Source organism: bacterium (Candidatus Blackallbacteria) CG13_big_fil_rev_8_21_14_2_50_49_14 (assembly GCA_002783405.1).
Lineage (GTDB): Bacteria > Cyanobacteriota > Sericytochromatia > UBA7694 > UBA7694.
This window is the reverse complement of the sequence record PFGG01000082.1, coordinates 1-57671: the sequence shown is the minus strand read 5'-3', so window position 1 is coordinate 57671 and position 57671 is coordinate 1. Positions and strand designations below refer to the sequence as shown.

General features: G+C 49.7%; 42 protein-coding genes (1 of these 42 running past the window's edge). 22 read left to right on the top strand and 20 right to left on the bottom strand.

Translation table 11 applies throughout. The annotated features are described in order from the left end of the window. Together ppk1 and COW20_24240 are read right to left on the bottom strand one after the other, a co-directional pair. Window positions 1-1688: the 5' portion of a polyphosphate kinase 1 gene (gene ppk1, locus COW20_24245; GenBank protein ID PIW44439.1), read on the bottom strand. The gene continues 439 nt to the left of window position 1, outside the view; 1688 of the gene's 2127 nt are visible here — the first part of the coding sequence; its start codon is at window positions 1686-1688; the stop codon falls past the left edge of the window. 20 nt (window positions 1689-1708) lie between these two features. Beyond that, window positions 1709-2467 (bottom strand): hypothetical protein, encoded by a 759-nt coding sequence (locus COW20_24240; protein PIW44438.1) that lies wholly within the window; start codon window positions 2465-2467, stop codon window positions 1709-1711. A 219-nt stretch (window positions 2468-2686) separates the two neighbouring features. On the opposite strand from COW20_24240, the gene COW20_24235 reads away from it, so the two are divergent. From COW20_24235 to COW20_24215, 5 genes are all read left to right on the top strand, one after another. Next, on the top strand, window positions 2687-2980 hold the full coding sequence (locus COW20_24235) for a hypothetical protein (GenBank protein ID PIW44437.1): 294 nt from the start codon (window positions 2687-2689) through the stop codon (window positions 2978-2980). Window positions 2981-3120: 140 nt separating this feature from the next. After that, window positions 3121-4533, top strand: a complete 1413-nt coding sequence (locus COW20_24230; GenBank protein ID PIW44436.1) for a hypothetical protein — start codon at window positions 3121-3123, stop codon at window positions 4531-4533. Between the two features lie 46 nt (window positions 4534-4579). Further along, complete coding sequence (locus COW20_24225) at window positions 4580-6505, top strand: recombinase RecQ (protein PIW44435.1); 1926 nt, start codon at window positions 4580-4582, stop codon at window positions 6503-6505. A 92-nt stretch (window positions 6506-6597) separates the two neighbouring features. Further along, the gene (locus COW20_24220; protein ID PIW44434.1) at window positions 6598-6852 is read left to right on the top strand and encodes a prevent-host-death protein; all 255 of its coding nucleotides are present in this window, start codon (window positions 6598-6600) and stop codon (window positions 6850-6852) included. 6 nt (window positions 6853-6858) lie between these two features. Next, complete coding sequence (locus COW20_24215; GenBank protein ID PIW44433.1) at window positions 6859-7140, top strand: plasmid stabilization protein; 282 nt, start codon at window positions 6859-6861, stop codon at window positions 7138-7140. Window positions 7141-7193: 53 nt separating this feature from the next. Here the strand turns inward: COW20_24215 and COW20_24210 are convergent, their stop codons facing one another. Beyond that, on the bottom strand, window positions 7194-7778 hold the full coding sequence (locus COW20_24210) for an RNAase (GenBank protein ID PIW44432.1): 585 nt from the start codon (window positions 7776-7778) through the stop codon (window positions 7194-7196). A 174-nt stretch (window positions 7779-7952) separates the two neighbouring features. On the opposite strand from COW20_24210, the gene COW20_24205 reads away from it, so the two are divergent. From COW20_24205 to COW20_24195, 3 genes are read left to right on the top strand one after another with little or no spacing between them, the layout of a single operon-like run. Then, window positions 7953-8348 carry a hypothetical protein gene (locus COW20_24205; protein ID PIW44431.1) on the top strand — a complete coding sequence of 132 codons (396 nt, stop codon included), beginning with the start codon at window positions 7953-7955 and terminating at the stop codon, window positions 8346-8348. Then, on the top strand, window positions 8345-11329 hold the full coding sequence (locus COW20_24200; protein ID PIW44430.1) for an ATP-dependent helicase: 2985 nt from the start codon (window positions 8345-8347) through the stop codon (window positions 11327-11329). The genes COW20_24205 and COW20_24200 overlap by 4 nt, the downstream gene beginning before the upstream one ends. Continuing rightward, entirely contained in the window at window positions 11326-12159 is an 834-nt protein-coding gene (locus COW20_24195; GenBank protein ID PIW44429.1) for a hypothetical protein, read from the top strand. Before COW20_24200 ends, COW20_24195 begins: the two co-directional genes overlap by 4 nt. A 156-nt stretch (window positions 12160-12315) precedes the next feature. Here the strand turns inward: COW20_24195 and COW20_24190 are convergent, their stop codons facing one another. The 5 genes from COW20_24190 to COW20_24170 all read right to left on the bottom strand — a co-directional run bounded on the left by COW20_24190 (window position 12316) and on the right by COW20_24170 (window position 23639). Then, window positions 12316-12846: a hypothetical protein gene (locus tag COW20_24190; GenBank protein PIW44428.1), complete on the bottom strand. Its 531-nt coding sequence runs from the start codon at window positions 12844-12846 to the stop codon at window positions 12316-12318. Between the two features lie 76 nt (window positions 12847-12922). After that, window positions 12923-14896 (bottom strand): hypothetical protein, encoded by a 1974-nt coding sequence (locus COW20_24185; GenBank protein ID PIW44427.1) that lies wholly within the window; start codon window positions 14894-14896, stop codon window positions 12923-12925. Between the two features lie 145 nt (window positions 14897-15041). Continuing rightward, entirely contained in the window at window positions 15042-16310 is a 1269-nt protein-coding gene (locus tag COW20_24180) for a hypothetical protein (protein ID PIW44426.1), read from the bottom strand. 116 nt (window positions 16311-16426) lie between these two features. Continuing rightward, the gene (locus COW20_24175) at window positions 16427-20113 is read right to left on the bottom strand and encodes a hypothetical protein (GenBank protein PIW44425.1); all 3687 of its coding nucleotides are present in this window, start codon (window positions 20111-20113) and stop codon (window positions 16427-16429) included. Further along, a complete protein-coding gene (locus COW20_24170) occupies window positions 20085-23639 on the bottom strand; it encodes a hypothetical protein (GenBank protein ID PIW44424.1) in 3555 nt (1184 codons plus the stop codon). The genes COW20_24175 and COW20_24170 overlap by 29 nt, the downstream gene beginning before the upstream one ends. Before the next feature lie 356 nt (window positions 23640-23995). Between COW20_24170 and COW20_24165 the strand changes: the two genes are divergently transcribed. From COW20_24165 to COW20_24150, 4 genes are all read left to right on the top strand, one after another. Then, window positions 23996-25195 (top strand): acetate kinase, encoded by a 1200-nt coding sequence (locus COW20_24165; GenBank protein PIW44423.1) that lies wholly within the window; start codon window positions 23996-23998, stop codon window positions 25193-25195. Then, the gene (locus COW20_24160) at window positions 25192-27309 is read left to right on the top strand and encodes a phosphate acetyltransferase (GenBank protein ID PIW44422.1); all 2118 of its coding nucleotides are present in this window, start codon (window positions 25192-25194) and stop codon (window positions 27307-27309) included. The genes COW20_24165 and COW20_24160 overlap by 4 nt, the downstream gene beginning before the upstream one ends. Window positions 27310-27452: 143 nt before the next feature. Further along, window positions 27453-28949, top strand: coding sequence for a hypothetical protein (locus COW20_24155; protein PIW44421.1), 1497 nt, complete (start codon window positions 27453-27455; stop codon window positions 28947-28949). 9 nt (window positions 28950-28958) lie between these two features. After that, window positions 28959-30215, top strand: a complete 1257-nt coding sequence (locus tag COW20_24150) for a hypothetical protein (GenBank protein ID PIW44420.1) — start codon at window positions 28959-28961, stop codon at window positions 30213-30215. Here COW20_24150 and COW20_24145 read toward each other — a convergent pair. Continuing rightward, on the bottom strand, window positions 30212-31102 hold the full coding sequence (locus COW20_24145; protein PIW44419.1) for a hypothetical protein: 891 nt from the start codon (window positions 31100-31102) through the stop codon (window positions 30212-30214). The genes COW20_24150 and COW20_24145 overlap by 4 nt on opposite strands. A 69-nt stretch (window positions 31103-31171) precedes the next feature. Here COW20_24145 and COW20_24140 point away from each other — a divergent pair, with 69 nt between their 5' ends. Continuing rightward, the gene (locus tag COW20_24140; GenBank protein ID PIW44418.1) at window positions 31172-31651 is read left to right on the top strand and encodes a thioredoxin-dependent thiol peroxidase; all 480 of its coding nucleotides are present in this window, start codon (window positions 31172-31174) and stop codon (window positions 31649-31651) included. Window positions 31652-31665: 14 nt separating this feature from the next. Here the strand turns inward: COW20_24140 and COW20_24135 are convergent, their stop codons facing one another. Next, on the bottom strand, window positions 31666-32502 hold the full coding sequence (locus tag COW20_24135; GenBank protein ID PIW44417.1) for a hypothetical protein: 837 nt from the start codon (window positions 32500-32502) through the stop codon (window positions 31666-31668). 137 nt (window positions 32503-32639) lie between these two features. Here COW20_24135 and COW20_24130 point away from each other — a divergent pair, with 137 nt between their 5' ends. After that, on the top strand, window positions 32640-34103 hold the full coding sequence (locus tag COW20_24130) for a hypothetical protein (protein ID PIW44416.1): 1464 nt from the start codon (window positions 32640-32642) through the stop codon (window positions 34101-34103). On the opposite strand, the gene COW20_24125 is transcribed toward COW20_24130, so the two are convergent. The 4 genes from COW20_24125 to COW20_24110 all read right to left on the bottom strand — a co-directional run bounded on the left by COW20_24125 (window position 34100) and on the right by COW20_24110 (window position 40202). Beyond that, on the bottom strand, window positions 34100-35419 hold the full coding sequence (locus tag COW20_24125) for a hypothetical protein (GenBank protein ID PIW44415.1): 1320 nt from the start codon (window positions 35417-35419) through the stop codon (window positions 34100-34102). The genes COW20_24130 and COW20_24125 overlap by 4 nt on opposite strands. Then, window positions 35420-36988: a hypothetical protein gene (locus COW20_24120; GenBank protein ID PIW44414.1), complete on the bottom strand. Its 1569-nt coding sequence runs from the start codon at window positions 36986-36988 to the stop codon at window positions 35420-35422. A gap of 51 nt (window positions 36989-37039) precedes the next feature. Next, window positions 37040-38368, bottom strand: coding sequence for a hypothetical protein (locus COW20_24115; GenBank protein PIW44413.1), 1329 nt, complete (start codon window positions 38366-38368; stop codon window positions 37040-37042). Window positions 38369-38465: 97 nt separating this feature from the next. Beyond that, on the bottom strand, window positions 38466-40202 hold the full coding sequence (locus COW20_24110) for a hypothetical protein (GenBank protein ID PIW44412.1): 1737 nt from the start codon (window positions 40200-40202) through the stop codon (window positions 38466-38468). 95 nt (window positions 40203-40297) lie between these two features. Here COW20_24110 and COW20_24105 point away from each other — a divergent pair, with 95 nt between their 5' ends. Further along, the gene (locus COW20_24105; GenBank protein PIW44411.1) at window positions 40298-43960 is read left to right on the top strand and encodes a hypothetical protein; all 3663 of its coding nucleotides are present in this window, start codon (window positions 40298-40300) and stop codon (window positions 43958-43960) included. Here the strand turns inward: COW20_24105 and COW20_24100 are convergent. Genes COW20_24100 through COW20_24090 form a run of 3 tightly spaced genes read right to left on the bottom strand, consistent with a single transcriptional unit; the run spans window position 43949 to window position 47319 of the window. Further along, entirely contained in the window at window positions 43949-44953 is a 1005-nt protein-coding gene (locus COW20_24100; GenBank protein PIW44410.1) for a hypothetical protein, read from the bottom strand. The two genes, COW20_24105 and COW20_24100, sit on opposite strands and share 12 nt — an antisense overlap. 15 nt (window positions 44954-44968) lie before the next feature. Then, window positions 44969-45811: a phosphoenolpyruvate synthase regulatory protein gene (locus tag COW20_24095; GenBank protein PIW44409.1), complete on the bottom strand. Its 843-nt coding sequence runs from the start codon at window positions 45809-45811 to the stop codon at window positions 44969-44971. Window positions 45812-45813: 2 nt separating this feature from the next. Next, window positions 45814-47319, bottom strand: coding sequence for a glycine dehydrogenase (aminomethyl-transferring) (locus COW20_24090; GenBank protein PIW44408.1), 1506 nt, complete (start codon window positions 47317-47319; stop codon window positions 45814-45816). A gap of 156 nt (window positions 47320-47475) precedes the next feature. Here COW20_24090 and COW20_24085 point away from each other — a divergent pair, with 156 nt between their 5' ends. From COW20_24085 to COW20_24075, 3 genes are read left to right on the top strand one after another with little or no spacing between them, the layout of a single operon-like run. After that, window positions 47476-47934: a MarR family transcriptional regulator gene (locus COW20_24085; GenBank protein ID PIW44407.1), complete on the top strand. Its 459-nt coding sequence runs from the start codon at window positions 47476-47478 to the stop codon at window positions 47932-47934. Between the two features lie 2 nt (window positions 47935-47936). After that, window positions 47937-48707 carry a 2-succinyl-6-hydroxy-2,4-cyclohexadiene-1-carboxylate synthase gene (locus COW20_24080; protein ID PIW44406.1) on the top strand — a complete coding sequence of 257 codons (771 nt, stop codon included), beginning with the start codon at window positions 47937-47939 and terminating at the stop codon, window positions 48705-48707. Window positions 48708-48765: 58 nt separating this feature from the next. Then, window positions 48766-50568 carry a hypothetical protein gene (locus COW20_24075; GenBank protein ID PIW44405.1) on the top strand — a complete coding sequence of 601 codons (1803 nt, stop codon included), beginning with the start codon at window positions 48766-48768 and terminating at the stop codon, window positions 50566-50568. Between the two features lie 107 nt (window positions 50569-50675). Here COW20_24075 and COW20_24070 read toward each other — a convergent pair whose 3' ends face one another. The 3 genes from COW20_24070 to COW20_24060 form a co-directional block, all read right to left on the bottom strand. After that, window positions 50676-51701 carry an alpha/beta hydrolase gene (locus tag COW20_24070; protein PIW44404.1) on the bottom strand — a complete coding sequence of 342 codons (1026 nt, stop codon included), beginning with the start codon at window positions 51699-51701 and terminating at the stop codon, window positions 50676-50678. Then, window positions 51698-53401, bottom strand: coding sequence for a hypothetical protein (locus COW20_24065; GenBank protein PIW44403.1), 1704 nt, complete (start codon window positions 53399-53401; stop codon window positions 51698-51700). The genes COW20_24070 and COW20_24065 overlap by 4 nt, the downstream gene beginning before the upstream one ends. A gap of 72 nt (window positions 53402-53473) precedes the next feature. Beyond that, complete coding sequence (locus tag COW20_24060) at window positions 53474-54523, bottom strand: hypothetical protein (protein ID PIW44402.1); 1050 nt, start codon at window positions 54521-54523, stop codon at window positions 53474-53476. 125 nt (window positions 54524-54648) lie between these two features. On the opposite strand from COW20_24060, the gene COW20_24055 reads away from it, so the two are divergent. From COW20_24055 to COW20_24040, 4 genes are read left to right on the top strand one after another with little or no spacing between them, the layout of a single operon-like run. After that, the gene (locus tag COW20_24055) at window positions 54649-55278 is read left to right on the top strand and encodes a hypothetical protein (GenBank protein ID PIW44401.1); all 630 of its coding nucleotides are present in this window, start codon (window positions 54649-54651) and stop codon (window positions 55276-55278) included. A gap of 58 nt (window positions 55279-55336) precedes the next feature. Further along, window positions 55337-55654 carry an ethanolamine utilization protein EutM gene (locus COW20_24050; protein PIW44400.1) on the top strand — a complete coding sequence of 106 codons (318 nt, stop codon included), beginning with the start codon at window positions 55337-55339 and terminating at the stop codon, window positions 55652-55654. Between the two features lie 12 nt (window positions 55655-55666). Next, entirely contained in the window at window positions 55667-55966 is a 300-nt protein-coding gene (locus tag COW20_24045; GenBank protein ID PIW44399.1) for an ethanolamine utilization protein EutN, read from the top strand. A gap of 12 nt (window positions 55967-55978) precedes the next feature. Continuing rightward, entirely contained in the window at window positions 55979-57424 is a 1446-nt protein-coding gene (locus COW20_24040; protein ID PIW44453.1) for an aldehyde dehydrogenase EutE, read from the top strand. The last annotated feature ends 247 nt before the right edge of the window (window positions 57425-57671 follow it).

The window sequence follows — 57671 nt, the reverse complement described above, 5'->3', positions numbered from 1 at the left end:
ACCCCTGCCTGGGAAGCGCGGTAGAGATTGTCGATAATCGCCTGATCGACCAGGGAATTGGTCTTGGCCACAATATAAGCCGGGCGGCCCTGACGGGCAGCATGAATTTCACGCTCTATCAGGGTTTCGAAATGTCGGCGCACAAATACAGGAGAAACCAGCAGATGCTTATAGGTGCCGATATAGACATTGTCTTCAAAGAAATTGAAAAGCTTTTGAATTTCATCGGTGATACGGGTATCAGAAGTAAAAAAGCCAATGTCTGAATAGAGACGGGCTGTATCCTCGTTAAAATTGCCTGTGCCCACATGCCCAAAGCGCACCAGCCGCTTGCCTGTTCTGCGAACAATCAGACAGAGCTTGGAATGCACCTTGTAATTGGGAACCCCATAAATCACCCGCACCCCTTCTTCAGCCAGCTTATTCGACCAATGGATATTGGCTTCTTCATCAAAACGGGCCTGTAACTCGATCACAGCCGTAACCTTTTTGCCATTTTTGGCAGCATTGATCAGGGCATGGATGATCTTGGAATGTTTGGCAGCCCGGTAAAGCGTAATCGAGATCGACTCTACCGCAGGGTCGATCGCTGCCTCACGCAGCAAATCAATGAAATAGGTAAAAGGCTGATAGGGATAGTGCAAGACCACATCTTTTTTGGAAATAACCTTAAAAAAACTGAGATTCTCAGCAAAATCTGGATGTTTTTTGAGCGCATTGAGTTGTGGATAACGAAAACTTGAAGGGCCAATCCGGGGAAACTTCATAAAATCACTGAAATTATGGTAACGCCCCCCCGGTTGCAGATTGTCATCTTGCTTGAGTTTCAGTTTGCGCATCAGCATATTCAACATATCCTGGGGCATTTCTTTGTCATAGATAAAACGAACGGGAGGAGCCTTTGAGCGCTTTTTTAAGCTTTTAGAGAGCTTTTCCATATAACTGGTCGCCACTGCAGCATCCAGAGCATCATTGATGGTCAATTCAGCATCTCGGGTGATTTTAATCGTATAGGCCTCAAAGGTATCAAAAGAAAGAATACTGAAAATATTGTTCAGGTTATAGCGAATCACATCATCCAGAAGGATGATCGTGTGTTGCAGGGTATCCGGCGCTTCACCATGAATATGCATGGGCAAAACCAGAAAACGGGGAACCACCCCACTGGGTACTTCGAGCAATGAATAGCGGGGACGGCGTTTGCCGTCCTGGCGGAACATTTTAACAGCAAGATAGATCGAGCGATCTTTGCAATCCTGAAAGGCATCAACCTGATCAATCATGATCGGCACCAGATTGGGTCGAACCGTTTCTTTAAAATAAGAAACCACATATTCGGCCTGCTCAGGAGTCAATTGGGTTTCATTGACAATAAAGATTCGCTTTTTTTCGAGGTCTTTCAGAATCTGCTGGTAAATCGTTTCAAATTTTTGCTGATGCTTTAAGGCAATACGCTGTACCTGGGCCAAGACCTTTTTGGGGTCATCGCCCGTCAGAGGCACTTCTTCAAGTTCCAAACGGCACATGCGCTGCAACATCGCGACTCTGACCCTGAAAAACTCATCTTGATTCGAAGAAAAAATACCTAAAAATTTCAGGCGTTCGAGTATCGGAACTTCAGAATTCGCAGCCTCTTGCAAGACGCGTTCATTGAAAGACAGCCAGCTGATTTCCCGGTTTTTATACATTTTAAATAGAGAACGATGCGTCATAGGGTCTTTTTAGCCCGCTGCCGGGTACGGGGTTTTTCTAAAGCCTGCATTTGAACCTCCAAGACGGAGGGCGGGCCAGGTGGATGGGGCAATTCGGGCAGAAGAGGATCCATTTTTCGTGCCAATCGGGCCGCCTGTTTAAAGACCAGCTCACGCAGATTGTCGGGTCGCTCAGGCAAGGCCATCGGTTGCATGAAGCTCCAGAGATGGGCAATCAAACGTCGCTCCAAATCTACTCTGCGTAATTTTTCTTGATGGTTGGTGGCTATCTGAAAATAGCTCAACTGCGCAAGTCCAGGCTCAAGGGCCTGCCAGGAAGAGAGGGGCAAAAGCAGACCGGCCATGGCTCCCTTGGGAAAACCCGGACTGGGACAGGCTGTCAACATTTCCATAAGCCCATTGAGCAGCGGATTATGACCCACCAGGGCAACAGCATCCAGGGAGTCATCCAAGCCGCTTAAAAATTCCACCAGTTTTTCAGCGCCGGAGGCTTCGTAAATCAGCGCTTCAATTTGAATCTGATCTGTTTCAAGATTCCAAAAGGGGGCCAATCGCCTGGCCGAATCGAGCGAACGGCAGGCATGGCTTGCGAAAAGTGCCTGGGCCTGCCAATAGACAGGCAAACGCTCAGACAGATTGTTGAGCTGTTTTAAACCCCGCGCGGTCAGGGTTCGCTCCGTATCGGGAATATCCCCATGGTCCTCTTGGGCTTCAGCATGTCGAATCAAGATCAGATATTTGTGATGTGCCAACAAGCGATGCGCTCTCCCTCAGCGAAGTTCAGAATCCGTAAAGATATTAGCACAAACGCCCAATCATTTACAGGAAAAGGATCACAGCCTCTCAAAGCAGGGCCTTGACTTCTCAAAGATTCTGTTCAGACTTCTGAATTTTCAGGCTCTAATCAATTCATTTTATTTCAGGAGCTGCCCAACGGATGTCAGAAATTTCATCGTCCCTTTCTTTGCACGGGTTTGCTCTCTTCCCCCAGCAGCTCACCCGCCCCAAAATCAGAGCAAAGGCCTGCCGTTACTGAGCCCGTTTTGAAACCCGATCAGCTTCAAATTCCCGCTGGACGCAGCAGCGTTTTTTCTTTGCTTTCGCTCTGGAATGAAGCTCCTCCTGCCACAACGACAGACAAAGTATGGACCCGCGAAACCCTTGATAGGGTGCGAAATGGAATCTTCAGTCCTTTCAGAGTTTCAAACATTATTTTCAGATATCTCCTGGCAAAAACGAGACAATGCAGACTAATTGGGCCACTTTAAAGCCAACTCCATTTTTTGCGGCTTCAAAAAAACCAACTTACCTGCGAAATAATTCTTAACAATTCAAGTTTTAGAAAATTCTGCGTTTTTTGAATTGTCTAATGAAACTAATACTGATCACTCAGAAAGGTTTCTAGACAATGAAATTGAGCAGAATCTTAGTGCCCCTGATGTTTTCCATGAGTCTCTCCCAAACGGCCTGTATGAAAACAGCGCCAACAGCCTCCCAGCAAAATACGCCTGAGGTCTTCTCTACCCAGGCCCAGGAAGAAGAAGAGGATTGCCAGGTGGCGCAATCAGGCAGCCGTCAATTTTTACCCAAAACACAGATGCCGCCTTTTGGCAGAATTTTACCTGCCCATGAAAATGACTGCGGCTTTTATAACTGGGCCTGGCAGACTTTTCTCTTCAGTACAAAAGCAGATAGTCAAAACCGGCCAGACTTTATCCATTACCCTGCCTTGGAACAGGTCTTTCAGATTGCCGCTGGGGATACGGGCCCAACGGATCTGCCTTTGCTGAATGGAGGCGTGAAACAAGCCGGTGACCATGCCGCCGTCCTGGTCGATCAAAACCGTAATCCTGTGGTCTATTCGATTCACACCAACGCGGTTTTCGCAGAATTTGTGCGCAGCCATGATCTCTATAATTGGCAGAAAATGCTGAAAACGCCTGAACAGGGAGGAATCTCTTCTGAGCTGGAGTTTCCGCCGGGTTCCGTTGAATACAAAGCCGCCTGGCGCATCCTGGAACCCGGTGAAATCGCTCCCGATTATTTCACGATGCGGGCCCGGATACCTGTCTTAAAAAACAAAGGCAAATCGGTTGATACCACAGCCCAAACCCGTGAGGTGACGGTGGCTCTGCTCTCTTTGCATGTGGTCGGCGTGGTCGAGGATCATCCTGAATTTATCTGGGCCACCTTTGAACATGCAGATTCAGATGGCAGACTGGATTTGGTGCCCACCGCCCTTGAAAATCCAGTGGCCGGACAAATTCAAAAACTCGCTTCCCCCCACCCCGCCTACCCCCTGTTCGGACATGGGGCCACGGCAGTCGAAGGCAACCAGCTGCCCCCCGTCCAGAATATTGACGAAAGCACCCAGAAATTTACGGCTCCCACCCCGATTTTCAGAGTCTATCCCGCTTCTTTTTCAGACAGTGCTGAAGCCGATGCCGGTCTGGAAAGCCTGAACGAGAATATGGGCAAGCTCTTTGCTCAAACCGATCCCCAAGCTCAGGATCTGCGTCGCCATTACCGCTTGGTGGGAGCGGTCTGGCTCGACAATCCCGAATCTAAAAATCCCCAGGGGGTTTTTAAAGCCAACCGCAATTTTGAGAACAAACCGGGTGAAACCATTCTGGCTGGAGAGGACAATTTGGCCAGTATGGCGATGGAATCCTTCGCCCAGACCCCAGCCATGAACTGTTTAAGCTGCCACAATACCACGCCCAAATATATTCAGGGGCAACAGGTTTTTCCGGCCCGAAAGATCAATGTCAGCAATGTCATGAGCTATATGGCCCAGCAGGATTTGAAGCCCGCGCATTGAGATATCATCTGGGCCTTTGCGGTGTGAGGCATGCTAAGATGCAGCCATGCAAATCTCAGAAGCCCTTCAAACGTATTTTGGCTTTCAGGCCTTTCGACCAGGCCAGGAAAAGGTGGTCGAAACCCTGGTGGCCGGGCAATCAGCCCTCGCAATTTTTCCCACTGGCGCAGGCAAATCGCTCTGCTACCAACTTCCCGCCCTGCTTTTGCCCCACCTGACCCTGGTGGTTTCCCCTCTGTTGGCTCTGATGAAAGATCAGATCGACTTTTTGCAGAATCGCGGAATTGCCGCTGCCCGTCTGGATTCAAGCCTTTCACGCGAAGACTATGATCAGATCTTGATGCAGGCCCGCCAAGGCGAACTCAAAATTCTGATGATCTCAGTAGAACGCTTTAAAAATGAACGTTTTCGCGCCCAGTTACAGCGATTGAAAATCTCACTGCTGGTGGTAGATGAAGCCCATTGTATTTCAGAATGGGGACATAATTTTCGCCCCGAATATCTCAAACTGCCCGATTACCGACAGGAATTCAAAATTCCCCAAACCCTGCTCTTAACCGCTACTGCCACCCCTCAGGTACGCGCGGATATCTGCCGCAAGTTTGAAATCCCTGCCGAGCAGATAACCCTGACTGGATTTTACCGTGCCAATCTGAATCTGAGCCTGACAGCCGCCCCTGAAAGCGAAAAAATGCAACTGCTGCTCAATCGCATCCAGGAAGCTCCCCAGGCCCCCACGATTGTCTATGTGACGCTGCAAAAAACAGCTGAAACCGTGGCCCAAAATCTCGCCGAAGCGGGCTTTCAAGCCCAAGCCTACCATGCCGGTCTGCCCCATGATGAACGGGAAGCGATTCAGAATGCTTTTTTGGCTGGGAGTTGCCCCTGTGTGGTGGCCACGATTGCCTTTGGCATGGGCATCGACAAGGCAGATATCCGGCGGGTAATCCACTATGACTTGCCCAAATCGCTCGAAAACTACAGCCAGGAAGTGGGGCGGGCAGGGCGCGATGGTGCCCCAGCACGCTGTGAAGTGCTCGCCAATCGCGAATCGGTGCCCGTGCTTGAAAACTTTATCTATGGGGATACCCCAGAACCGAAGGCAATTGAAACCCTGCTCTGGCAGCTACAAACCCATCCTGAACCTCTTTGGGAGCTGAAACTGCGCAACCTTTCCCAGGAACTGGATATCCGCGAACTGCCCTTGAAAACCCTCTTGGTCTATCTCGATCTTCACGGTATTCTGCGCCCCAAATATACGCGCTTTGAGGATTATTCGCTGAAGTTTATCCGACCCCAGAGCGAGATCGTTTCCCGGTTTCAGGGCGAACGTCAGGCATTTGTCAACAGCCTGTTTGCACACAGCGAAACAAAGCGGGTCTGGACCCGGGTTCAGGTTGAACCCTTTTTAAGCCAGTATCCAGGCGCAGATCGCCAGCGTGTGGTGACGGCACTTGAGTATTTTGCCGAAAAAGGCTGGATCGAACTCGAGGCCAAACAGGCGGTTGAAACCTACCAGATTTTAAGCCGTGATTTTGACCCTCCGGCTCTGACAGAGACAATCTCTGACTTGTTTCGCGCCAAAGAAGCCCAGGAAATTGGCAGAATTGCCCAAATGCTTGCCTTTTTTAGATCTGCTGACTGTCTCAGCCGCCAATTGGCAGCTTATTTTGGTGAAGATCTGAAGCAGGCCTGTGGCCATTGCTCGGTTTGCCTGACCGGCCCGATAGAACTGCCAGAACCCGCAGGACAGGCCCTGCCGGATACACAAATTCTCGCGGAGATGACAGCAGAAGCAGCAGAAAAACTGGGCGTTCAGGATTCAGTCAGCCAGCGCAGCAAATTCTTATGTGGAATTGCCACCCCACTCAGCAGCCGGCTGAAATTGAAACAACTGCCCCATTTTGGCGCCTTGGAAAGCCTGCCTTATGCGCAGGTGCGCGAACAGATCGCCCGTCTCTTAGAAAGTTAAGCCTCCCGATATCGCCATCGCTCAAAACAATTGAAAAAGCGCAGGCTAAACCGTATGATAAATAGTACGATTCATCCTTCAGGAGTTTACACATGCAGCATATTTCTGCAAATGATTTAAAGACCAAGGGAGTTTCAGCCATAGAGTCTGCACTGTCTCAGGCACCCGAAGCAATGGTTTCGGTCAGGGGCAAAGACAGATTTGTGGTCATGGACCTGGCTCATTACCATTATCTGAGAGAATGTGAACTGGAAGCTGCTTTGATTGAAAGTCGAGCCGATCTTGAAGCCGGACGTATCCATCGTGAAAGTGCAGAACAACACATGCAAAGGCTGCAGTTGAACTGATCTGGCCTGATGTACAGACTGGTTTTTACCTCCCAATACGAAAAACGGGAACTGCGCTATCTTAAACGCCATCCAGAAATTAAATCCCAGTACCTTAAAACCCTACAACTTTTGGAACTGAATCCCTATCATCCTTCTCTCCGCCTACATGCCCTGAAAGGCAAACTTCAGGGGCTTTACTCTGTTTCCGTCAATCTTTCGGTGCGACTGACCCTGGAATTTTTAATCCAGGAGAATGAAATCATCCCCATTAATATTGGGGATCATGACACTGTCGTATTGACGTGAACTCAGCCGCCTGCAGATTGCGATCGACAGGCGGATTTTTGAGATGAACAGGCTTATTCCTTGAGCACCATATCGATACACATTACCGCCGCCAGGATCAGGCGTTTCAGGTCTGCATTGTTTTGGGCTTTGTCTGAAATTTCAAGCACATAGTTGTCTGCGGAGGTAAACAGTTCTTTGCCAAGACCTGCCCATTTTTTGGTGACATGGGCAAATTCGGTGTTTTCATTCATAAATTTAAAATCCCAGCCCGTCCATTTGCCCTGAAGAGTACAGAGCGGATTGCCAGATTTATCCAAAACATCAAACTTGCCACCAATGGAGAAGAACTTCTGTTGAAACCCGCCAATAACCTGATCTTTTTCATTGAAAACCTGCACCTTGGATAAAAAGATCGAAATCCCACGCTTGATCGTTACCACTTTTTTGCCACCGGGTTCGCGGATTTCGATATCAAAGGGGGTCATGCGCTTATAATCGGTAAAGCGGAAAATTTTGGTCAGAAGGCCCAGATTGTCCTCACGGCATTCCAATACCTTGTCTCCTGTAGACAGTTCAAAGATATCAAAATTATTTGCGGCCTTAAAAAGGCCCACATGTTCTTTCACCAGAAACTGGCTGATTGATTCCCATCCCATAACGCTGCTCCTTCAGTGATCTAAAAATTGCCTGTAAACAGGATTGCGTTTCAACCTTGTCAAGATAGCCTGAAATAAGTGTAGAAACAAGTCAGACGAGAAATATAAAAGATTCTGATAAAATACCAGAGGTTAACTTTCTAAAGCCTCATCAGAAAAAGGGAGCCTCAAACCATGGGTTACCATTATGATTTCGGCGATGATTGGATGCATCAGCTCAAGCTGGAGAAAATCCAGGCAGAAGCCCAGCCCTTGCAAATACTCAAGGCAGTCAATGCCTGTTCCCCCGAAGATTGTGGCGGGCCCTGGGGTTATGCCGAAATTCTTGAAATTTTAGCCAAGAAAAGAAAAACAAAAGCAGACCGCGAACGCTTAGAGGGCATGGACCCAGATTTTCATCCTGAATCCATCGATCTGGCTGAACTCAAAGAAGCACTTCAAGATCTTTCTAATACCTGGCAGCCAAAGAAGCCCAGAGCCGCCAAGTCCAAAACGTCTGCTCAAGCAAAAACAACCGGCCAGAAAAAAATTCTGTCAATAGCACAATCTGAGACTAACAAACCCAAATGAGAATCCTACATGCACATTTTCAAGCAGAAAACTTTTCCATTTGGATTGAACAGCCCCAGAAAAAGGAGCGAAGCGCAAAATCTGAACAACACCCTGGCAGTTTAGGCCCCACCGATTTAAAGCGCCAATTAAAAAATCTGGGCTTGCCTTCAAATCCACAGGCCAAAGAAATTACGCTGTGGTTACCCTCTGGAAAGAAGGCTCCACTGCCCTCACAGGCTCTCTTGGGAGAACAGGATAAGCAACCAACTGAACTCAAACCCTGGCGGATGGCCTGTCTGGAATATTCAGCTCAGGCTTTTATACCCTGGCTTCACAGCTTGCCCAAACACAACCTCTTAGAGCCCGGAATACTTATCGGACCCAGTTTACGCTTTGTTCAGGAAGTTTGGCGCTGGGCTGCTCAAAGGGTTGCAGAACAAGCTTTTCTACCTGTTTTAGAAAATTCTCAGGCCCGCTGGAGAGTCTATTTTAATCCCTCTGAGAGACAAGCACTTTATCTCTGGGCCAAGGCCATGCCCGCCTCTCTCTCTGCTCAGACCACGCTTGGCCCTGCCCCAGAAACTGTTACAGAAGCCTTGCTCAATCTGTTTGTCGATGATATCGTTCGCCGCTCAGCGCCAAAACATCGTGTTCGTGAGGAATCTGTCTTTGATCGTTGGATTCAGGCCTTGCAGAATCCTGATCCCCAAATTCGCCATCAAAAAGCTGAGCTGATTCCCTTAAAGACCAGCTTAGAGGAATGGCTGCTCTCCTTAAAAACATTGAGCGCTTCACAATGGCGCTTGGGTTTTCGCTTGCTGGAACCGCAGGTCAAACAAAATTGGCAGTTAGAAAGCTATCTGCAAGCCCTTCAGGATCCCAGCCTGTATCTGCCTTTAAGCGAAGCTTGGAAAATCAAAGCTCCCAAAGCCAAAACACTGGGAACCCGACCTGAAGAACTGAAACAAATTCTGCTTCTGGCCCTCGGCCAAGCCTGTGGGATTTATCCTCCCCTTCAGGAAATGCTGGCAAAGGCATCTCCCCAAACGTTGAATTTGAAAACAGAGCAGGCCTGGAACTTTCTCTCTGAAGCCGCTCCCCAACTGGAACAGGCCGGATTTGGCTTGTTATTGCCCGCTTGGTGGGCTCAGCCTCAAACAAAAGCACTTTCTTTGCGGGCCAGTCTCAAATCTCCCAGTTTAAGAGGTCGCTCGAATCTGGATTTGGCAAGTCTGATGCAGGTGGAATGGGGAGTGGCTCTGGGCCAAGATACCCTGACCCTCAAAGAACTTGAATCCTTGGCCAAACTCAAGCAGCCCCTGGTTCAATTTCGCGGTGAATGGAAGACCTTTGATCGAGAACAGCTCTTTAAAGCTTTGAACTTTTTGAAACAAACCCCCAAAGAAATGCCTTTACAGGCTTTGGTTCCTCTCGCCTTGGGAGCCGCTGAGATTCCTTTGCCTGTTTCTGAAATTCAGGCTCAGGGCAAGGTGAAAGTACTATTTGAGCAATTGCAGGGCCAGCAAAGTTTTGCTCTGACTGAGATTCCCCCCCAATTTCAAGGAGAGTTGCGCCCCTACCAAACACGCGGGGTTTCCTGGCTGGAGTTTTTACATCAATGGGGATTGGGGGCCTGTCTGGCAGATGATATGGGCCTGGGCAAAACCCCGCAAACTCTGGCTCGGATTCTCAAAGCCCGCCAGAAAACCCCCAAAGCACCTCCTGTTTTACTGGTTTGCCCCACCACACTGGTGGGCAATTGGAAACGAGAAGCCGCCCGTTTTACCCCCCATTTAAAGGTGTTTATTCACCACGGGGCAGAACGCAATAAATTGTCAGCCTTTAAAAAAGCCATTGCCCACCAAGATTTGGTGATTACCACCTATGGCTTGCTTCATCGCGATGAAAAATTTCTTCTCCCTCTGAACTGGCAGGGAATTGTTCTGGACGAAGCCCAGGGCATTAAAAATGCAGAAACGCGGCAATCTAAAGCTGCACGAAGCTTGAAAGCTCAATGGCGAATCGCTTTAACCGGAACTCCCATCGAAAACCATGTGGGTGATCTCTGGTCTTTGATGGATTTTCTCAATCCGGGGCTTTTGGGTTCACAGGCAGCCTTTAAAAAATATTTTCAAAAACCGATTCAAGATTTACAGGATCAGGAAAGTCTCAAGCAACTGAAAGCGCGCATTGAACCCTTTATGCTGAGGCGTGTCAAAACAGATAAAACCATTATTTCTGATCTGCCTGAGAAATTGGAAATGGAATTGTTCTGTCCGCTGACCCGCGAGCAAGCCACACTTTATCAGGCCCAGATCAAAGATTTAGAACGCCAGTTAAAAAAAAGTGACGGAATACAGCGCAAAGGCTTGATACTTTCTGCCCTGATGCGTTTTAAACAGCTCTGTAATCACCCCGCACAGTTTTTGGGTGAAACAGGCCCCCTGGCGGGGCGGTCTGGTAAACTACAACGCCTTGTTGAAATGCTCACTGAAATCCGTGAGATGAATGAATCGGTCTTGATTTTCTCTCAATTCGCCGAAATGGGAGGCCTTTTACAAACCCATCTTCAGAACTGCCTGGCTGAAGAGGTGCTGCTTTTGACCGGCAAAACCCCCAAAGCCAAACGGGACCAAATGGTGGATCGTTTTCAATCGGGCCAGGGGCCTGGCGTTTTTATTCTCTCGCTCAAGGCCGGGGGTACAGGGCTCAATTTGACCCGCGCCAACCATGTCTTTCATTATGATCGCTGGTGGAATCCTGCGATCGAAAACCAAGCGACGGATCGCGCCTTTCGCATAGGCCAAACCCGACAGGTACAGGTACATAAGCTAATCTGCAGTGGAACGGTAGAAGAACGGATTGCTGAAATGTTGCAGAAAAAACAGGAATTGGCAGCTCAAACGGTAGGCCAGGGAGAAAACTGGCTGACCGAACTGAATAATCAGCAGTTGAAAGCATTGTTTGATCTGAATCTGGAGGAGGCTTTGAGCGAATGAGTTTTTATTATTACAGATCATCTGGTCCGAAAAAAAGCCAGGGCGGAATTCGCCTGCAATCCGCTCGGGGCCCCGTGGGAACAACCTGGTGGGGGAAACGTTGGGTTGCCGCCCTTGAAATGCTCTGCGACCAGGGTCGCTTATCGCGGGGAAAAAGCTATGCCCGCCAAGGACAGGTACTTTCAGTTGAGATCAAGGCGGGTGAGGTTCTGGCAAAGGTTCAGGGCTCAAGCTCAAAACCCTATACAGTGAAAATTAAACTGCCTTTGCTAAAAGCCACCCAATGGGCAAAAATACAAAATTCGCTGCAAGCCTCCCCTCTGCATCTTGCCAAATTGCTCTCAGGTGAAATGCCCACAGGCCTGGAGGAAATCTTTAACCAGGCGGGGGTCAGCCTTTTTCCCGAAAAAAGAAAGGATTTGCAAACCGACTGTTCTTGCCCGGATTGGTCAGACCCCTGTAAACATATTGCTGCAGTCTATTATCTGCTCGCTGAACAATTCGACAACGATCCCTTTCTGCTCTTTCGCCTGCGGGGCCAAGAACGCGAAAAATTACTGGCAGCCTTGGGGTCAAATCAAACGGAGGACTCTCATCCCCCAGCCTCAAATGAACAAACCTATGCACTGCCCAGCGATCCACAGGCTTTCTGGCAGGGGGGTGAAATTCCCACGCTCAAAAAAGTGCAGCTTACGACTCAGGCCCCCCTTCTGAAACGCTTAAAAAGCCCTCCACTCTGGCGGGGACAGGAACGCTTTCAGGAAGCTTTGGAGCCGATCTATGAAAATGCAGCAAAACAGGCTTTTGCATTATTGGAAGAACTGCCTTAATCTGCCCGCAGGGGCATACGGTTGATGACCAAGCCCATAAACGGCATCTGATAAACAGCTTCCAATTCAAGCTTGAAATCTTAAGCCGCCAACGCCATTTGCCCTGGTGGCGCTTAAAATAGCGCTGATTTAAGGCCAGCGAAGGTGAGGTCTCAATCAAGGTAAGAACTCACCGGGAGGAGACTCCATCGGCGTCAAAACATCCCGCGCATAGAACGAGCCATAGATAAAACTTTCTTTATCTGTATCGAGGGTCTGACCCATTTGCTGGCCTTTAAGGTAGCCGCTTTCCAGTTTAAACTGGGTATCCATTTTGCGCATCCGACTGGCCATCAGTTCAATCACCCTTTGGGCCAAAATGGGATATTTGGCAATTAAATGGTTGAATTGCTCTCTGTCCAGCACCACCAAACGGGTTCTTTCAAGCGCATCAATTGAGGCGGTACGCGAAAGATTGTCAAAGAGGGCCATTTCACCAAAAATATCTCCGGGCAGAAGCGACCAGAGAACCCGCTTGGCGTACCCACTGCCGATATACACATTGACGGATCCTGAAAGAATGAAATAAACCTTGTCTCCAGGATCCCCTTCTTTGAAAATGCTGTCTTTGGCTTCGTAAACGCGGCCATGGGCTTGAAACAATACCTCAAGGGCCTTCATATATTTTGCCTGTTCTGCCTGATCCATGAGCACCTACCTCCTGAGCTACTCTATTCTAGCAGGCAGGCAGACAAACGAATAATTTGAAACAAGGCATCCCCTATCAATATGCTGGCAAAGAACGGGCCTGCGCCAGACTTTCCTGAAGTGCATTTTGGAGCCGGGAACGGCTCTGTTCATCCAGATCTGACAGTTTCTGCTGATGATAATTCAGATTTTCACGTAATTTTTGCGCTGCGCGCTCGAAACTTTCACGGGCTTGAGCCGAAATTTTTTGATGGGCCTGGTACTGTGATTGCTCTTCATTGAAATTGGCTTTCACAGAATCCAACCAAGATTCAGCAAGTGCCTTTAATTCTGAATGTCCGGGAGGAGGCTGACGTTTCAAGACTGTTTCCAGTTTTTCAGCCTGCTTTGCAAGTGCCTGGGCCTGCTCCTGCATGTCCTGCTGTTGCTCAAGCAGATCGTTCGTCCGTTTGCGCAAGTCCTGGGAACGCGCCAAAGCCTGATCCGCCTGGTTGCGCAGTGCAGCAGAGCGTTTCAATTGGGTTTCAGCAAGCTCAATACTATTTCTGCCCGTTTCAGCAAGCTGGTCAATCTGTTGAAGGTCCTGGCTCAGTTCGCTGATTTTTGAATTGACCAAACTTTTCAAGTCATCACTCAGCTGATTCCAGGATTCTGGATCATTGCGAATCCCCAGTAACTCCTGAAGACTTCTTTGGCCCAATTCTTTGGCCCTGCCCAAAATTTCAAGCCCCTCTCGCCCCTGGGCCACAGCGGCTTCAATTTTGGTACTGAGGATTTCAGATTTTTCTTTTAAATCGCTCAGCTCGGCTTCGCTTTTATCCAACTTCTGATTTAATCCAGCGACGGTTGTGGTTTGCTTATTCAGTCCTGCTTGCAGAGCAGCGCGAAAATCTGCTTCACTGATGGCTTCACCCTTTTTGAAAAATTGAAGCTGACCTGAATCACTGCGCCGAATTTCAAGCTGAAGCGGTGACAGGGCTTGGTTAAACGCTCCCAAATCACCACGGATACTCTGGCTGGAACTGTTGAGCAGGGTTTGCACCACATCATTCAAGTTGGCGAGTACTTGTCCCTGGGCTTCCAGTTCTGTCCGAACCGCTTGATTGTGTACAATCGCCGCCCCCAAAGCCTGATCCACTTCCTCTTGCTGGGGAAGGAGCTCGGCAATGATCTGCGCAGAACCGTTCACAAAACTTTCGCCCTGGGCCAGAAGCTCTTTAAAGTCTTCAAGACGGCCCAAGTTTTTTTGCAGGCGCGCCATCACAGCACCGCCGCCGATCCCTCTGAGGCCGAAATCATCCCTCGCCGGGGCACCAAAACGGGAAGCAGGCGAAGCCTTGGCTGAAGTTTCGGGGATATCCAAGCTGCGAAGATGGGGCATGAAGGGGTCTGACTTACCCGGTTGGGATTCCACTTCTGCTTGAATGGCAGCACAGGCAGCCGTCAGTTTGTCGATATCGCTGCGGGTACAGAACATGGGTTTACGTTCTCCGCTGACGGGATCAGGGATCCGGATAGACAAATTGTAGAGATGCTTGCCATCGGTCATCAGTCCAAAATACTTGAGTGCCGCATTGTATTGACTGATTTCTTTGGCAGAAAGTGGTGCCTGATCACGGTTACCCAAACCAGATAAGCGTTGTGTCAGCTCTTTCAGGCTCAGATTTAACTGTTCAACAGAGAGAGTACTGACTTCTTTGCTCATCTTGGCCAGGGCATAATCCAGGGGCTGTGTCCTTGAGCCGCTGCTGGTACTGACCCCAGCCCCTCTGCGCAGTTGAAGATCTTCAAACAGCATCACCCCCTTCTGAACCTCTGCTGAAGGGGGTTGAACAGGGAGAGAAGAGTCTGTTTCACTTGTTTCAGGAAAAAGCACAAAGGCATTCAGACTGTCGCCTTGAATAGCCTGAACCTCAGCCAAATCTTTCGTGGGAGCCTCTGCTACTGTGGCTGGCACAGAATTTTTGGGCTTTTCAGAGCCTGGAATTGCAAAGCTTTGCAGTTCAGGCAGGGGTTCAGTATTGCGGCGTGAATTCACATTGAAGTTCATGTGAAGGCAGGGCTCCTTATGTTCATATATTCAGCTACCCCATCTATACCCCAAAACCGTTTAAAGATAACAGGAGAAGCTCAATTTGAAGTTAAATTTAAATTAAGAGCACCCAAGTGCAATTCGCTGTCCTTGCACTGAGGAATCAGGGAGGGGGGGGTAACTGACCGCCAGGCATTGGGGAACTGCCAGGAGGTGGAGGCAAAGGCGAACTGCCAGGGGGTGGCGGTAACTGTCCCCCAGGTAAGGGGCTACTGCCAGGGGGGGGCGGCAACTGACCCCCTGGCAGTGGGCTGCTACCGGGTGGAGGGGGCAACTGCCCCCCCGGCAGTGGGCTGCTACCGGGTGGAGGGGGCAACTGACCCCCAGGCATAGGCGGTGGCAACTGGCCCTTCGGACCGGGCCCCTGACCGGGCAAGGGCGCATTGACGGGCGGGGGAGGGCAGAGGCCATCGGGGCGGGCAGAAGGCGCAACAGCAGGTTGACCATCTAGACGGGGAGGAGGCGGAGGGCAAGTGCCATTGGCAAGAGGCGGCAAAGGCTGACCTGCTACCGGTGGACGGTGCAGAACCGTGGTATTTTCCCAATGCCGGATATCAAAGCCAGGGCGGAAAAAATTGGGATCGCGCAGGGGGTCGGGCCGACGCTGCAATAAATCCTGATGTTGTCGGGCAATCGCTTCAACTTTTTGAACCAAAGCCTCAGGTTCAGGCAAAACATCTTTTAACTGCGTAAATCTTTTTTGACCCAGATTTTTTTCAAGGGCCTGGGTCAGCTCAGCAAGCGCAGGCTTAAATTCTTCAGCATTCTGTAAATTGCTGGGGGGAATATCTTTCAGATTTTCTTTGAGCAAACAGACCGCCGTGGTAGAGGTTGTGATATTGCGGGTAGGAACCTCCCCCTCACTGGACTCGGGCAAATCAGCCAAGGCCTGAAGGTTTAAATTTTCAAAATTCTTGGCCTGGGCTTCAAGGCGCAATTCAAGCTTGGGGGCCAAGGCTTGAAGCACATACCCACCCAAGGAATCACTTTCAGTCTCGGCGACAATTTCGTCAGTGGTACGGTCATAGGCTGTAATTTTAAAAATCAGATTCTGGTAACCCACTGAAGGAGTTGACTGGGATTCAGCCATCACTTGAAAACCTGAAGGCAGTAAAACGCCTGAGGGCAATAAAACCCCAGAGGGCAGTAAAACCCCCGCCTGCCCTTGCACCAAACCGGATAAGACCACATGCCCTTTCAAACTCAGAGTAGAAGCCACTTCCTGTTTTTCCAGGGGCTGCACACTCGCAGAAGGCTGGCTTGCAGGTTTCTGCATACTGGCAGGAGCATTCGCACAGCCCACCAAGAGACTGGCACAGAACAGACTGAAAACTTTGGCTTTGAATTGACGTTTCACTTGCTGACGCTTCATTATTTCATTCCTTTGATCTCTAACTGACCCCACTCAGGTTGCCTATGCTCATTAAATCACAGCGCAAGCTGGGTTCTGTGATTAAAATTGAAAACCCGCTGAATTTTTGTCACGAATTATGAAGCAAAGCCCTGAATGGGCAAACTCCATTTCCAGAGCAGTTGCTGATCCGAACTGACTTCCAGCCAACGGAAACGGTTACTGAATTCTATCAAAGTGGCGCCATCAGAAAGCCGAAAAACCTGGCTGGGACGCGGCAATTTGAGCTCTCCCCCCGAGAGCAGAGCCCATGTTATGCGACCTTCAGGGCTGACTTCCAAAACACGGTTATTGCCCGTATCTGCGATCAGGGTATTGCCATTTTCAAGGCGTTTGGCATCTTCAGGCACAAAAAGCTGATTTTCAGCCCGGCCAAAACGCCGGGGGGTTCCATATTGCCAGATCAACTCCCCTGTAGGCAGCAATTCACTGACCGTATGTTGGCGGGAATCTGAGACCAAGAGATTGCCATTGGCCAGAATCTGAAGACTGGAAGGTGCTCTGCCATGAGAGAACTGTTCAAGCAGGTTGCCCGCAGGATCCAAATGTAGAATTTGCCCAGCACCACTGTTTAAAAGCCAAAGGCTCTGGTCTGCCCCCATGGCAAGGCCCTGGGGTTGAATCAACTGAATTTCTCCCCACGACCCAATAAAGGTTTCCACCTGAAGTGTTTCAGAACTGAGCAAATACAAGCGATTCAGGCCAGAATCTAAAACCCAAAGTCCTTGAGCGGCAGTGAGGGCCAATAGCGGTTGCAAAAGCCCCTGTGGGGGACCGATCAAATTCAAGACCTGGCCCGCACGGTTGACACTTGCCAATTGCCCAAATTGGCTGTGGCGAGCCCAAAGCAAGAGATCAGGACGGGCGCTGATGGAGGGGGGCTGCGCAGGGGAAGGAGGTGCCGTTTGCTGTGATTTTTGGCGTAGGTTTTGCAGCCTTGCCCGGTACTTTTCTTGGTCTGCTTCCGTTCTCAACTCGGCCTGAACTCTGCGATCTTGAGCCAATTGAAAGAGGCGATCCCGCATTTCTGGAAAATCCAAAAGAATCTGATCCAGATCTTTTTGACTGAGACTAAAAACTTCACAGTACTCTGAAGCCCGAACCGTGGCATTTCTAAGCATTCCCAGCATCAAGGCCACCTCACCAAAAACATCGCCAGCCACCATTTGGGCAACCGTATCCTGCCCATTCGGGCTGAGCACTTCCACGCGGCCCTGGCGGATCAGAAACAGTTCATCCCCTGCTTCGCCCTTGCGTACAATCACGTCTCCTTGATTAAAAATACGGGTTCTGACACGCGCACGCACGGCATTCAAAAATGACTCAGAGGCCTGTTGAAAAAGTGGTACCCGCGCCAGCATTTCCAGTAAAGAAACTTTTTGGCCCCTGCGAAGATTCAGATTGCGTTCAGCCTGGGCGACAAAGACTTCTTCTGGGGCCAGATTGTTTTGACCCGGTACGGGTTTCAGCGCTTGCAGCAAATGGGAGCCCACCATTTCCTGGCTGTGGGGATTGATCACCAGCAGACGAAAGGCGTCATGCAGAACCAATTCCTGGGCATTTCGCCAGACCAAGCCCAGGGGCTGATGTATGCGCTGATCGGGCGCAAGCTTAGAGAGTTCAAGACAGAGCGGGGGACGTTGGTCCAGAGCGATCAACCACAATTTCTGTTGGTGGGTATCCATCAGAGCCAGAAACTGTCCATCAGGTGAGGCTGCTAACCACTGGGCATCTGCAGGAGCCTGAAGCACCCGCAAAGGCCCCCCCTGCAGAGAAAAAAGGCTCAATTGACCTTTTGGGTCAAGCAGCCAGAAATAACCACTGGGCCCGTGGCAAATATCCACAACACCTTCGGGGCACCAATTCTGCTCCCGCAAAGCCCAGAGTGTTTCTCCTTCAGGATTGATTTGCAGCAAGTCCTGATTCTGGCTATCCAAGAGCATCAATTCCAGCTTTTCCCCTTGATGGAGTACGAGAATTTTTTTCCAGACGCTGTCCTCCCCCAAAAGCGCCCATTCCTGTTGAGCCATTTGATTCCAGGCGCTGATTTCATTGCTTTCACTGTCATAAACGACAAAGCCATTCCAATCCAACCAAGTCACTGAAGCCGGACGGTAGACTCCCACCAGATGGGTATCCAAACTCCAAACAATTTCTAATTTAGAATTCAGTTGAATAATCCGGTTATTCAAGGGATCAGGCAGTGCCAACCAGCCTTCAGGTAAGACTTGGACAGGCTCTTTGGCAAGGCGTTGCTTGCGTTCACGCTTTTCTGCCTCTTGCTGTTCCCAATCACGTATTGCGAGATAATCACTCAGATCAGCCCCACTCTGGGACAGAAAGTCCGACTGCAAAAAAGAAAGATGCAGATTGGCTCTGCCCAAAAGACCGTAAAGCGAGACCTCGATTTGAGTTGAGGTCTCAAGCAAACGCGCAATCCGTTCAGCATGAATTAGAATTTCCTGTTCAGCCGGTTGAAGCAGGCGGTCTGAAAATTCGAGCATTGCTTGTTTTTTCAGAAGAGAGCGAATTTGATTGAGAATAAAGCGGGTAGAGCCTGCGATCAAATTCTGTTCTTCTCCTGGCACAACCCGTGTCACAATCATGCGGCTCTGAAAACCTGAAAAATCTAAGCCGCAGCTTTGTATCAGCGCTTGTACGGGCATGGGCAACTGGGTCTGGGTCAAAAGATTGAGGGGATGAACACTCGCGAGCGCATCCAAAGCCCGGTTGGGAACAGACCATACGATTTGCAAGGGGCCGCGGTGAATCACCTCACTTGACAGCGGCTCTGACCGCGAGGCTTGAAAGCAGGTCAAGCGTGCGCCCATGGGCTGAGGTAAATCCTCACGGCTGAGCACAGCGATCACCCCCCTGGGACTCAGACTAAGCGTATCTCCTGGGGCATCGGTCGAGAGGGCAAAACTTTGACCCGCAACAGGAAAGCGCTGCTCAAGGGCAGAGGTCTGGGGATCAATTTTTAGCAGCGTTAAGGATTTACCTGCATCGAGCAACCAGAGCTTGTCTTGGGCAAAAAGCAAGGCTGTTGGTGTACGCCAATCTCCCTTCAGGGCCTGAGGCTCCAGACCAGGCTGCCATAACCAGATTCGAGAATCTGTTTTGCTGGCAAGAAAAACCTTACCTGAAACAGGATCGGGTGCAGCCAGCAGAGCCCCTTCTCCAGCCAAGTCTGGAATTTGAATCTGAGCAAGCAAACGCTTTGAAGGAATATCCAAGAGGAGCAAATGCCCTTCTCTTCCCTGGCTCAAAACCAGCCACTGCTGGTTCTCCGAAGCAAAAAGGTCCCAGGGCCCTTGCGCAGGGTTAAACCGATAATAGCCAGGGTAGAAAAAACTAAAACCCGAAGCCAATCTATTCTCAACAGGCATTTCAGGATAAATCAGAATTGGTTCAGCGCCGCCCAATACCAGTCCATAACGCAAGGGCGGATTCCACTCCTGAGAACGGATGACCTGGCCCTTCCCCGAAAGAGCCATTAAGCCTTGTCCCCAATTCCGAAATGAGGGGGCGTTAAGCTTTTTTTCAGCGGGAAGTGGAAATTCCAAAGCATGGTTCACTTCACCACAGGGAATCAAGCGCAAAAGGGAATGAACCAGATCCACTTCAGCATAAGTGCCTGATTTCAGTGCAAATTCTGCAAACCAGGAATCGGTTTCTGAAAATTCTGACCCCATCTTTGACTCTCCTGAAAAAAATAATTGGCTCCTGGGCTGTCTAACCCTTTTCTGATGCCGACTTGGCATCAAGCAAATTCAAATCCTGAAGGGCTTTTTTCCAATAGGAAATTTCTGCCAAACCCAAGCTTTGATGCAATTCAATCAAATCCTGGTAAAGCAAGCGGCATTCACTGAGATGCCCGGTGGGTTCTAGAATTTCAACAGCCTGATTCAAGGGCTCTCGCGCTTTTTCAGTTTGATCGGTCTTGAGCAGGAAATGTCCTGTCAAACGTAGCGCACGACCTTTTTGAACGGGATCTCCGTGGGTTTCAATCACCTCAGCCTGTTTTTCCAAGATTGTCTGGGCGGCTTCAAAATTTTCCATTTCCAGATAAATCTCTACGCGCGTATTATAGAGTTCCGGCAAGAGCGCCCAGACTTTTTGTTGTTCAAGAGATAGAATTCCAGGTTCTAACTGGGAGAGGGCATGCGTCCATTGCTTACGATGAAACGCCACCAGCCCCAGATTGCACTGAGAAACGGCCGAACCCACTGCCTGTTTGAGGTGTTTAAAGAGCTGGTGCGCACGCAATAGGTATTTTTCAGCCTGATCCAATTTTCCCATTTCGAGTGAAGCATGGCCTAAATTATTGCAGGAAGTCGAGATCCCCTCCAAATCGCCAAGCTGCTCACGAATTTTTAAACTCTGACGAAAAACCTCAAAGGCTTTTTCCCAGTGATTGGTCAAAAAATAGACATTGCCCATATTGCTCAGACTGTTGGCATGGCCCCATAAATCCTGGATCTGCTCCTGAATAGCAAGTCCCTTGCGGTAGTATTCAAGCGCCTTTTCCCATTCATGGCGGTAATAGCAGACCACGCCCATGACATTATAGGCATAGGCGATCTGCTCCATATCGGGCTGTAGATCTAAAAGTTTTAAAGCCGATTCACAGGCCTGCATCGCTTCAGGGTATTTTTCCTGCCAGCGACACACCCAGGCAATCGCATTCCAGAAGCGGGCCTGCTCACGGGCTTCAGCCAATGGCGCGAGAATTTTCAGAGCCAACTCAAGGGTCTGCTGGGCCAGCGCAAATTCTGAGCGCTTTTCCTGAACTCTGCCATGCCAGAACATCAAACGTGCTTTTTGCAGAGCGGGTAAATCCGCTTGAAACTCACGTTCAAGCAGATTCAGTAAATTTGAATAATCGCCAGTCCTGAAGAGTATTTCTGCTTTTTTTTCCAATAGATCGTATTTCAGGGCCTCCAAGCCCAGCCAGGTCTGCTTATGCAAATCAATTGCAATTTTGACAGAATCATCCAGGTCATCTAAACCAGCAAGAATTTGCTTGATTTGTTCCAAAGCCTGGTGATTGGCACAAAGACGTGAGGCTCGCTCTGCAGAAAGGTAGAGGTAGCGAATCGCTTTTTGGGATTCTTCACTGCGCGAAAAATGGTAAGCCAAGAGATCCAAATGGGGTTCAGGATGATCTGCAGAGAGAACTTCAAGGTATTCACCAATTTTGCGATGTAATACCAGTCGTCGCCTTTTGACCATGGTTGAATAAATCACTTCCTGGGTCAGGGCCTGATGTATCCTGTATTCTGGTTCAGCACAGGCTTTTTCAACCAGCAGCCAGCCCGCAGCAACCAACTCATCGAGATCTCGCTGTGAAACAGGTTCATTTTGTAGGTTTTTCAGCAAAGCCAGAGAAACCGCTCCCCCCATCGCAGACAAGGTCTGAAGCAGGTGTCTTTGACGGGTCACGAGCCGGTCAAAACGAACCAGAATCAATCGTTGAATTGAAGTTGGGAAAGGTAAATCATGCAAGCTGACTTTTAATTCCCAAACCCCCTGATCCAATACCAAAAGCTGATCATCGAGCAGATTCTTGAGAACTTCCTGGATATACAAGGGATTTCCACCCGCCCTCTCCAAGAGCGTGCGTTTCAGTTCACGCAGGTTTTCAGGAATTTGTTCAGCGGCGGTAAAGCCCAAATGACCTGCAAAAAGCAATTCTGACTCTTGGGCAGACAGCGGGGGCAGGGTCTGGTAAATCTGCCAGGGCAGCTGTGCATGCTTGCTTTCAGAGGCCTTGGACTGAGAGGAGCGCTGAGTTACACAGAGCACACCAATGAATGGTTGTTCATTTATACTCTCATGCAACTGGTGTAACCAAGCCAAAGATAGGGCATCACACCATTGCAAATCATCGATCAGAACGAAAAGTGGATGAGACTGCGAAACTTTATTTAAGAGTTCACCCAAAGCACGAAAAATTTGCTTCTGGAGACGTTCAGGGGGCATCAGCTTAAGCTGGGGAAATTCCAAATGTGGAAACAGGATATATTCAATCACTGAAGACATCATCTGGGCATTGGGCAATTGTAATGCGCGCAGATAACTTTCTAAAAATAAATGAACTTCTGCGTGACCAGGATTTTCATCAAATGAAAACAACGATCTGAGCAAACTTTGCAACATAAAATAAGGAAAATTGGTACTGTAGGAGGTAGAACTTGCGGAAACAATCTTAAGAGCTTCATTTTCAGCTTTGAGAAGCTGGGCCACATGTTGCGCCAAAGAGGTTTTCCCCAAACCACTCTCGCCTTCAATATGCACCATCAGCAATTGTTTTTCTTCCAATTTCAGTTGGGCCAGGCGAAAAAACGCTTCGGTTTCTTGTTTGCGGCCTACCCAAACTTGGGGAATCCCTCCCCGACTGCGTTGACGTAAATTTCGCACCCCCATCAGCTCATAGGCCTGCAAAGGTTCTGCTTTGCCCTTGGCCTGAATCAGACGATCCTGTTTTAGTTCAAAACTTTCATTTAAGAGCTGATACAATTCTTCAGTTACCAAAATATGCCCAGGTTGGGCATTCTGCTCCATACGGGCAGCGGTATTGATCGCATCTCCCATGACCTGATAATTCATGCCCTCAAGCGCTTCGACACTGCCAGCAACAACCATCCCCTGGTTTAAGCCAATGCGCATATTGAGACTGAAACCCCGTTCTTTTTCTAAGGCTTGCGAAAAAGCCTGAACCTGATCTCGCATTTCCAAGGCAGCCAAAGCCGCCCGTTCGGGATCATCTTCATGTACACGGGGCACCCCAAACAAGGCCATGATCGCATCGCCAATAAATTTTTCAACGACCCCTTCAAATTTTCCAATAATCGCATTGCAAGCTTGAAAAAGCGGTTGGATAATATTTGAAACTTCTTCTGGATCGAGTTTTTCAGACAGGGCTGTAAAGCCACAGATATCTGCAAAGAGCACGGTTACCTGACGGCGTTCTGAAACACGTGCCACTGCTGAATGCGCCAAAGCTTCTTCAGCCTGGGGGGAAACAGGCAGCACAGTCTCAGGCTTCAAAGCGAGGGTTGAAGATAAGCTTGCCCGTTCATCCGCAGGAATTGCCTGTGAAGTTTGAAAACGGGGGATCAAGGGTTGCCCACAATAACCACAAAAGCTGAAATGTCCCGGAAGCGCTTGAAAACAGTGCGGGCAGGACTGTAAAAGCGCCAGACCACAACGCCCGCAAAAAGCAAAGTGCTCAGCTTGTTTAAATTGACAGCATGGGGTCATCACGTTATCAAAATTCTGTTTCATGCTGGGTATTTTAGCTTAAAATATTCAGAATAGACAGTCCGGCCAATCAGTATCAAGCTGAGGTAAACCCGCTGTTGTTCTTTCTTTTCAGAAACAATTCTCCGAAATATTTAGAAATGTAAAGCCACGGTAGCAATGGGTTTATCAGCAGCGCAGCCGATGCGCGCTGGAATGCTGCTGCGTTGAATACCTTGAAGCGAGTTGCTGGCTATCAGTTTGAAGCCGTCGAAATGGGAGATCCCATCACCGTCTGTGCGCCTGAAAAGCGTTTCTACTTGCCGTTTCTCCTGTTAAACCTGCTATCATGGCAGCTGAAACCACGTAACAGGAAAACCTGGAGAATTCGGAGAAACCCTATGCATCAAGCGGCAGCGATTCTGGTTCTCAATGCGGGCAGTTCATCCCTCAAATTTTCACTGCTTCGGCTCTCAGATCAGACAGAGCTTTTGAAAGGTTTGGCCGAACGTTTGGGCGAAGAGAATCCCCAAATCAAGTTCCAGGCACCTGAAGAAAAAATTGTAAAACTTCCTCCAAACGCCCGCCATGCCCAGGCCCTTGAGCACTTGCACCAGGAATGGGGCCCCCTCTCAGAACAAGTAGACTTGATCAGTATCGGCCACCGGGTCGTGCATGGTGGCGAACGTTTTCAAGAGCCCACCCCGATCAATGTTGAAGTGATTGCCCACCTGAAAGACCTGATCCCCTTGGCCCCTTTGCACAACCCCGCCAATCTCGCAGGCATTGAAGCCGCTTTGCATAATTGGCCTGAGGTTCCCCAATTTGCAGTCTTTGATACAGCCTTTCATCAAACCTTGCCTGAAATCGCCTATCGCTATGCACTTCCTGAAAGCTACTATCGGGATCATGCCATTCGACGCTATGGCTTTCATGGCATCAGCCACCGCTATGTTTCAGAAAGACTGAAAGCGTGTGTTTCGTCAGAACAAACACGCCGGATCATCAGTGCCCATTTGGGCAATGGTTGCAGTTTGGCTGCCATTTATGAGGGAGTTTCCTGCGATACCACCATGGGCTTCACCCCCTTGGAAGGCCTGATGATGGGCACCCGCAGCGGGGATCTCGATCCAGGCATTCTGCTCTATTTACTCGACAGTCAGAACATGTCCCACGCCGAACTCAACCGACTCTTGAATAAAACCTCTGGGCTTTTGGGGCTATCTGGTCTATCAAACGATGTGCGCAGCCTGATCGAAGCCATGCAAGCAGGGCATGCTGGCGCAAAACTTGCGCTCGAAATCTTTGCCTACCGCACAGCCAAAGCGATTGCTGCGCTTTGTGTTCCCTTGAAAGGCCTCGATACCCTGATCTTCACAGGTGGGATTGGCGAAAATGCAGCTTGGCTCCGCGAAAAAATTATCGGGCATCTGGGTTTTCTGGGCTTAGAGATCAACCTTGAAAAAAATGCAAACTGCCAGGCTCAGGAAAGCTGCATCAGCCTTACACACGCACCGGGTGCCTGGGTCATTCCCACCCGTGAAGAGTGGATGATTGCCAAAGAATGTGCTTTGGCATTGGAGAAAGAAGACAAAAAATGACACAAATTATTATGCTCGCCCCCGTCGGTTCAGGCGTGGGACTGACCTCAATATCCCTGGGCGTGGTTCGCGCCTTTGAAGAGCGGGGGTATCCTGTCAGCTTTTTTAAACCGATTGCACAATGCCAGGAAGACACTTCTGAGGCCCTGGTCAAATGGGGTTCTGAGGTACTTACCCAACCTTCTTTTTCACTTGAAGAGGCTGAAGCCCTGCTTTCAACGGAACAGTCGGATTTACTCTTAGAAAAAATTCTCAGCCGCTGTGAAGCCCTACAGGGCCCCAACAGACTCTTGATTTTAGAGGGCTTGATCAATACCGAAACCCTGACCTTTGGCATTCGCATCAACCGTCAGATTGCTAGCACCTTGGGGGCCCGCGTGGTCTTAGTGGCCTCAGCTGAAGGGCATGATCTTCCGGCTCTGGCACATCGGATTGAAATTGCCGCCACCAGCTATGGCGGTTTGGGCAATGACAAGGTCATCGGCTGTATCGTCAATAAAGTGGGCGGACAGCGAGGCGATGATCGCATCAGCCAGATGGCAATTCAACCCAGTGCAGAAGAGCTATCGAAAAGCTGTAAGGAAATCCATGCTCTGCCGCTGTTTCAACGCCAGGATTTTAGCTTGGTGGGCGCTGTGCCCTGGTCCCCAGAGCTGGCTGCGCCTCGGGTCAAAGACCTTGCCGACTATTTGCAGGCCGAGGTGCTGTATCCGGGTGAATTTGAGCACCGCAGGGTACGCAGCATTGCACTTTGCACCCGAACAGTCAGCAATCTGGTTTCTCATTTGCATGCCAATGCCCTCTTGGTGACCGCTGGTGACCGCACGGATATTATGATGGCCGCCAGTCTGGCTGTAAAAAATGGCACCAAAGTAGGGGGACTGCTGCTGACAGGCGGATTTGAAATCCACCCGAATATTGAACTGCTCTGTGCCCCCGCTTTTCGCGCAGGTTTACCCGTTCTGCGGGTGGAACAGGATACCTGGACCACAGCACGTATGTTGCAGCATTACCCCCATGAATTGCCAATCGATGATGGGCAGCGCATTGACCGCGTCAAAGAATTTGTGGCCCGTCATCTCGACGGCCATTGGTTAGACCATGAAGCCCAGGAACTACAGGAAACCGTGCTTTCACCTGTGGCTTTCCGCCATATGCTCACCAAAAAGGCGCGTGAAGCCAAAGCACGGATTGTCTTGCCAGAAGGGCAGGAACCCCGCACGATCAAAGCAGCAAGTCTGTGTGCCCGACGGGGGATTGCCCAGTGTATTCTCTTGGGCAATCCCAAAGAAATTGCAGAAATTGCCCAGAGACGCGGCATTGAGTTAAACCTGCCGGGGCTTGAAATCTGGGAGCCTGAACCCTGGATTGAATCCATGGTGCCTGCCCTGGTCGAACTGCGTAAACACAAAGGCATGAGTGAGGTCATGGCCCGCGATCAGCTGTCCGATCCTGTCGTGCTGGGAACCCTGCTGCTGCAACAGGGGCATGTTGAGGGCCTTGTTTCAGGGGCCGTTCATACCACTGCCGATACGATCCGGCCTGCTTTGCGCCTGATAAAAACCTCTGCTGGCAATAGCCTGGTTTCGTCTGTATTTTTTATGCTCTTGCCCGATCGGGTCTTGGTCTATGGGGACTGCGCCATCAATCCCGACCCCAGTGCAGAACAATTGGCAGAGATCGCATTGCAGTCAGCAGATTCTGCCGCGCGCTTTGGCTTGGAGCCCCGCGTTGCCATGATCTCGTACAGTACTGGAAAATCGGGTTCTGGGGCCGATGTTGAGAAGGTTATTCACGCCACTGAAATTGCCCGCAGCCGCAACCCCAAGCTCTTGATAGACGGTCCCTTGCAATATGATGCAGCGATTATGCCCGATGTCGCAAAGAGCAAAGCACCAAATTCTCAAGTGGCTGGCAAAGCCAATGTGTTTATTTTTCCAGATTTGAATACGGGCAATACCACCTACAAAGCTGTTCAGCGCAGTGCCAATGCCTTAAGCATTGGCCCCATGCTCCAGGGGCTGAATAAACCCGTCAATGATCTTTCAAGGGGAGCTTTGGTAGACGATATTGTCTATACCATCGCACTCACGGCTATTCAAGCCGGGAAATAAAGTCCATTGAAATCTTCAGGTGCTACAAGCTTGGGAGGGGAAGCGCTTGGAACTATAGGATTCTGTCTGCCAGGGGGATAGAAACCCCTGGCTGAAAAACGTATAATATCAAAAGCTCTGAAATTTTTCTATTCAGGTGAAGCATGTTCAATTCAACCCAGGTGGTCAAAGCCACAGCACCTATTCTTACAACGCTTAAAACTGGAACGGTCGCAAAACCGGCCTCTCAACTGATGATTGCCCCGCCAACGACCCGCCCCGAAACCATGCGCCAGGAAGTTGCAAAATCTCAGAGTTCCAGCCAAGAATTGGGTCAACTTACCTGTCCCAATACGATTGAATCTGCTTTTAAGAGCATTGAGAATTGCAGTCCAGAAAGTCTGGAAGCAAGCCATGGTTCCAAACTCGAAGCCTTTGCGAAGTCTGAATTTGGGCAATCTGTGAAATCTGTCTTGGAACAGGTTGAAAGCGTAAGTAAAGTCAAAGGTGCCATTTCAGATATATTGGAATCGCGGGAGAATCCTGCAGACCAGGAAAAATTTGACAAAGCAGTTGAAGGGATTGAGACGCTGATTTCTGAAACCCCCAAGGTATTGGATTCGGCGACAAAATTAGGCAGTCTGATTGCAGAACAGGCCCCAGAGGGGCTCAAGAAGCAGGTGAACGATGGCATCGAGAGCCTATCCGCTCTCTCTTCACACTTGCCTGAAATCCCTGAATCAGTGGGGACCCTCGCCAAATCCGCCACTGAAATGGGCGGGAGCCTGGTAAAAACAGCGAGTGAATATGCAACTTCCCTGGGAGATACCGTACATTCTGTCACCCCAGAATTTGTAACGACTGCCGTATCTGATATTTCTAAAACAGTCAGTCCCCATCTCTCGACAGATGGACTTTTGCCTGCTGCCGTCAGTTTTTACCAATCCCCTGGTCTGGCCACAGGTGGAGATCTGGTTTTGGTAGGTTTAGGCGGCAAAGAAGTTTCAGATGCAGTCAAAAAAACCTATGCCCTGGTCACTGAACCCTCTTTGGATAAGGCCAAAGAGGCGATTGAATCAGCTTCTGCCTTTGTCGAAAAAGATGGCATTAAGCAAATTGCGACGGTCGCGACCGTCGCAAAAGGGGTAACTGAAGCTTTAACGCCAGAATGGGTCAGTTCAACAGGTGCCCAGGTAATCAGCACAGCAAAAGAGTATCTGCCAGAAACCAGTACCCTGACAGCCTATTTGCCCGAAATGAGCACAGTAACTGGCTATATGCCAAGTCTGCCTGGAGTTTCAGAAACGATCTCAAGCTATATACCCACGGTGGTAAGCGATACGGCCTCAACTATCAGCGGCTACCTTCCCGCCACAGATTTGGGCAACCTCTTGCCAATTGGATCAGCCGTTGTGAATACGACCATAGCCGGCAAGGCCATCTATACGCTTTACAATGAAACCGATCCCAATCAACGTGAATACAAAGAGACCCTGAAGAAAACCACCTCTGCAGTGGGTTCAATTGTAGATGCTTATGGGGGAATGGGCATGGGAACCCTGGCAGCCACATCGGTCAATCTGGGCATTGATGTGACCCAATATTTAGGCAGCAAATCCCTGAGTTGGGCCAGCTCAGCCTATTCCTATTTCACCACCTAGGATTGAGCCATGAAACAGCAAATACTCCAAAAAAGCCCCACGCAACTTCATTTCCAGGCCCAAATCTCACAGTTTGAGCGCAAGCTGTTGCGCCAGGAAGCCCTCAAACGTTTTCCAGAGTTGAACCAACTGGAAGATCCGTTTCAAAAAGAGCAAGAATTGCTGCACTATGAAATGGGCAGAACGCTTGAACGCTATTTAGAAAAAAAACCGCTTGAACTTCAAAAGCCCCCCGATTTTCGCCCCCAGAAAAGTCAATCTCAGGATTTGGCTTTTTCAGCCCTGATCAGACTGTATCCACAGGTTGAATTGCCTTCAGAGCTTGCTGTCGAACTCGAAACGTCTCTGCCAGAGACGCCAAAGCCAGAGGATATTCAAGCGACTTTGGAAGCCTTGCAATGGGATTATTCCAGAATTGAGCGCAGCGATCGACCCGTACAAGAAGGGGATCTTCTCTTGGTCGATTGCTATTTGAGTCAAGCGGGTGAAATTCTTCCTCAAACCGCCAAGAGCAATCAAATTCTGATGCTGCAGTCAGATCGCCTACCTGCCCCATGGTTTCAAGCCTTGCTGGGAGCAGAAGCCGGACAGGAGCTGAATTTTCCCGTTGAAAAAAGCTTGAATCCTGCTCAGCCTGCTGAAAACCCACCCACCCTTTGCCATCTCTTGACCAAAATGGTTGCCCGTGCCCAAGTCGCCCGCTTGGATGAAAATCTTGCAAAAAAAGCAGGGTTCCCCTCTCTCGACGCTTTGCTAGAAGCAACAGCCCAAGCCTTAAGCGACAAAAAACAAGCGCAATGGGTAGCAGAAATCAAGGAAAAAATTGTACAAACCCTGGTTTCAAAATCCCAGGTTGAATTGCCAGATGAGTGGCTGGATGAAGAATTGCAAAGGGCCTGTGAAAATTCAGATCTTCAGCATTTAAAAGCGTTTAATCTTCCAGCTCAAACGCTTAAAACCCTCAAAACCTGCTGGCTGAAAACACCCGAATTACGTGCCCGCAAAGCAGATATTTTGAAAACGCTCTTGGTTTTACGCGCCATCATTCAACAAAAAGGACTCAAGGTTGAAGCCTCTGAAATTGATGCGGCCCTTGAAACCCTGGTGAATCAAAAGAACCAGAGCCCTTCAGAACGCAAACAAAAAATGCTCGAAAACCATACCCTGCTGTTTTTAGCAGAGAGAATTCTGATCGAAAAAGTGGCAACGGTTTTAATGCAAGAATCGCGTATCATCTGTCAGGGACAGATTTTAAACCCGAATTAAGCCCATTCGTCAAAATTCTCCTGCAGAAGCCCCACTCTTTGTAGCAATTGGCTGTAGGGGGCTTCGAGCAAGCTGATTGAAACGCCTTGCGCTTCAATATCATCCAGTTGATCTGCAATTTTATCGCAGTGATCGAGCATTTGCTCCAAAACCTGCAGCGCTTGGGCCCGGTTCTGTTTTAGCAGCGCAAACAGTGGGCCGATAGAATTTTCAATCTTTTGGATTTCCTCAGCCAGAACGATAAACTTGTCAGAAAAACGCAGGGCTTTCTCTGTCAGTTGATAGGCTTTTTCAATCTGATAAAACTGAATATCCAGCTGACAGGTATCTGTAATGGCTGCTAACTGCTGAATCTGGGCAGAAGCCTTCACCAGCAGTGTATTTTCCTTCTGGGCACGCTCTTGCAGCGCAGCATAGGCTTCAGAATCAATCACAGGTTTTGTTGAAGGCTGTGTTTTCAGCCATTTCTGATGCTTTACCAGCAGTTGTTCAGTTTGAGCATAGTTCAGTTCAGTCTCCTGAAGACTGGTTTCCTTCACTGCAAATACAGGCGCAGAAAGCGCTTCGATAAAGAGTTTTGCATCGGCTGAATCAGGTTGAATGCTTTCTGCATTTTTAAAATAACGCATGGCCTGAACCCGATCCCCCAGAATCATGAAAATATAACCCACGCCAATCGAAGCTTTGGGATTCTGACGGTGAGTTTTCATGGCTGTGAACCACAATTCAAGGGCAGATTTTAAAGCCTGTTTATCTTGAAATTGAGTCTGAAGCGCTTTTTCAAAAAATTTCAAACCTTGAGCATAGGCATCTGACGCTGACTGGTGTCGGCGGGCGTGTAAAGCCTGGCTTTGCTCTCTCAATTCAATCAAAGCATTAAAATTCATGCTGCATTTTATCACCCCCGCTCAAAGAATGGCATACTGAAAGTCAAACCGTGAAGAAAGGTGCCCACCATGACAACACTTCAGAAACCTGCAATCGATTCCCTGGCCCCCTTATTTACACTTCAAGATCAAAATGGCGATCAGATTTCACTTGCCGACTTCAGAGGCAAAACCGTGGTTGTCTATTTCTACCCCAAAGCCATGACGCCGGGCTGTACCACTCAAGCCTGTGGAATCCGCGACAGTCAGGCCCCCTATGCAGCCCAAAACATTGTAGTTCTGGCCATCAGCCCAGATCCAAGCAACCGCCTGAAAAAATTTGAAGAGAAACAAAACCTCAATTTTAGCCTGCTCTCAGATCCCGATCACGCTGTCGCCGACCGCTATGGGGTTTGGGGATTGAAAAAATTTATGGGCCGTGAATTTGATGGCATTCACCGCAGCACCTTCATCATTGGCGCAGATGGGCACTTAAAACATATCATCGCAAAGGTCAATACCAAAACCCACCATGAGGATGTGCTGAACTGGATCAAAGCGCATCTCTAAGGGCCAGCAGGGATTTACCAATCACTGCTTCCGCCCCCCCCATCCGAAGACCCACCTCCAAAACTGTCATAGCTGCTGGAGCCGCTGTCATAATTGCTGCTGGTATCGGTAGAATTGCGACGCCAGGAGTCATCATCATAGGTATCAGTTGTGAAGTCCCTATCCCCGTGATATGATTGCCGAAAGAGAATTCCAGATCGGGCAGGGCGACTGTGCCGGGAAATACGCGAGAGTCGGCTTTTAATAAAGAAAAACAGGAACAAGATCAAGCCCCCAAAAATCAGAGCAAAATATGCGCCCAATTTGTTGGAATTCGCTTGAAATTGCATCACCTGCACAATTTTTTTCGGGCTGGCACTCAAATTTCCCTGTCGATCAAAAAGTTTAACAACATCTGCCAGTTTATCGAGCAAGGCATTCACGCCCTGATCAAATCGGCCCGCTTTAAATTCAGGTTTCACGAGCTTATCCAAAAGCGCAGTACTTTGTTGATCTGTTAGTACAGGACTGAAGCCCTTGCCTACTTGCAGGCGCATCTTATGCTCCTGAACGGCCAGCAAAAAAAGCAGACCATTGTTTGTTTCGGCTTTGCCAATCCCCCATTGATTGAACATGCGCAAAGCGTAAGTTTCAATTTTTTCATCGGCTGGCAATTTCGGAACCGTGACCACTGCTATTTCGGCAGAAGTCTCAGACTCAAGCTTGCGCAAGCGTTGCTCAATTGCTGGCCCGTCTTTGAGCACATGGGCAAAATCACTGACGGGGCCCAGAGGTTCAGGTATTTTATCCAGCGCAAGCACAGGACCGGCCAGGCTGAGTAAAAAGGCAATAGACAGACAGGCTTTTTTCATGGTTCTTTTCCAGAGGTTTTTCGCTCCAATTATCGCATGCTGTCCCCAGGATCCCAAGCTCAAGCTTAGGGCTTTACTTTTTGTATCATTATATATTATGATGTTTATGATATAAAAAAACAAAAAAGGAGAATTCCATGATGCCCCCCTTAGATGAACAGGAACTCTTGAGCATGGAAGAAGCGATTGAACGTCTCAAAACCACCCGTCCCACGTTTTACCGCTGGCTGCGAACAGGCCGGATCAAGGGCATGAAAGTGGGCCGTCAATGGCGCTTTTATCCAGAAGATCTTGAGCGTTTCCTGAAGGGAGAAGGCCCCCGAATTGACTTGCCACTGGATATCTCCCCGCTTCTGAAGCAACTTTCAGAAAGCGTAGCGCAAGCAGGTGGAGAACTCCCCGATCAAACATTTTCAGGCATGGAACGCGCAGTAGAATTGCTGATTCAACTGCTCTTACTCAAAAATGCCAGCCACCTTCATCTCGAACCCCTGGTGCAAACCCAGGGAAACCTGAATGGCTTGATTCGTTTTCGCATCGAAGGCCGACTTCAACCCCAGCTTGAAATCGATCGACGTTTAATCGCGCCCATGCTTGCCCAGTTCAAACTGATTTCAGGCTGCGACCCCCATTCCCAAGACAGTCCACAGGAAGGTCAATTCAACCATGAGGCTCAATACAAGCCCTATCATTTCAAAACCCATTTCCTCCCCTCAGCTCAAGGAGAAACCCTGACCATGACCCTTTTACATCCCGGACAAGACATCCGCTTAGCAGATCTCAAATTGGATAGCCAAGTGCAATCCAGCCTGGATCAAGCCTTGAAAAAAGGCTGGGGGCTGGTGATCACCAGTGGGCCCCATGGTTCAGGTAAAACAACGACCCTCTATGCCATTCTCAAAGAAATCGCCTCGCCTGAGCTCAAAACCATTTCATTGGAAGATCCCGTTGAGCAGGTTTTTCCCTGGATCGTCCCTGTCACCGTCGATCACCAGGCCGGGGAAACTCTCACAGGCAAACTCCGTGTGATCTTAAATGCTGACCCCGACGCGATCATGATTGGAGAACTGCGCGATGAAGAGGCTGTAAAAATGGCCATGCGAATTGGTTTAACCGGGCATTTGGTGCTTACGCAACTGCATTCAGAAACAGCGATTCAAGCGCTATTAAAACTGAGCGAAATTTCAGGCAGCCCCTATACGGTGACCGAGTCTGTGCGCTTGATTTTAAACCAACGCCTGGTACGCAAACTGTGTCCAGACTGTAAAAAGCGAAAAGCATTGACACAAACAGAGCTCAAACCCTTTGAGAACCTTTTGGCAAAACTTGAACTTTCAAGTCAAGATTTGCCCAAACTCCACCATGCGACGGGCTGTCAAAAATGTCAGATGACGGGCTATCGCGGACGCATGCAAATCACAGAGGCCTTGAGCATGACCCCTGAACTGCAGAAACTTTTGCATCAACACGCCACAGCTGATGAGATTGAGAAAAATCTTGCTCCCGATAAATGGCATGGCTTTCTCAAAGATGGCTGGAATCGGGTTTTGTCTGGAGAAACCACCCTTGAAGAACTGGCTCGGGTCTCCGGCTTGACTTAACTCTTATCCTGTAAACGTCTGGCGCAATCGCTTAACTGCGCCAGACGTTGCTTGAGCCGTTCTGGCTCATTTACCAGAATTTCAAAGGGGTAATAATCCAATTGGGCTTGTGTTTGGAATTCAGAATTTTCAAAATCCAGGTGGGTAAATAACCAAAGATAGAGCAGATGCCCATAGGGATAAAAACCATGCATCGCTTTTAATTCCTGGTGTAAAGGTTCAAGTTGCAACAAACGGTTTGCAGCTTTTTCATCGAGTAAGATCTTTTCAATTTTCTCAACATCCAGCGTACAGGTATAGGCCTGCAGGGAGCTAAAATAACTGTTGCCAAAGACTCTGCAGACATAGGGCCGATTTTCATATACTGAGCATTGCTCAGCAGAATCAAGTAAAGGGCAGGGCTCTTCTCTCAAATTCCCGATCAATTTCAGATATTCGGCATGCCATTGCGAGCTGTTCATTTCCTGAAGGTGATGGTGGTAAAAAACCAAAATCTTCTCGATCAAATCCCTGTTTTTATTTAAATAAAATACTGTTTTAGCAAATAATTCTTGCCTTTTCATGGCATCCAGGCTCAAAATGCCTGAGTAAAGCGCCTCCCATTCCAAAGGCCGAAGATTGACATCCAGACCAAAGCCCTTTTTGCAACAGCCGGCACACCCCTGCGTACAGGTCAAGGCATAGGTTTGATAGGCATGATGAGAAAGCTTTTCAATTTTCTGATAAAAACTCTGAATTTTTGCTTTTCGATGCTGGGTTTGATTCTCTGCTTTCCCTTGCGCCTGCCAATGGGCGTAGAAACGAAAAACCTGCAAGAGAAAGGGATCCTCTTGGGCAGTGGCAAGGGCAAGATTCACAGGGTTTTCAAACCATTGAAGCTTTAACAAATCCCGTTCCTGAGCGAGCAGTTCTGGCATTTGACGGGCCAGATGCTCGGGGGTGTCGAGCAGATATTTTAAGCGCGAATCGTTTAAGACCCCCGAAAAGTCATAATGGTGCATGAGAAATTGACTGAAATTTGGATTGGATTCTATCACCACAACGCGGGTTGAACTGGGCAGAAGCTGAAGAACCTGCTGCAAAGCAAAGGCATATCCCAAACCGAAAATATAAAGGGTGCCTGTCAAATCTTGGAGCAGATAGGGTTCTTCAGACTGTGGCAATTGAATTCCGGCATAGCAGATAGGGTTCTGATTCTGCTTCCATTCAAAGCCAGAAGCAAGCTCAGATATTTGCTGCCAAGCCTCTAAATGCTGCAATTTCAAGACAGCAAGATTGGCTTCAAACAGCGCAGGGTTCAGAGCAGCACGGCTCAACTATTTATCCTGTTTTTGAATCAACTGATTCAGGCTTTGAATGGCGTAGACCTGTTCTTCAGCCTGTTGTTCGAGCACATGATCGTTGCGATCCAAGAGGAGCAACTCGGCATGGGGCAGGGTCTCTACCAGCCACTTCGCTTTCTCAGCAGAGGCCAGCGGATCCCCCTGGCTGTGAATCACCCTGATTTCAGATTTTGGCCCCTTGCCTTCTGCCACCAGTTTCAAAACCGCATCCATATCTGGGGTCACAGCAGACATGGCCTGCAAACGGGCCTGAAGATCCTCCATCACCGCACCTTGGGCAATTTTCTGAGCAGCAAGCGGGTCAGTGGTCAAAACAGGCAAACCTGTGGCAGGCAAAGGAATCTGATTGGCGAGAGGTAGTTTACTGGCCTGGGTAAAGAGCTGGTTGTTCAGTGTTTCTGTCGGACTCAGAAAGGGCCCCTGCAAAATGGCACGCAAACCTTGCGGCATGGCGGGCCCCTTTAATTCAAGCAGGTGGTTTTGGTTGAGGGTTAAGGCAGCAATCACTCCGGGCCCCCCACCCAAGCTGGTGCCCATCAGAATCAGCTCACGCTCTGGATCCTGGGCGTATTCCTGATTCAGGGTTTCTTGGGCAAAGGCAGCCATTGCCGCCACATCGCGGGTGATGCCATAGCCACGATCGACGCCCCCCTCTTTGCCCCCCTTGGTCTGACCTGCCCATTGCTGGTCCATGACCATGACATCATGGCCTTCACGATTCAAGCGTTCAATCTGTTCATAAAAATTCCGACCTGTCTGCAAAAAACCCGGAAAAAGTACGACCATTTTTCCTGAAGGTTCTCCCACAGGTTTAAAGCGCTGCCAAAAAAGTTCGCGATCGGCAATTGTCTGTCCATTGACCTTGCCCGATGCGGGTAAAAAGCCCTCGGTCACCTCAGCAGGGGTGCGTTCCATGCGGGTCAAAGCCAAACTTTTCTGAACCGCAAAAAGTTCTCCATCTTTCAAACTTGTCATATCCAATTGGGTCACAGCTTGTCCCCATTTAGATTCAGCTTGGAGTCGAAACTGGGCCAAACGATGCACTTGCTCTTCGAGATTTCCTTTTGCCGCCAAGCCCTCGCGGGCTTTTAAGGCCAGCGGGTTTTGGCTGAAAAATCCCCCGGCGGTGCCGGATTTTTCAGTCTCATTCTTCCAGAGACCATCCCGATTGCCCTGCAAATCTGCAAGTTCATCCAGCGTTCCCGCAATTTGAGAAGGTTTGCCCCAACCAACCGGAGCCGCTTCAAAAGCCTGCTGAAAATATTCACTTACACCTTGGGCTTCATTGTCGACAAAAACCACAGTGGCCGGATATTCAACCCCTTCGATCGCAAGGGTGGCTTTGGGAATCGGCCCCTGCTTCAGAGCGCTTAAATTCAAGGATTCGCCTTCAATCAGGTATTCCTTGCCTTGGGCCCTGACAATGACCTGGTCTTTGCCATCCTGTAAAAACGCAGCTTGCTCACGCGCCTTTGCGCTCAGGGGCCTGATATTCGCAGGCAAAGCCTGATCATTCAATCGGAAGATGGGAAGTGAGGTCATGGAGAGTCTCCTGGTTCACGCTTCATTAAGCTCATCGTAAGCGGGAATGCCTCAATTGGCAAGCCATTGAATTTGCAGAGGATGCGAGGGGCCCAGCGGCAAATCCGGATCCCAATTCTGGCCGGGAGCAGGCAGAGCGGTAGCGATCAGAACCCTTTCCTTGAAGGGGCCAAAGCTCACATTGCCTGCCCCCGAAAAGATTTCACCATCTTGGCCGGCTTGCAGCGCGGGCACCCATTGATAGGCCCAGCGAACGCTTGGGTCGGCCTGGATTTCGATTTTCAGGGTTTGCCCCAAAGGCGGGGCCTGAACCTTAAAATACTGGCTGCCCAGCAGCTTGGGGCCTGGATTTTTCAAGTATTGCTGCGCGGGGCCCAATTCTCCAGCCAGTTTGACTTCTCCCAAACGAGAGAGAAGGGCTCCCTCATGAAAATGCTGGCCATCACTCTTGCGACCTGTATAATAACGCCAACGTGCAAATGCGACCACGGTATCTGGATAACTCACGCCACGGGGCAAAAGCCCCTCCAAGGCATCGATCCAATCCGGCTCATTCGTAAGTGGATCTGGAGCCCCTGTTTTGGGATTGAATACACGGGGCTTGTTGCGACTGTCTTTCCAAACTTGCGAAATAAACTGGGGTTGCTTTGCAAAATAGCGTTGTTCCAGAAAAAACAGATAGAGACAGGCTCCATAGGCATACCAGGTTTTATAATCGTCAAAGGCATGCACTGGCCATTCCGGGCGCTGTTGAAAATCTTCAATTTGTTGCAGGTAATCATTGTCTTCTGGATAGACTTTTTCCTGAATATACGTGGCTGTGGTTTCAAAAAAGCCAGGGCTTTCATACCAGTCCAAGGCGGCATGAAGCGCATGGTTAAATTCATGGCTGGTGGTGGAATCAAGAATTTCTCCCCCATATTTTCCCCAGGCATCGATGCTTAAATAGGCTTGCCAGGCATCCCACCAGACAGCAGCCGCTTTGACAGGTCGGGTGGCTTCGACTGCCGTATCTGCTCCCCTTTGCAGATAAACCTGCAGTCGGCGCGAGCCTGTACTGTCAGAGGGGAAAGGGGGCGGAAAACCCAACTTGTCAATTTCAATTTCCCAGCTGTGCTCAATATAGCCAATCACGCGCCGGGCCTGTTCACGATCTCCTGCCAGAAGATAGCGAACGGTGATCGGATAGCGTTGAGAATCGAGGTGATAGGGCCATTTTTCTGGCTGATCCAGAAGAGACGCCGCTTTTGCAGTGCGAACAGCAGCAGCTTCAAACGGAATCTGCTTTGCACCCGAATTCTGGGAAGCAGCCCCCTGCAGGGGGGGCAGACTGCAGCCCACACAACATAAAATAAACACAAACTGACGAAATGAAAGCAAGGCAACCCACCCAAACCAAAGAATATTCTCAAGTATAGTCTAAAATAGACTGAAACACCAGAATCAACCCGCATTCAATTTCGATTCCGGCTACCGTTTAGTAGATTTTTTTCAGCGCTTTCAGGTTCAAGCCCAGGGCCTGATCGATCTCAGGCAGAAGCTCAGCGAGGGTTTTGGCAAGCGGGCGTTGCAGCGTTTGGGTTTGCTGGGAAAATTCAAGGCAGTGAGAGCGATGGGCATTGATCAATTCTGAAAGCGGAACCTCTGGCAAAGCCCAGCGGTAAAGCCCCCATTCCGGATAAGAGGTGACCTCATCCAGAGAAGTGGTGGTCACCCAGGCCAGATTTTCAAAACGGCTGACACATTCTACAACCAGACCCTGCAGTGCCAAAAGACAGACCCCATAGGCCTGAATCTCGGAATTGACACTCACTGTCATGACGATATCTGATGCAGGCTCCCAAATCAGGTCTCCCAGGTGTTGAAAGCCCTGCTCTGAAAAGAATTGAAGATAATCCCACAGTAAACGGGAGCGGGTCGGATCCAAAGCGCTGAGATCGGCTTCAAAAAAACGACCTGAATCGCCCGTATAGAGAATTTCAGCGTTTTCTTTCAAGGCAGGACTGCGAAACCATCCCGCAGAAAGATTTTGAATTTTGGCCCAATCCCTGTCGATTTTCTCCTCCAAGGCACGAGACTGGCGCAGATCAAAACAATCCCCAAAACTGCTTCTGAAGCGGCGGCGGGTCAGAAAAGCGCGTTCACGCAGATCTTGAAGCACCAAACCCTGCTCTGTCCAAACTGCCTGCTTCAGATTTTCCTGGCGAAGCTCAGCTTCCCAAGCCGCTTTTTCCTGAGCCGGGATCTTCAACCCGCCACCCAGAAGCACCCATTCAGCCCATTCAAGCGCAGCGCTCAGGCGGATCGTCTTCAGTGCGGGATAACTTGCTGTCACCCAGGCCAGCTTTCCCTGCACCCTTCCCAGATAAATCTGAACAGCGCCTGGATCGGGTACAAAATCCGCTTCATCAAGATCGTTGAGAGGAGCGCTCCTCAATTCAAAAAGCGTAAAATCTGGGAGCAGGGGTTCGAGAAGGCACCAGGCATCCCAAAGCGCATGCAGTGTGCTAAAAGGGGTCGGATGCGGCTCAAGATCCAACTGCCAGCTATCGGCAATTGCCTTCAGACGTACCGAGCCCTGTTCTGGCCAGGTTGGTGGGTTCACTGGCGAACTCAATTTCAGAATGAGTTGGGGATTACTTTGATCGGAGATCATCCAAGCCAATAAAAACAAGGCCACGGGCGCAATTTTTCGGGGAAGCTCCAGCTCAGGATTTAAGTTTTCTGGCAAAAGCGTGTCTCTTGCCTCGCTTAACGCTTTCGGAGCCTGTTCTTTCTGAACGCCACTTTTGCCCTGAAGGTTCTTTGCTTCAGGGAAGAGTCCAGCCCAAGGGGTCAGTTCAAGTAAAACGGGCAGGGCCTGTCGCGCAGTGAGTAAAGGGTTTGAGACTTCCTTGAGGAAATCTGTAAGGGGCAAGTCAAAAAAAGTGGAACAAAGTTCAGCAAGTTTTTGAGTCGTCAAGGTTTCAAAGCCAGATGTTTCATGCGGATGAAAACTGGTTTGCGCCCAGAGCGTACGGGTATCCAATTTGAGCCAGAAAACCCGCACTTTCTGATTCTGGAACCATTTTGCAATTTCAGTTTCTGAAACTTGCCATTCATTCAGAAAAATAACAGAGCCCAGCGAGACACTGATGCCACGGGCCTGAAAGGCTTCAGCAAATGCGTTTAAATCTGCTGCGTCTACAAAACCCAAAAGATGAAAGATTTGCAAGCCTCACAGCGCCTCCTCGGGGGGATTGAAAACTGTATGTTTCTGTATTATTATAGCTCAGGAAACGTGATCTTCAAACTTAAAAGGGCAAAGACATGATCAGACTCGAATTCAAAGCAGCCAATTCAGAAAAATTCTGGCAGATCAGCCGTGAGAATTGCCAGGTGCTGATTGAATGGGGGCGGATCGGATCGGCGGGTCAAAAGCAAATCAAGGTCTTTGCAGATCCAAAAGAAGCTGAAAAGTTTCTTCAGAGCCAGCTCAAAAGCAAAGAAAAAAAAGGCTATCTTCGGGTTTCTGAAAGTCAAGTCATTGAATCTGATCTGCCTGAAAAAACCATTCCGCCACTCAAGCAACCTCTCCACAAGCCAAAGCAGAAAATACAGAGCACTCCTGTGCTGACGGAATCGCATCCCAATAGCAGCCCGGCCTCTGAATTCAAACTGAGTTGGACCCCTTCTCAACGTGCAAAAAAGCTTGAATTCAGACACTTAAATTTCAGCTATCCGCTGAAGATCGTACCCCTCAAAGCCCCAACAGATTTAACCCAAGCCTGGAAAAAACTCGCCCCTGAAATCGATAAGCAGCTTCAAATTTGTGTCCCCCCCCAAACTGAGGCCTGGCAAGCGCTAGCCAGTTCCCTGAGAAGAAAAACCCAAGAAGTAAATCCCCCCCAGCCCAGTTTTGAAGAGGCCGCTGTCATGCTGGCGCTGAGTCAAAGAAGAGAATCCGTCGATTTTCTTTGGCAACAAATGGGCCCCGAAACAACCGTCAGGGCCTGGATGCGTTCCCGGTCTCTGAAAATTGAAGCGCGATTTGTGGCGAATGTGGGTTATCAAACTTTGCTTTTAGAAAGCAGCGAACCCTTTGCCTTTCAAACCTGGGATCTGAATGAAAAAAATCTGGCCTTGCGCCTTCACTTGGACAGTCTGAAACCGCAGGACTATCTGCAACTGACCTCTGAAATGAATGCCGAGTGGAAACAGTTTCCCCCAGCACTTCAGGGGGCACTCTGTCAGATCTTCTGGCAGCAGCGAGAATGGATTGAAGCCTGCAGTGAGGCCTGGTTAAAACAGCCAGACCAGCCCCTTCAGCCCCTTTGGGAAGCAGGCTGGCTGCTCTGGCCTCTGGTTCAGGAGCCTCTGCTGCTGGCTCAATTCAATCAGAAACTCGCAAAGCAAAAAAAAGAAGCCGCGCAAGGCCTTGAAAGCTTTTCGCAAGCACTGGAACCCTGGGTCTTTCATTTCTTAGATCGCGCCCAGGCAAACGCCATCGAGAGTTTAAAAGCCTGGATTCTGATCGGCAAGAAAGCTGGCCTGCGAAAAGCCGCCGCCGAAGCCCTCTGTTTGATAGAAAGCCCCCATGCCCTGAGGGTTTTGATTGAATTGCTCAAAAACAAAGATGCCGCCAAGCTTGCCCATGCCCGGCTCAGCAGCCAGCCGCTTCAAGCCATTCCTGAGCTGATTTCAGTGCTTGAAAAAAAACACAGCCTGTCTGAAGCTGAACGGCTCCTAACCCCATTGCTCAGAGCCTGTACAGAAGCAGAAATACAAAGCTTAAAGGAAAAAGTCGGTGCTTCAGGTGGCGCTTGGTTTGAGCAGAGTCTCCCCGCTCCAGAAAGGACATCGGATACGCTTCCTGCTTTTTTCACTACACCTCCCTGGAAAAAAACACCGTTCAAATGGCCCTCCCTGACACAACTCCGAATACCCGAGACACCCGCCAGAATGGATTGGTCAGCTTATACGCCAGAACCCCACCGTGAACTCAGCCCCTATCTCTATGATCCTCCCCCGCTCTCAAACCGACGCGACCCAGAAATGCTGGAAAGGTTTGCAGGCTTTGAGCGGGTGATGCTTCACCATTTGGACTGGCTTTCAGAGCCCGCAGCACTTGATTTTTGGAACCACCAAGACCCCCAACGCTGGAATGCCCATGAAAAGGATAGCTGGCAAGTGGTGCATCTCAGTCGGCGTTTTGGACTTGCCGGCCTGCCCGGTCTCTTGCGCTATCTTGAGAGATTTCCTCAAACAGGTTATTCTGCCCTGGTCTGCTACGACAGCCCTCTCGCTGTACCGGCTTTGCTGAAGGGTCTGGTATTACCTGCCCAGCGGCAAATCTGCCGCCGTTGGTTTCTCAGCCATCCTGCAACAGCCTTTCGCGGGCTTATTCCCCTCAGTCTGAATCCGGATTTTAAACTTCAACCCGAGGCGTTGCGTGCCATGCACTGGCTGATACAGGCAGGCTTTTGCGCAGATTTTGAAACCTGTTTGAAGACCGAATCCAGCGAGGTAGAGACAGAGATCAAAGCCTTGATAGCACAAGACCCGCTGCAGATTTTACCCGCCCACCTGCCCCGCCTGCCAGCATTCTGGAAGCCTGAAAGACTGCCCCGTCCTCAACTGAAGTCTGGGGGCACTTTGCCCCTTGAAGCCCTCGAAACCCTGGCCCTGAGCCTAAAACTCTCGGATCCCTGTCTGCCCTACGCGGGTCTGGCAGAGGTTTCGCGCTTGTGCACCCCCGCTTCGCTTGAAGACTTTGCCCTGAATCTGTTTGAGCTTTGGTTGGGAGCCGGTGGAAGCCTCAAAGAAGAATGGGCTTTTTGGGCCCTGGCAGCCTGGGGAAATGAAAAAGCAATCCGTTGCTGGGTGCCCCGACTTGAAAAATGGCCCGGCGAACGGGCGGCCCCCCGCGCCATGGTGGGCCTTGAAATTCTCTATGCCCTGGGGCCAGAAACATCTGCCTGGTCTGAACTTCACCGTCTTTCACTGAAAACAAAATTTCCCAGCCTGCTTGAAAAAGCACGGGAATGGGTCAAAATCATGGCGGCAACCGATCCCCAGGGGCCTGAAGGTCTGGCGGATCGCTTGGTTCCTGTTTTGGGGCTCGAATTGACTCAAAGCGAAACACTCAGTTCTCAGCATGTGTTTAATGGGAATGTGTATCAGGCGATCGAGGCCCCCCAAGCTCAGTGGCAACTACAGGATTCAAGTGGAAAATGCCTGACAAAGCCCCCCGCTGAGGCAGCAAAATCTGAACTCAAAACCTGGAGCGAGTGGCTCAAAAGCTTTCAGAAACAAAAAGCACACCAACTCCTGCGTTTGGAACAGGCCATGACCCAAGGCCGACGCTGGGACTTTGCGTTTTTTGAGCAGGTTTTTTTGAAGCATCCCCTGCTATTCAGCCTGGCAAAATCATGGGTCTGGGGAATGTGGGAAGATCCTGAAGCGCGCCCGGTGACACTCTTTCGCGTAGTTCATGGCCCTTCAGGACTTACATGCGATCGGCAACCGATCGCATTTCCACCGAAAGCTTGGATTGGCTTGCCTCACCCCCTTGAAATGCTGCCCCAGCTTCAGAGCTGGCAGTCTGAATTCAACAAACTGGAAATTGAACAAACCCTTGCCCAGTTGAACCGCAGTTATTATTTTTGTACACCCCAAATGCTTGAAATGGATGAGTTTTCAGACTTGAAAGGTAGAAAAGTGGCCTCTGCTCGCCTCTTGAAACTGATCAGCAGCAAAGGCTGGGAAGCCCCCAAAGACAGTGAAGGCTTGCTTGTGAAAAATTTAGGCCGGGGACTGGAAGCTGAAATCACCCTGGAGTACTTGATTTGGGCCTTAAAAGAATACCCAGAGACTGAAGTGATTCAAGTCAGGGTTCACAAAGCAGGGGAATTCCAAAACCTGAAACTGAGTGCCCTGCACCCTGTCAGTTATAGCGAGTTGAGGCGTGATCTCGAAAGTTTAATCAGCTGAAGTTTTGCTGGGGCCTTTCCAATCAAAAGCCATGAGCAGAGTACGCTGCGCTTCAGAGCCATTATCGTCTGAAATCAGATAGAAACGGTACCCCTGCTGAGCATCTGGCACGGCTGCCAAGCCTTCAAAATTATCGACATTCAAAGGCTGGGTCAATTCCATTTCTGCAAGCACTTGCGGGCCCTGTTTTACTTTCAGCAGCACACTGACTTTTCCTGTCTCAGGCTGGTACAAACGCAGAAGATAGGCCAGAAGATTCGCTTTGAGGCGTTTCAGGGCCACCAGTTGATAACCCGCTGGTTTTTCAAGCTTTTCCAGGGCCTGACATTCGGGTTCAGAAAGCCGACACGTCCAGAGTTGGGCATCGGCTTCAGCTCCTACCAGGTAGGCATCGGGCCCGCGTAAGGGATCTGCACTCAGGGCTTCCATCCCCAAATTATGCTCGAAATGAAACCGTGGGGTGGGTGCCTGCCGTGGATTGTGTCCCTTACCCGGATAAAGTAAAATCCGATCCTGCTTTTCAAAACTTACAAGTTTTTCACCTCCGGCCAGAAAGGCGAGGCCTTCTGCATCAGAGGCCTCCTTGGTTTGCAAAGGCTGACCGTCTTCGCGGGTCAAGGGGCAGATTTGGCTCTCTTTCAAGCCTGTCAATTGCCCTTGGCTGTTCAGAACCAGAGTCGTTTCAAAAAACAAACCCGCATCACTGACAGCAAAGAGACGTCTCTCTGCTTTTAGCTCAAGATCGGAGAGTTCATGTACAGGAGAAAGGGGAGAGGAGAGCAGTTCCAGGCCCCCGGCATAGCGAAAAGAGCCCAGCGTATTTTGAGCCGGGTCACGGGGATTCAGGGCCACCGGGCGGGTTTTTAGATCAAGCTGCATTGGCTGCTCAGCCAATTGAGAACGGGCAGCGGATAAGACAAAACAGCCCCCCCCCAAACAGAAACCGAGCAGGGATTTAGACAGGCAACGCAAGAAAACCGAACGAATTTCCAAGTGAAGAAAACCGCTCTATTTCAGTTCGCGGCTCAGGGGCTTGGGAAAACGCAAATACATGATTTCGGTAGCGGTTTCTTCAATCGCCTTATGCGAAACATCCACAACCGGACACCCCAATTCTTCAATAATGCGATCGGCATAATCCATTTCAATCTTGATCTGCTCAAAATCTGCGTAGGAAGAATTGGCTGGCAGCCCCAAGGTCTGTAGGCGGGCCGTGCGGATATCATGCAGCACCTCAGGCCGAATTTTCAAGCCCACGCATTTGTCCTTGTGCTGAAACAATTCCTTGGGGGGAGAGACATTATAAACCAGGGGATTATTGGCAACCTTCATGGCATAATTTTGAGCAAGATACATGCAGGTCGGGGTTTTGGAAGTGCGTGAAACACCTACCAGAATAATATCTGCTTTTTCCATACCTTTGGGATCTTTGCCATCATCCAGTTTGATTGCAAATTCAACCGCTTCAATCCGTTTGAAATATTCCTCATCCAACTCTGGCATCATGCCATGCTCATTGCGGGGGGGCTTGACGCCCAATTGAGCGCTGATGGTCTGAATCAAAGGTTCAAGCAGGTTGACCACTGGCAGATTGTGCTGTTGGGCCTGTTTTTCAAGGTATTCCTTGAGCGCAGGAATTGAAAAGGTATAGGCGATCAGACAGGGACGGGACTGATCGAGGATCTTGATAATTTTATCGATTTGCTCTTGCCGGGTAATGCGGGGCAGGGGCACATAGTGAATGTCCTCAACGTGCCGAAATTGTCGAATCGCAGCTTTTGAGAGGGTTTCTGCAGTTTGGCCGGTTGAATCTGAAAGCGAAAAGAGCGTGAGTTGCTTTGTTTCAGACATGCTTAAACCTCCTTGTGCTGAAACCAATTGATGCAGGGTTTGCGATTGGCTCCTGCTTCATCAACGCGTTTGATCAGGGCTTCATGGGGAGAGGCATTGACAAAGTCAGGATTCGTCGCCGATTCTTCAGCAATTTTCTCCATGACCTGGATAAAGCGATCCAAGGTCGCTTTGCTTTCTGTCTCTGTGGGTTCAATCATCAGCGCTTCGGGCACAATCAGCGGGAAATAAACGGTAGGCGGGTGAATGCCGAAATCGATCAAGCGCTTGGCCACAGACAGGGCATTGACCCCATATTGTTTTTTCATTTCCTGAGCCGAAAGCACGAATTCATGCATGCAGGAGCCTTCTCCATGGGGCAGTTCATAAACTTTACGCAAGGCCTGACGCACATAATTGGCATTGAGAACAGCATCCTGACTGGCCTGTTTCAAGCCCTCAGGCCCCATCGCCCGGATATAGGTCCAGGCTCTTACCAAAACACCAAAATTACCAAAGAAACTGCGTACCCGACCGATTGAAAGTGGGCGTTCACGATCAACACCAAAGTGAGGAGCCTGGCCTGCGATTTCGGTTTTGTTGATCACCGGGCAGGGCAAAAAGGGTTCGAGAATATCGCGAACCAATACCGGGCCAGCACCCGGCCCACCGCCCCCATGCGGTGTAGAAAAGGTTTTGTGAAGATTCAAATGCACCACATCAAAGCCCATATCGCCAGGACGGGCCATGCCCATAATCGCATTCAGATTGGCCCCATCATAGTAAATCAAGGCACCAGCCGCATGTACCCATTCAGAAATGGTGAGAATATTCTCTTCAAAAATGCCGAGGGTATTGGGATTGGTCATCATCAGAGCAGCGATCTGATCCCCTTGGGTATCCAGCAATTCACGCAGATGGGCCATATCCACCTGCCCCTTTGCATTTGAACGCAGAGTCACTACGTCATAGCCACACATGGCTGCAGAAGAGGGATTGGTGCCATGGGCATTGTCGGGAACCAAGACGCGGGTTCTTGCTGCTTGACCGTGGTGGGCGTGGTAGGCTCGAATCATGAGCATACCTGTCATTTCCCCATGGGCACCCGCAGCAGGCTGCAGGCTGCAGCCGGGCAAACCTACAATCTCAGCCAAATCCGATTTGAGTTCATACAAAAGGCGCAGACAGCCCTGAATCTGAATATCCGGCTGATAAGGGTGAACCTGCGAGAAACCAGGCATACTGGCCGCTCTCTCGTTGATCTTGGGATTGTATTTCATGGTACAGGAGCCCAAGGGATAAAAATCCACATCAATGGCGTGGTTTTTATGCGAGAGGGTAATAAAGTGCCGCATCACATCCAGTTCTGTCACTTCGGGCAATTCGGCAGCTTCTTTGCGTAAAAACGATTCAGGCAAAAGGGACTCAAGTGAAACTTCAGGCAAAGGATCAGCAGGCAGACGCACGCCACGGTGACCTGTCTGGCTGCGTTCAAAGATAAGGGTGGCATCATAGCGGTTCTTGTTCATGGGAGATAAAAGCGTCCTTGGCAAATTTCAGGTGCTACTAAGATACCACGGGAAGCAGATTGCTCAAAAGCAGGAAGCGGGTCTATTTGACAAGCCAATCCCAAGACTGATACTTTAAGAGAAAACGAGAGCAAGAAACAGGCCAGGAATCATCTCATGCCCACTCATTTTCAAGGCACGCCCGCGCAAATTCAGGCCCTCAATGCGTATATCAATCTGACGCGTTCCTGTGAGACCTTGGATGCTCAATTGAATCTGGCTTTGGCAGAAGAAGGGCTGACAGTCAGTCAATTTGGCGTTTTAGAAGCCCTGCTGCATTTGGGCCCCCTCTGCCAGAAATCTCTGGCCTCAAAACTCTTAAAGAGCAGTGGCAATATTACCCTGGTGATCGACAATCTTGAGAAACAGGATCTGGTCAAGCGCAAACGAGACAGCAAAGACCGACGCTTTATTACCATTTCTTTAACCCCCAAAGGAGAAGCTTTGATCCAAGAGATCTTTCCGCAACATGTGGATCGGATCACAGCTCAAATGGGCCGTTTAGACTCAGAAGAACAGGATACATTGCGTACACTCTGCCGGAAACTGGGACGCCAGGATACAGCTCAGAGCTGAAGATGTTCAGAAAAAGCTCTGCACCCCACTTGGAGAAGGGACTTTTCCTGCATGGTTTTTTAGGCTCAGGCCAGGATTGGCAAGCCCTGCTCAGTGAGCTTGCGTTTCCAATTCTGGCCTGGACCCCCGATCTTCCAGGGCATGGCCCAAACACACAGTCTGTCCCCGATTTTGAGACCTGTCTTTCTCAATTGGGCTCGCAGTGGCTGCGGGCTCAAACTGAGCCCCTGCATCTGTTGGGTTACTCAATGGGCGGGCGTTTGGCTCTGGGGTTGGCCCTCAGGTATCCTGAAAAGGTCAAAAGCCTTTGCCTGATTTCTGCCTCTGCTGGTTTAGCAGATGAAAATCTGCGACTTCAACGCCAAAGCTGGGAGGCTGAATGGGCCCATACTTTCCGTTCTCAACCTTTGCTGGCCAGTATTGAGGCCTGGTATGCACAGCCCCTTTTTCACCCTTTCAGAAGCAGTTCAGGCTATAACCAGGCCTGTCAGGAACGCTTGAGAAATAACCCTGAAGGACTGGCCCAGGCCATGGTCAAACTGGGTGCAGGGCAGCAAAAGTCCTATTGGAACCGCCTTGCAGAACTCAAAATGCCGCTCTTGTTTCTGGTGGGCTCAAAGGATCCCGCCTATCTCGAAATCGGCAGAAGAATCTGTCAGCAGGTTGAAAGGGCTGAGCTTGAAATCTTGAATGGCTATGGGCACAGTCTGATTCTGGAAGCTCCCCGAGAATTGGCAAAAAAAATCTCATTATTTCTCAAGGCTGCGTCATAAAATAAATCAGGAATGGGTATAAAATATTAGCATTGCGTGGAGAAAGGTTTCATGAACCGTGATCAAAAAACAGAATCTTGCCAATATTTCGGGCACCTCTCCCCTTCCGACAAAAGCTGAGTCCCCTGCAAACCCAAAAAGACTTCATACGCTTCAAGACCCACTCAACCGGAGCATTGCGCTGCAAACCAATCCCCAAACGCCCTTTAGCAGCAGTCGCTCACTGGCCCGGTTTCATCTCCAACAGGCCCAAAGTTACTTAGCTTCAGGGCATGCGCAAAGCGCACTGATTGAATTGAAGGAAACTCAAATTTTAAGCCGCTCCGAGAGCACAGAATTTCAGCAGGAAATTCTGCCCCTTCTTCTCCATACAACCCTTGAAACCGGCCATCTTCTGGCCCAGGAAAAGGACCTTGTCAATGCCTTATCGGCCTACGATCTGGCCTATACCTTTGCCCTGCAAGAAGAACCCCTCTCGACCCTGCTTTTGGCCCAAATTTGTCTCAACCGGGGCCTGGTTTACCAACGCCTCTCCTTGCTCGATCAAGCCCTTGTCGATTTCAACCAGGCCGTCTCACATTTGGTCACACTGGCAAGTTCCGACACTGAACAGATTTCACTTTTGGCTCAGGCCCTGCGCAACCGGGGGGAATTACAGGAATCTTTAAGCCAGACAGACGCTGCCGTTAAAGATTTTGCCCAGGCAATCGCAGCTCAAAACGAACTTCAATACCCACCTGACCTTCAAGAATTGGCGGTCACCACGCGAAAATTGGCGCTTTTGTATCAGCACCAGGAGCGTTTCCTTGAGGCTGAATCTTATTTTGCTCAAAGCCTTGTCTACTACCGCGAACTCTATCAAAAAGGCCATACTGAATTTTTACAGGATTTGGTCTCAACCCTTCTCAACCACAGCCAAATCTGTCTGAAGCTTGAAAAACTTGAAGCGGCTCATGCAGACTGTACTGAAGCATTACAATTTTTGGAAAATGGGGCCCTGCCAGCACGCGAAAAACAATTGCTCCAGGCGAGGGCGGGCACCGCCCGTGGGCTTTTGGCCTGGAAAATGGGAGACCCTGATCAAAGTCGCAATGACTTTATTGCCAGCTTGTATTTCTATCAGGCCCTTGAAGCCTTTGATTTGAATTTTATCCCCGAAAGAATCCAACTGCATCTGCATCTCGCCCATCTCTGGCTCGAAATTGAAGATCAGGCCTCTTCACAAGCCTTGGCACACTACCATCTGGCACTGGAAGAGCTTCAAAACCAATCCCAAACTTCTGATCCTGAGCTGAAGATGCAGATTCTGCTGGAAAGAGGCAATCTTTACCGTGAATGGGGTCAATCGGATGCCACGCAAGAAGACTATCAACGCGCAGTCGAAGTGTTTCACAGTCTGACGGCAGCTAAGCGCACTCCCTTACTCGCCACACTGGCTCAAGTCCACCTGCAGTGGGGCCTGCTCTTGACAGAAACTGGCGCAGCGGAAGCCGCCATCAAGCAATTTTCGCAAGGCTTGCAAAGCTGTAAAGCGCTCCAACCACGTGAGGAAGTAAATCCCGATCATCTCTGGATTCAATTGCATTATTTCAGAGGTTTCTGTCTGGCAATTGAACTGAATCAACCCGAAGTGGCCCTTGAAGATTTTATTCAAATTGAAAAATACTGTCCAGGCTATGCCAGTTACGATCTGGCCTGCCTGTATACCCGTTTGGGTCAAAACGAAAAAGCGATTGCGGCATTGACCCAACATGTATCTTCTGGCTATCGACTCGAGAAAAAAGAAATTGAAGCCGACCCCGATCTCAAACCCCTCAAAAAATTGCCCGCCTGGAAAGCCCTGCTCAAAGGGGCATTTTAAACTTCTTTTCGCGCTCAGTCTCAAAAAAACATGCTGGCTATTTACAGACGCTGAAGGTCAAAAAAAATGGTGGGCGCTTGATGCCGTCGCTGAAGCTTTTGACAGACTTAAAGTGCAAGGGATTGAAAAAATATTTTAATCCGGGCAAAAACTTCCTGGCGCAGTGTGGCATTTTCCCAAAATAAATCATGACTCGCCCCGCGTATGATTTGAATTTTTGCACGGGGAAACTTGCGCTTGAGAAAAGGCAGATTATAATCCCGATCCACGACTTCATCCAAATCCCCCTGTAGAATCAGGGTGGGTATCTGAGAGGGCGGATAGCTCTCTACGACCTGTTCATTCCAGCGAATCAGGCTGCGCACCCAATTGAGGGGCGTGGCAAAGTATTGCAGGGGATCTTTTTCAACAAAGGGAATAAATTCAGGGTCAGAGGTGGTGCTGCGAACAATCCGGGGCACATCATTGAGAAACGATTGCCCCACTGTAAACCCTGCCAGGGAAAGATCCCAGAGATAAGATCGTACCAGCGGAGCCGCCAAAACAACGCCCTTAAAGGGAGCTTCCGGATGGCGCAGCAGAAATTCCCAGATCCCTGCTCCGCCAGTGCTATGACCCACGGCTATAAAGGGTTTGGGCAGATAGCTCCGGCTGTACTCAAAAACGCCTTCAAAACAGTCTGCGTAACTTGAAAAATCCTGAATATCTGCCTGTGCCCCCGTAGACAGCCCATGTCCAGGCAAATCAATCGTAAGCACAGAGAAACCCTGATCAATAAAGTTTTTAACCGCATAATGTTGAATGCCAGCATGCACAAAATAACCATGGGTCAGAAAGATTGTTCCACGGGGATGCTCTGGCTGAAAATACTGAACAAAGATTTTTTCAGAAAAATTACCTTTTTTCACGGGAACATACCCCGCCTGTCGCGCCTGGGGGGCCGGCAAACGATAATAATTCAGGTAGCGGAAATAGGCAGCTGAGAAGTCATTGCTTTGAAAATTCAAAAGTGGCAGATGGCTGCGCAAGTAATTCAAATCTGCTTGAATCTCAGTGGCTTTGGCAGCAGTGGGCCAGGAAAGGCAAAGCCCCGTCGTAAACAGGCCCAAGGCGGCATTTATGAGGCGTTTCATACCCCCACGCTGCTTTCTAAAACCTGTAGCCGGTTTTCCATTTCCTTGAGAGGCATCAGATCCCCCTTGCGGGAAGCAGCCGCAATGCCTTCGCGATAGGCATTCAGCGCTTCTGCTTTCAAATTCAGATTTTCAAGGCATTTTCCCAATTGCAGCCAGGCAGCAGAATAGAGCGGATCAATCCGGGTAGCGCTTTCAAGATAGGGCCGTGCCTGTTCTGGGGCTTGCTGCTCAAGGTAAATTTTACCCAAACCAAAATTGGCGACCAAATCATCTGGGTCTTCCGTCTCAATCACCTCACGAAACATGGCTATCATTTGAATTCGCCCTTCTTCTTGGGCTTTTTTCTGGGCCTGATCCTGGGCTTGACGTTCGGCCTGGGCCTGTTGACGCAGCATATTCAGCCGTGTGGCTTCTGCCATATGCTTTTCGGCCGTATCTCTGTCTCCCAGCAGCATATGAAAACGGGAAAGATTGGTATGTGCCATGGCCTCGTCAGGGGCTAACTTCAACAATTTTTCCATGACCTCAATCGCCTTTTGATGCTCCCCCTGACGGGAGAGGATCACGCCCAGGGATTCATAGGCGTCTTTGAGTGCGGGATCCAGTAAAAGCGCTTCTTCTAAAAGGGGAACGGCCTCAGGTTCTTCAGGGCCAGCAAAACAAATCAGCGCTTGTTCAAGTAAAATCTGGGCCTGCTCGCTTTCGTTCGGGCAGGTAGTAAAGGGCAGAGCAACCACTTCAGCACAAAACTGCTGGCCTGCATGCTCCCACTCCAGGATTTGCCCAGGAACGCGCCAGTTTTTATGCAAATAGGCAAGGGCAATGGATTTTTCCAAAACAGGAGAAGTGCCCAAGCGGGTTAGCTTTCCGATCGTTTTTCCAGCCTGCTGAATCGCGTACTCCGATTCTGGCAAGGCCGAGTCAGGCGCAAAGATTAAACCACTCAAAGCCCGGGGAATCACCCCATAGGCTTTGATTCTGGCAATAATTTCCTGCCCCAAATAGCAGCCCTTGTCATAGGATACCGCCAGGTGTTCAAGTCCTGTTTCAGGCAAGAGAGTCTCTGAATCGAAGTCTTTGCCATAGACAGGCACTGCAGCTTCGAGGGTCAGACTGTTCCAAACTTCAGGGGTGATTTCCAGAATTTGTTTTTGCGAGAGAAAATGCTTGAAGGCTTCGACCTGCGCCTGATTCTGGACCAAAACATAACCCAAATCCCCGGTCAGAGGGGCTTTGAGACAAAATCCCTGCGTTTCAAGGGCTTGCGCCTGAGCCAATGGCGACTGAAATTTCAAATCAAATTCAGCAAGCCACTTACGTGCAGCGGGGCCACAGAGCAGGGTCAAGCAAAAATTTTCGGGTTGGCTGATCTCAACTTCTTCGATAAAGTGAAAGGCCTCCAAATGGGCAGAGAGCCGTTCAGCCTGGCTGCGCTCAACCAGAATCAGATAGGTCTGTTCAAGAAAATACACATAAAATTCAGCCTGGATATGTCCCTTGCGATCCACCAGCGCGCTGCGCTGGCCCTGGCCTGCCTGAAGCGCCAAAATATCGCTGGTCAATTGGGTCTGTAAATAGGCGCCCGCATCCTTGCCTCTGACCTGGAGCAGCGTCCAGTCCGTTAAGGGGCAATAGCCACCCTGGTTGCGCACTTGGAGATGAAGCGCACTCAATGAAAGGCTTGAAACTTGACTCAAGATTGCCTGCCTGTAGATTTTTTCTCATCTTAACATGTCAGACTGGCTGAGCATGGCAATTCCGATAGAAGTTCAAACCTGTTTTAACAGGGCTTGAAGATTTTGAAGACGTTCGCGGGCAGAACTTTCCAATTGATCAAAGCTGAGAATTTCCAGCTGATTTAAATGCCGGTTGAGTCGAACGAGAGCTTGAGTCTGAACAGCCTGATCCTGGGTCATGCCCACGAGAATTTTGGCCTGAATACGATTTTTAGACGTTTCAGAAGCATCCGTCTGCTCAAAAGAAAGCTTTTCAAGCAAGCTCTGTACTTGCCCCAGCAGCAATAAAAGCACGTCTGAAGGATAAGTGGCCTGATGGGGTTCATCGAATTCAAACAGCACTTCCCCATGAAACGGTGTTTTAATTAACCAGAGTTCCTGTTCGCCAGTGGGTCGACGAAAGAGCAAGAGATGGGCTTGGGTTTCGCGAATCCATTCAGGCAAATCTTCAATTTGGCTGTTTTCATGGCCCAGAAGCCAACTTTGCTGCTGCAGAAACTCTAAAAATTCTGAGGCCCTTGTTTCGGGCTGTTTTAAGCGCTGATGCAAGCCACGCAAAGCTTTGCGGGCAGAGGCAATCTGCAAAAGAATGCGCAGACTGTTGAGATCCGCTGCGGTTTCTTGCTCCAGTGCCATGGCGAGTTCAGGCAAAGATTTCAAATTGCGTTGGGCTTGAAAACAGGCCATCAGATCCTGAGTTTGTGTCAAAAATTCAGGTACTGCTGAAGCACTCTCAGCCGAATTCAAGGGTTCTGAAACCGGCAGATCGGGGGTCGCGATCTGTTTCTCTGCCCGGGCTTTGAGAATAAAGGTCAATGCCTGGCTCAATTCATGGGCCTTGTCTTCACTGAGCGTAAATGAGGCTTTGGGATCAGGCTTCCAGGGTTGGGTTTTGGTTTTGCGTGAGGTTTTCAGGGTCACGTAATCATGGTGCAGGGCTCCGGTTTTGCGATCCTTGACCACCCCATAGAGCAAGTCGTGCCTGACACGGGTGCCTGTGTACAAATTCAGACTCTGAATCGAATCAATATCTGGATTTGTGGTGGAGGGCGGGGGCTGTACGGGCTGTGCTTCTTCTGACATACAAACTCCTGAAAATTCCCTTTCAGTTTAACACAGGGAGGGAGTTGGGTTTCTGCAGGGGCTGTGCTATAATCCAATCCAAACAGATACGGCCTTTGGCTCCAGAAAGGACACCCCTTCGCAGTATGGAGAAAGTACAGCTTCGTACCTATGTCTTTATTGATCAGATGCAGGCCCAGTTCGCGGCCTATTCCGCCAGTGTGGCCCAGGGTTATCTGCCCGTACAGGGACAAGCTGCCCTTTACGTGGAAATTGCCCCTGGCATGGAAATCAACCGCTTAATGGATATCGCCTTGAAATCCACCAATGTTACCCCCGCAGAACAGATCGTTGAACGCCGCTACGGCATGCTCGAACTGCACTCTGACTCCCAAGCCGACGTGCGGGAAGCCGGAGCTGCCATTCTGCGTGAAATTGGCGCCACCGAGAAAGACCGGATTAAACCCAAAGTGGTTTCTCATCAGATTATCCGCAAGGTAGATCCCCACCAGGCGATGCTGATCAACCGTTATGGCCGCAAGGGCATGATGTTGCTTGCCGATCAGAGCCTGTTTATTCTGGAAACCTACCCCGCTGGTTACGCCACCATTGCCGCCAATGAAGCGGAAAAAGCAGCGGATATCAATATTATTAATATCTATGCAGCAGGCGCGTTTGGCCGTGTCTACCTCTGTGGTGAGGAAAAAGACATTGTCGTCGCATCTGAAGCCGCTCTGAGTGCTTTGCACGATATTGACGGCCGCGTTGAAAAATAGACCCTTATCCGATTTAAACAAGAATTGATGCTTCAAAGATAAAAGGAGAACTGGACGCATGAGTGAAGCCTTAGGAATGATTGAAACCCGTAGTTTTGCTGCTTCCGTAGAAGCAGCCGATGCCATGGTCAAAGCGGCCAAGGTTGAACTGGTAAGTTATGAAAAAACCGGCGGTGGCTATGTGACTGTCGTGGTACGTGGTGATGTTGCCGCCTGTAAGGCTGCAACCGAAGCCGGTGCCCGTGCAGCTGAGAAAGTTGGCGAAATGGTGGCTGTCCACGTAATTCCTCGCCCCCACTCCAATGTTGAAAGTATTCTTCCTTTGGGCCGTCAGGCCGCACACGCAGGCAGCGATGCCCGCAAAAGCGAAAAGTAGGAAGCCTTTCGCGTGTTATTGGGCAAAGTCATCGGTACGGTGGTAGCCAGCCAGAAAGATATCAAACTGGAGGGCCTGAAATTTCAGGTTTTGCAATTGATGGATCTGAACGGCAAGCTGACCAGTAATTATGTCGTGGCCATTGACGCTGTCGGTGCAGGGATCGGTGAAGTGGTGATGTATGCTTCGGGCAGTTCAGCCCGACAGACTTCCGTCACCCACAACAAACCCTGTGACGCGGTGATTATGGCAATCGTCGATAACTGGAATATGCAGGGCGAAACCGTCTTTAACAAGACAGAAGAGGAATAATCGCCAATGCAGATGGATCTTCCGGAAGAGAAAATCCGCGCCATCGTTGAACGGGTCGTGAACCGTATTTCAACCCAGGAACGCCTGGCGCCCTCGGCTGCAACGCCAACCCCTGTGGTCTTTGGCGGAGGAGATATGGGCCTCTTTGAAGACGTTGATGAAGCAGTCAATGCCTCTACGGCAGCTTTTCATCATTTTCAGGAATATTCCTTTGATTTTCGCAAGAACATGATTGCGGCCATTCGGGCCGCCTGCCACCAGCAGGTCGACCTGATTTCCCGTATGGCGGTTGAAGAATCCAAACTCGGCCGCTATGAAGACAAAATTCAGAAGAATATTCTCGCGATTGATAAAACCCCAGGCCCCGAAGTTTTGCTGACCAAAGCGGTGAGTGGAGATCAGGGCTTGACCATCAATGAGCGCGCTCCCTTTGGGGTTGTGGCTTCGATTACGCCCTGTACCAACCCGACAGAAACGATTATTAACAATACCATCAGTATTCTTTCGGGTGGCAATTCCGTCGTGTATTGCCCGCACCCCCTGGCTAAAAATGTTTGCAACTATATGGTGCATGTCATCAACCAGGCGATTGTACAGGCCGGAGGCCCCCCCAATCTGGTGGTCGCCCTGCGTGCCCCCACTATTGATATGGCCCAGACCCTGATGCAGCATAAGAAAGTCAAACTGCTCGTGGTCACAGGGGGGCCCGATGTGGTGCGCAAAGCGATGCAGAGTGGTAAAAAAGTGGTGGGTGCAGGCCCTGGCAACCCCCCGGTCGTAGTCGATGAAACCGCAGATTTGACCCAAGCCGGTCGGGATATTGTCAAAGGCGCGAGCCTCGACAACAATATTATCTGCCTCGATGAAAAAGAGCTGATTGTCGTCAATTCAGTGGCTGATCGCCTGAAACAGGAAATGCTCAACCACGGCGCCTATGAAATCAAAGGCTGGCAGCTCAAGCAGCTTGAGAAACTGATGCTCAAAGAAGATCGGGGCCCCCGTCGCCATTCCGTGGTCAACAAGGAATGGGTCGGTAAAGATGCCCATGTGATTTTGGAAGCGATCGGCGTTCAGGTCGATCCCAGCATTCGCCTGGTGGTCTGTGAAACCGATGAAAACCATCCCTTTGTCTGGACTGAACTTCTGGCACCCGTTTTGCCGCTGGTCAGAGTCAGCAATGTGGATTATGCGATCAAGCTGGCCAAAGAAGCCGAACATGGTTTTGGCCATACGGCGGTTATGCATTCCAATAATTTGGAAAAACTCAGCCAGATGGCCCGCACGATCAATACCTCAATCTTTGTCAAAAATGGCCCCGCTGTTGCAGGCATTGGTTTTGGTGGCGAAGGGCATACCTCGTTTACGATTGCCAGCCCCACGGGCGATGGCGTGACCAACGCCTGGACCTTTACCCGCGACCGCCGCTGTGCGATTGTGGAGCGGTTTAGAATCGTTTGAACTTTTAGAAATTTTCAAAAGCCCCGGAAAAACTCCGGGGCTTTTGTATTGAGGACACTCAACGCAAACAGGTCGGGCCTTTAACTGGCATTGCCTGAAACTGTACTGTGCTGACTGTCGAGCGTGTTGCCTGCTGGGTCGCTCACACTCTCTCTGACCTTGAGTTGCACCTTGTCCCCAGGCTGAAGCAAATCCAGCAGGGATCCATTTTGCAAGGTTTGCCCTCCTGTGCGCAGGACAGGCAGCT

What these genes read in the sequence shown, in the direction of transcription:
- COW20_24230 (PIW44436.1), top strand. Translation starts at nt 3,121, where the DNA reads ATGAAATTGAGCAGAATCTTAGTGCCCCTGATGTTTTCCATGAGTCTC.
- COW20_24225 (PIW44435.1), top strand. Translation starts at nt 4,580, where the DNA reads ATGCAAATCTCAGAAGCCCTTCAAACGTATTTTGGCTTTCAGGCCTTT.
- COW20_24220 (PIW44434.1), top strand. Translation starts at nt 6,598, where the DNA reads ATGCAGCATATTTCTGCAAATGATTTAAAGACCAAGGGAGTTTCAGCC.
- COW20_24210 (PIW44432.1), bottom strand. Translation starts at nt 7,778, where the DNA reads ATGGGATGGGAATCAATCAGCCAGTTTCTGGTGAAAGAACATGTGGGC.
- COW20_24205 (PIW44431.1), top strand. Translation starts at nt 7,953, where the DNA reads ATGGGTTACCATTATGATTTCGGCGATGATTGGATGCATCAGCTCAAG.
- COW20_24200 (PIW44430.1), top strand. Translation starts at nt 8,345, where the DNA reads ATGAGAATCCTACATGCACATTTTCAAGCAGAAAACTTTTCCATTTGG.
- COW20_24195 (PIW44429.1), top strand. Translation starts at nt 11,326, where the DNA reads ATGAGTTTTTATTATTACAGATCATCTGGTCCGAAAAAAAGCCAGGGC.
- COW20_24190 (PIW44428.1), bottom strand. Translation starts at nt 12,846, where the DNA reads ATGGATCAGGCAGAACAGGCAAAATATATGAAGGCCCTTGAGGTATTG.
- COW20_24185 (PIW44427.1), bottom strand. Translation starts at nt 14,896, where the DNA reads ATGAACTTCAATGTGAATTCACGCCGCAATACTGAACCCCTGCCTGAA.
- COW20_24180 (PIW44426.1), bottom strand. Translation starts at nt 16,310, where the DNA reads ATGAAGCGTCAGCAAGTGAAACGTCAATTCAAAGCCAAAGTTTTCAGT.
- COW20_24175 (PIW44425.1), bottom strand. Translation starts at nt 20,113, where the DNA reads ATGCCAAGTCGGCATCAGAAAAGGGTTAGACAGCCCAGGAGCCAATTA.
- COW20_24170 (PIW44424.1), bottom strand. Translation starts at nt 23,639, where the DNA reads ATGAAACAGAATTTTGATAACGTGATGACCCCATGCTGTCAATTTAAA.
- COW20_24165 (PIW44423.1), top strand. Translation starts at nt 23,996, where the DNA reads ATGCATCAAGCGGCAGCGATTCTGGTTCTCAATGCGGGCAGTTCATCC.
- COW20_24160 (PIW44422.1), top strand. Translation starts at nt 25,192, where the DNA reads ATGACACAAATTATTATGCTCGCCCCCGTCGGTTCAGGCGTGGGACTG.
- COW20_24155 (PIW44421.1), top strand. Translation starts at nt 27,453, where the DNA reads ATGTTCAATTCAACCCAGGTGGTCAAAGCCACAGCACCTATTCTTACA.
- COW20_24150 (PIW44420.1), top strand. Translation starts at nt 28,959, where the DNA reads ATGAAACAGCAAATACTCCAAAAAAGCCCCACGCAACTTCATTTCCAG.
- COW20_24145 (PIW44419.1), bottom strand. Translation starts at nt 31,102, where the DNA reads ATGAATTTTAATGCTTTGATTGAATTGAGAGAGCAAAGCCAGGCTTTA.
- COW20_24140 (PIW44418.1), top strand. Translation starts at nt 31,172, where the DNA reads ATGACAACACTTCAGAAACCTGCAATCGATTCCCTGGCCCCCTTATTT.
- COW20_24135 (PIW44417.1), bottom strand. Translation starts at nt 32,502, where the DNA reads ATGAAAAAAGCCTGTCTGTCTATTGCCTTTTTACTCAGCCTGGCCGGT.
- COW20_24130 (PIW44416.1), top strand. Translation starts at nt 32,640, where the DNA reads ATGATGCCCCCCTTAGATGAACAGGAACTCTTGAGCATGGAAGAAGCG.
- COW20_24120 (PIW44414.1), bottom strand. Translation starts at nt 36,988, where the DNA reads ATGACCTCACTTCCCATCTTCCGATTGAATGATCAGGCTTTGCCTGCG.
- COW20_24105 (PIW44411.1), top strand. Translation starts at nt 40,298, where the DNA reads ATGATCAGACTCGAATTCAAAGCAGCCAATTCAGAAAAATTCTGGCAG.
- COW20_24095 (PIW44409.1), bottom strand. Translation starts at nt 45,811, where the DNA reads ATGTCTGAAACAAAGCAACTCACGCTCTTTTCGCTTTCAGATTCAACC.
- COW20_24090 (PIW44408.1), bottom strand. Translation starts at nt 47,319, where the DNA reads ATGAACAAGAACCGCTATGATGCCACCCTTATCTTTGAACGCAGCCAG.
- COW20_24085 (PIW44407.1), top strand. Translation starts at nt 47,476, where the DNA reads ATGCCCACTCATTTTCAAGGCACGCCCGCGCAAATTCAGGCCCTCAAT.
- COW20_24080 (PIW44406.1), top strand. Translation starts at nt 47,937, where the DNA reads ATGTTCAGAAAAAGCTCTGCACCCCACTTGGAGAAGGGACTTTTCCTG.
- COW20_24070 (PIW44404.1), bottom strand. Translation starts at nt 51,701, where the DNA reads ATGAAACGCCTCATAAATGCCGCCTTGGGCCTGTTTACGACGGGGCTT.
- COW20_24060 (PIW44402.1), bottom strand. Translation starts at nt 54,523, where the DNA reads ATGTCAGAAGAAGCACAGCCCGTACAGCCCCCGCCCTCCACCACAAAT.
- COW20_24055 (PIW44401.1), top strand. Translation starts at nt 54,649, where the DNA reads ATGGAGAAAGTACAGCTTCGTACCTATGTCTTTATTGATCAGATGCAG.
- COW20_24050 (PIW44400.1), top strand. Translation starts at nt 55,337, where the DNA reads ATGAGTGAAGCCTTAGGAATGATTGAAACCCGTAGTTTTGCTGCTTCC.
- COW20_24040 (PIW44453.1), top strand. Translation starts at nt 55,979, where the DNA reads ATGGATCTTCCGGAAGAGAAAATCCGCGCCATCGTTGAACGGGTCGTG.